Source organism: Streptomyces sp. NPDC026500 (assembly GCF_055567635.1).
Map to the genome: position 1 here is coordinate 56,015 of NZ_JBVHQB010000022.1, position 56,480 is coordinate 112,494.

A 56,480-nucleotide genomic window follows, 5' to 3' on the forward strand; every position below is an offset into this window, starting at 1 on the left:
GTCGGATGTGCCGACATCCAGCCAGTTCGGGGCGCCGTTGACGAAGCGGGTGGTGAGCATGATTGCCCTCCTTTGAGGGGTCCCGTTGCCTTTGGTGCCGAGTCTTCCACCGCCCACTGACAATCGCCGTCGAGACGCGCAAGCCGCCCCGGAGCGACCGTCGCCATTACTCTTGGTGGCTGCCGTGATTCGTATTGTTGTCATCCTTCCCGCGCGCCGCCGTGCCCAGGGCCCCGTCGCGGGGCCATCATCGAGGCCGCCGGGAGCTTCGGTACGTGGCGTTGATCCTGTGTTGATCGAACGTTTTTCGCCGCGAGGCACGCTCTTGACCATGTACTTGGAAACCATCACTCCGTCCGACCTCGCCTGGCAGGAGCAGGCGTTGTGCGCGCAGACGGGGGCTGACTTCTTCTTTCCCGAGCCGGGCAGCTCGGTGCGCGAGGCGAAGCGCATCTGCGGGATGTGCGCGATGCGTTCCGCGTGCCTCGAGTACGCGCTGAGCAACGACGAACGCTTCGGCGTGTGGGGCGGACTCTCCGAGAAGGAGCGCCTGGGCCTGCGGCGCGCCATGGAATGAGGCGAGTGCGACGCGCCATGGAATGACGCGAACCGGGTCACCCGGTCACAGCCGGGCGACCCCGACGCGCTGCTCGACGCCGTACGACATCTCGCGGCGGACGAAGGCGCCACGCCCAGAGGCCGCTCGCCGTGGCCGTGACGGCCACGACCGGGACCCGTACGGGCTGGGCCGCCGCTTGGCGGGAACACCTCGGAGAGCCCCGTGGTCGTGAAGGCTGGGCCCGTGAAGGCTGTGCCTGTGAAACCTGCGGCCGCGAACCCGCAGACGCGCGCCGGCCCGGGCGGAGGGGGCGCTCCGTTGGCCCGGACGCGCGCGAGCCCCCGGACCACGTCCCCGCGCAAAGGCGGGGCGGTGTGGGCCGGGGGCGAAGTGCGGAGCAGCGTGTTCACGCGGAGCCGCTTGCGCGGGAGCCGCGCGCTCGCTGGTGGAGCTACGCGGTCGCGCGGGCCGCCATGCGGGCCTTGCGGGTGGCGAGCTTCTCGTCGAACTTGGAGGCCTCCGAGTCGAGGCCGCTCATGAAGAAGCCGAGCTCCTCCTGGGCCTTGAGGCCCTCGGGGCCGAGGCCGTCCATCTCCAGGACCTTGAGGTGGCGCAGCACCGGCTGGAGCACGTCGTCGTGGTGGATGCGCATGTTGTAGACCTCGCCGATGGCCATCTGCGCGGCCATGCGCTCGAAGCCGGGCATGCCGTGACCGGGCATCCGGAAGTTGACGACGACATCGCGGACGGCCTGCATGGTCAGGTCGGGGGCGAGCTCGAACGCGGCTTTCAGGAGGTTGCGGTAGAAGACCATGTGCAGGTTCTCGTCGGTCGCGATGCGCGCCAGCATGCGGTCGCAGACCGGGTCGCCCGACTGGTGACCGGTGTTGCGGTGCGAGATGCGGGTCGCCAGCTCCTGGAAGGCGACGTACGCCACCGAGTGCAGCATCGAGTGGCGGTTGTCCGACTCGAAGCCCTCGCTCATGTGGAGCATCCGGAACGCTTCGAGCTTGTCCGGGTCCACCGCGCGCGAGGCGAGCAGGTAGTCGCGCATCACGATGCCGTGCCGGCCCTCCTCCGCCGTCCAGCGGTGCACCCAGGTGCCCCAGGCGCCGTCACGGCCGAACAGGGAGGCGATCTCGTGGTGGTAGCTCGGGAGGTTGTCCTCGGTGAGGAGGTTGACCACCAGGGCGATCCGGCCGATCTCGGTGACCTTGGACTGTTCCTTGTCCCAGGCCTCGCCGTCCTCGAAGATCCCGGGGAAGTTCCGGGCGTCGCTGAACGGCACGTACTCGTGCGGCATCCAGTCCTTGGCCACCTTCAGGTGACGGTTCAGCTCCGTCTCGACGACTTCCTCCAGCGCGTACAGCAGGCGAGCGTCGGTCCAGGCGGCTGCCGGGCTGCCGAGGTCAGGAGAAGTGATCGTCACGGGTACTCCAGGGAGGGACGGGACAACGAGCGGAAAAGCTAACCTACGGCATCGTAGGCTACGTCTCCGTAGGTTACGTCTCCGTAGGTTAAGAGCCCTGTAAAGGCCGTTGATCAGCGGTATTACAGGCGAGGGCGCGCACTTCCCGGCCCACGCGGGACGAAGCCCTGGACGTCGAGGTCCCAGAGCCGGACGGACGGATGGATCGCTCACTCGTTCAGACGTACAGCTCCCGAAGTCTTACTGAGAGACACGTCACACAGCCTTCGAGCTTCTCGAACTCGCTGATGTCCACCAGGACCGGTTCGTGGCCGAGGTCCGCGAGCAGTTCCGCGGTCTTCGGGGCGCCCGCGGACATCAGCAGCTTGCCGCCGCCCAGGAGCACCACGTGCGCCCCGGACTCCTCCGGAACCGACAGGAAGCGCGGGAAGAGCGAGGGGGTGTCCACGAGCGGCTCGTGCCCGATCATCGTCCCGTCGGGCAGCGCGGTGACCGCCGACTTCAGATGCAGCACCTTGCTGACGGGGACGGCGACGACCCGCGCCCCGAGCGGTTCGAAGACCGCTCGCAGCTGCTGGACCCCGGCCGCGTTCGTGCGGCCGCCACGGCCCACATAGATCGTGTCGCCCACCTTCAGGATGTCGCCGCCGTCGAGGGTGCCCGGCTCCCAGATCCAGTTCACCGAGCAGCCGAGCCGTGCCACGGCCTCCTCGACCCCCGGAGTCTCGGCGCGCCGGGACTCGGCACCCGGGCGGGCGATCAGGGCGACGTTGCGGAAGACGACGACGGCGTCCTCGACGAACACCGAGTCCGGGCAGTCCTCCGCCGGGTCGACCTCGACGGTCTCCCAGCCGTGCGTGCGCAGCGCCTCGGTGTACGCCTCCCACTGCTCGACCGCGAGGTCGACGTCCACCGTCGTCCGCTCCATGTGCGTCACCAGCCCCTCGGCGAGGCGGGGGCTGGGCCGGCGTACGAGCGCTTTCTGACTGGGCACGGGCGGGTCTCCGAATCGGCAGGGGGTGTCGGCGCAACATCATGCAGCGCGGTTCGCGCGCGCAAAAGCCCCCGGCCTGACGTCGGGCGCCGCCCACCCCTGACGCTAGGCCGCCCCCGCTCCCCGCACTAGGAGGAATACCCGACAGTTTCCGGCGCGATTTCTTTCAGTTCTCCTCCTTCCAGCAGCAGCCGTCGCGTGATGCCGATCGACTCCAGGAACGGCATGTCGTGGCTGGCGACGATCAGAGCCCCTTCGTACGACTCCAGGGCCGTGGTGAGCTGGCGCACGCTCGCCATGTCGAGGTTGTTCGTCGGCTCGTCGAGCATCAGGAGCTGCGGCGCGGGGTCGGCCAGCATCAGAGCCGCGAGCGCCGCGCGGAAGCGTTCACCGCCGGAGAGCGTCGCCGCCCGCTGGTCGGCCTTCGCGCCCTTGAACAGGAAGCGGGCCAGCCGCGCCCGGATCCGGTTGTTGGTGGCGCCGGGCGCGTACCGGGACACGTTCTCGGCGACGGTCCGCTCGTCGTCGAGGACGTCGAGCCGCTGAGGCAGGAAGCGCAGGGGCACATGGGCGTGCACCTCACCGGACACGGCGTCCAGCTCCCCGGCGATCGTGCGCAGGAGCGTCGTCTTGCCCGCTCCGTTGCGCCCGATGAGCGCGATGCGTTCGGGTCCACGCAGATCGAACACGTTGTCCACCCGCGCGCCGTATCTCAGCTCCAGCCGGTCGAGGGTGAGGACGGTGCGCCCCGGCGGTACGGCCGTGTACGGCAGGTCGATCCGGATCTCGTCGTCGTCCCGTACGGCCTCCACCGCCTCGTCGAGACGCTCCTTCGCCTCGCTGAGCTTCTCCTCGTGCATGATGCGGTGCTTGCCCGCGGACTCCTGGGCCGCCCGCTTGCGCGCACCCATGACGATCTTCGGCTCGCGTTTCTGCTCGAACATCTTCTGGCCGTACCGCTTGCGGCGGGCCAACTTGACCTGTGCGTCGACCAGTTCGCGTTTCTGCTTCTTCAGATCGGACTCGGCGACGCGCACCATGCGTTCCGCCGCCTCCTGTTCGCCGGCGAGCGCCTCCTCGTACGCGGAGAAGTTCCCGCCGTACCAGGTGACCTCGCCGGACCGCAGATCGGCGATCTGGTCAACCAGGTCCAGCAGTTCGCGGTCGTGGCTGACCACGACCGCGACTCCGGACCAGGCCTCCACAGCCGCGTACAGCCGCCGGCGCGCGTACAGGTCGAGGTTGTTTGTGGGTTCGTCGAGGAGCAGGACGTCGGGCCGGCGCAACAGGAGCGCGGCCAGGCGCAGCAGCACCGACTCGCCTCCCGACACTTCGCCGATCGTGCGGTCCAACTCGATGTGCCCGAGACCGAGTTCGCCGAGGGTCGCGCGGGCCCGCTCCTCGACGTCCCAGTCGTCGCCGACGACTTCGAAGTGCTCCTCGGCCACGTCGCCCGCCTCGATCGCGTGCAGGGCGGCGCGGACGGCGGAGATACCGAGTGCCTCGTCGACCCGCAGGGTGGTGTCGAGGGTGACGCTCTGCGGCAGATGGCCGACCTCGCCCGCGACCCGGACGGTGCCGTCGGCCGGGGCGAGTTCTCCGGCGATCAGCTTCAACAAGGTTGATTTACCTGATCCGTTGACGCCGACGAGCCCGGTGATGCCGGGTCCGATGGCGACCTGGAGGTCGTCGAAGACCTCGGTGCCGTCCGGCCAGGCGAAGGACAGGGAGGTGCACGTGATGGAGGTGGGGAACGCTGACATGAGAGCCTCGCGGTTGCTGGATGCGGTCGGGGGTACGCGTACGGGACACCGCGAGGCGACGACGATCCAGTTCGGAGGAGAGCGAGAAGAAGGCTCCGCACCCAAGGACGGCTCGAACGCCGAGGTCGCACGCTGCGCACACGCGGGCCGGACAGATCCGGCTGTGTGTGACGCGGTGTCTCAGACCTCAGACGAGCAACGTCCTTCTCCATTCGACGGCAACAGAACCGCTGAACACCGTACGGACGGCCCACTGGGCTGTCAAAGGATTAACGCGCCCCGACGAACCAAGGAGACCTCGTGCCGAACGGCCCGCTCTCGTTGCCCGCCCGGCTCTACCTCCTGGCCTGGGACACCTCGAAACGGAAGATCACCGGGTCCACCCACCTCCATCATCTGGTGCGGGCCGGCGCCCTCACCGAGCTCGCCCAGCGCGGGCTGCTGGTCGACGACGACGGCATCGTCACCCCCGTGGACGCCGACTCCCGGACGGGAGACCTCGTCCTCGACGGGCTCCTGGAACTCGTGTCGGAGTCCCGGCCCCGCAGGTGGAAGCCTTGGGTCACCTCGTGGGCCAGGGTCACCCTGGACGCCGTACGCGCCCAGCTCGCCGCCGAGGGATATCTGCGGGCGGAGAAGAAGCGGGTCCTCGGGATCTTCCCCTCCGTGGAGTACGAGCTGGACCGGGTGCCTGCCGTGGAGGCCCTGCGCGCGGAGGCGCGCCAGGTGCTGGAGGGACCCGTGCCCGTCGCCGACGTCTGTGACCGAGACGCGGCCCTCGTGGCCCTCGCCACCGCGGCCGAGCTCCGCACCCTCGCGTCGCCCAAGGAGCGCAAGCTCCACAAGGCCCGTATCGACGAACTCACCGAACGCAGCGGCGCGGCGGCCCCTGCCCTGAGGAAGGTCATCCAGGAGGTCCGTACGGCGGTGATCGTGGCGGCCACGACGGCGACGAGCACGGCCGCGACGACCGCGAGCTGAACGGACACGGGCAAAGGCGCCCCCCGGGGAACACGAGTTTCCGCGGGGGCCCGTGTGTGGCCACGGCGGTTCCAGGACGCCGGCGTGCCCCTTGGAACGCGGGCCGCCGGACGGCAGAGCGCTTCCAGGTCTGCGGGCCGCCGGACGGCATGGGACCCCGCCTGCGCCGGTTCGCGGACGGCGGCGTGCCTCATGCCTCCTGAGACACGGGTTGCAGGACGGTGGCGCGCCCGACGTACATGTCGGATTCCTGCCAGCTCCCGTCGCGCTGCCCGTGTTTGGGTCGGTTCCATGACCGAAACCGAGCAGCTCCGCGAAACCGCCCGCTCCTTCCGCGCCCTGCATGTCCCCGGCCGCCCCCTCGTCCTGCCGAACGCCTGGGACGCGGCGAGCGCCAGGATCGTCGAGGAGGCCGGCGCGGCGGCCGTGGCGACGACCAGTGCGGGGCTCGCCTGGGCGCTGGGCACGGCGGATGGGGACCGGCTGGACACGGAGGGCGCGCTCGCGGCCGTCGCGCGGATCGTCGCCGCGGTCGGGGTGCCGGTCAGCGCGGACATCGAGAGCGGGTACGCGCCCGACGCTCAGGGCGTGGGGGACACCGTCCGCGCGGTGCTCGCGGCGGGCGCCGTGGGCGTGAACATCGAGGATGCCCTCCACGCGGAGGGGGCCGGGCCGCTGCGCCCGGTGGGCGAGCAGGCGGAGCGCATCGCGGCGGCCCGCGCGGCCGCCGACGCGGCGGGCGTGCCGCTGTTCGTCAATGCCCGCATCGACACGTTTCTGCGCGGCGCGGGCGGGGTGGAGGAGACCGTGGAGAGGGCTGCCGCGTTCCTGGCCGCGGGAGCCGACGGCGTCTTCGTCCCCGGTGTCGTCGATCCGGTGACCGTGAAGGCGCTCGTCGAGGGCATCGAGGGCCCCCTGAACATCCTGGTGGGGCCGGGAGCGCCGTCCGTCGACGCGCTGGCCGCCCTCGGAGTGGCCCGGATCAGCGCGGGTTCGAGCATCGCGGCGGCCGCGTACGCCCTGGTCCGGCGCGCCGCGCGGGAGCTGCTGGGCACGGGAACCCACGAGACGCTGACCGGCGGTCTCGACTATGCCGGGCTCAACACCCTGATGGGCCAGGTCGGCTGACGGTGCTGAAGGTACCTGCGCCGCTTCAGCAGGTGCCCCGCATGAGCTCCGCCAGATCGTGGTCCAGGTCCACCTGGAGGTGCTCCAGGCCGACCGGTACCAACTCGGTGGTCTGCTCCAGGAAGTTCCGCACCTCGCCGGAACGGATGTGCACCACGGCGGTGCCCTCGGGGGCGTGGAACTCCAGCACGGTGCGGTCGTATCCGTACGGCCGCACCCGTACGTCTCCGTAGCCCACCGAGTCGTCGAGACCCGACACGAGCAGCTCGCGGGCGAAGGTCCAGCAGACCTCCACGCCTTCGAGCGTGGCGGGGGCGGGGAAGGTCATGCGGACGGCGAACGGGTCGGTCCGGTCGTAGTGGAGCGTGGCCGGAATGCTCGGCATCCGCGGCGCGGCGGCGACGAGGCGGGCCTCTACGGGCTGCTCGATGACGGTGGACAACGCCTTGCTCCCTTGTGACGGCTGAACGAACTCCGGGCGGATGAAGCCGGTCAATTGAAGAGACGGAAGAATGACCCGGCGCGTGCACCTCTGAGCCGAGTGACCTCTGTCACCGAAGTCATGCACCGGGGAGATCCACTTTCCCCGGCCATGGTGATCTCTTTCCGTTCCGCACTCCCCCGACACCGAAGAGGACACCCGAGCGGGCTCCGGGGTTCCCGCGGGAGGCCATATAGACGCCATCGGGCGAGTGGACTAGCTTCGCCCGCCATGAGGGGCTTGGGGAAGACGAGACGTTCGAGCCGGACGGTAGGCGTGGGACTGGGGGCGGCCGCACTCGCCGCGGCGCTCGCGGTGGCGGTGCCGGCACAGGCGCACGAGGCGGCACGGACCCCGCACTGGGCGCTCAAGAACAGCGGTACGGACGTACGGTTCCGCGGACTGTCGGCCGTCAGCAGGGACACCGCGTGGGTGGCCGGCTCGAAGGGCACCGTGCTGCGCACCACCGACGGCGGCGCGCTCTGGCGGAACGTGTCGCCGCCCGGGGCGGCGGACCTGGAGTTCCGCGACATCGAGGCGTTCGACGCCCGGCGCGCGGTGGTCCTGGCCATCGGCGAGGGCGAGGCGTCGCGCGTCTACCGGACCGAGGACGGCGGCACCACCTGGACCGAGTCCTTCAACAACACCGACCCCAAGGCCTTCTACGACTGCCTCACCTTCCTCGACCGGCGCCACGGCCTGGCGATGAGCGACCCGGTGGACGGCAGGTTCCGCATCCTCGCGACGAGCGACGGCGGCCGCTCCTGGAAGGTGCTGCCCGGCGACCGGATGCCCGCCGCGCAGGACGGCGAGGCGGGCTTCGCCGCGAGCGGTCAGTGCCTGGTCGGATCGGGGCCCCGCGATGTGTGGCTGGCCACCGGAGGGGGCGCCCGCGCGCGCGTGCTGCACTCCGCGGACCGCGGCCTGACCTGGACCGCCGCCGACACGCCGGTACCCGCCGGCGATCCGGCGCGCGGTGTCTTCGCCCTCGCCTTCCGCGACCGCGTCCACGGACTCGCGGTCGGCGGCGACTACCGCGCCGACCAGGCCTCACCGCAGGCCGCCGCGATCACCCTCGACGGAGGCCGCACCTGGACCACGGCGGCTCAGTCCCCGCCCGCCTACCGCTCCGGCGTCACCTGGCTTCCGCACAGCCGCGCCGCCGCCCTCGCGGTCGGCCCCACCGGCACCGACCTGACGGCCGACGGCGGCCGCACCTGGCGCACCCTCGACACCGGCTCGTACGACACCGTGGACTGCACCCCGGACCTGGGCTGCTGGGCCTCGGGCGAGAAGGGAAGGGTCGCCCGGCTGGAGCGCTGAGCCGTGCGCTGTCCGTCCGGGGCACGCCCTTGGCCGCGCCCGGACAGCGCCCTAATTCTGTCCGCATCCCGTCCGGATACGGGGTACTCGTACCGCGTAGGAAGGGAAGTGATCAGCCATGCCACGCGGTGCGAGCCCCAAGCGGGAACGTCAGTACGAACACATCAGGCAGAGCGCGCGCGACCGGGGCGAGAGCGAGAAGCGCGCCGAGGAGATCGCGGCACGCACGGTGAACAAGGAGCGTGCGCGCGCCGGCGAGTCGCGGACCGCCAGCCGTACGTCCGTCGAGGACATGTCGTCCGGTGAACGGGGTGGCCGGCGCTCGCACCAGGGCGCCCAGGGGCCCACGTACGACCAGCTGTACGAGGAGGCCAAGCGGCGCAACATCGAGGGCCGCTCGGGGATGAACAAGGAGCAGCTCCGGCGGGCGCTCGACCGGGGCTGAGCGCGGCGCTCAGCCGAGGGGTTCGCGGTACCGCTCCAGGCCGGGGGCCGTTTTTGTCGCGACGAACTCGGTGACGCGGTACGCGCACACGCCCGCCGTGACGAACGGGTCGCCCGCGGCGATCTCCTCGATCCGCGCCCGGTCGTCCGCGACGGCCAGGATCACGCCTCCGTCGCGAGGGCTCTTGCGCCCCGATGCGATGAAGAATCCGGCCGCGTACTGCTTGTCGAGCCAGGCGACATGGGCCTCGAGGACGGCGTCGACGGCTTCGAGCGGCGCGGTGTAGGTCAGCTCCAGTACGAACATGATCGCGAGCCTATCCCTGGCCCGCCGACCGGATTCCGTGCCCCTCGGCGAGTGGCCGACATCCCCGTCCGAAGCGCGGCCCAAGCCCCCGCGGCTGAAGGCGTAAAGGAATCCTTGACGCGCTCGACCGCGTAAAGGCATCCTTTACATGTGACCGATTCCTCGCTGTCCCTCACGGCCGTATGCGCCCGGCTCGCCGAGCAGGCATCGGCCCTGGCCGCCTCCATGGGCAGCCCGTTGACCCCACCTGCCTACCTCGACCTGGTCGGACGCGCCCGGGGCATCGATGCCCTGGGGGAACAGGTGCTCAAGTTGTGCGTCCAGCAGTCCCGCGACGCCGGTCACACCTGGCAGGAGATCGGGGACCTGCTCGGAGTGACCCGCCAGGCCGCCTTCCAGCGGTTCGGCAAGCCCATCGACCCCCGAACCGGAGAACCCATGGACAAGACAGTGCGCATGACCGACGCCGCGGAACGCGCCCTCACGATCGTCACGGCCGTCCTCGAAGACCGCATGGACGACGCCCGGCCGTCGTTCAACGCGCAGGTCCTCGAGGCTTTCACCGACAAGGTCCGGGCCGACGGCCTGGCCACGGTCGCCGGACTCGTCGGCGCGTTCGAGGGCTTCGCGGAGGGCGAGCCGTTCGTCCGGCGGGTCGGCGACCACACCGTCGTCGACATCCCGCTGTGCTACGAGGCCGGTGACATGAAGGCCCGCGTCGCGTTCGACGCCGAGGAGAAGGTCGCCGGAATCTTCATCCTCGCGCCCGAGGTCCCATGACGTTTCCGTCCGCATCCGTCCGCGGCCAGGACGCGGATCTGCGGATCTGCGGATCCGTGGATCCGCTGACACGCAGACAGAAGCGGGCGATCGGCCGCGGTGAGCACCAGGAGATGCAGTTGAGCCACGAGAGCGCGACTCCCTATGACGACGGCGGGATCCGCTGCGACGAGCAGGCCCTCACCATCCGCCGCTACTTCCCCTGGGGGTCGAAGCGGATCCCCTACGCCTCGATCAGAGGCGTCACCGGACTCCCCCTGACCGGCGCGAACTCGATGCGGAAGTGGCGCATCTGGGGCTCGGGCGACTTGGTCCACTGGTGGAACCTCGATCCGCAGCGCCCCGGGAAGAACATGGCGCTCGTGATAGACGTCGGAGGCCGTGTGCGTCCCACGATCACTCCGGACGACCCGGACGCCGTGCGGCGCATCCTCGCCGAGCACGTCGACGGCAGGTGAGGGGGATGTCCGCCGGGCTGGTCCGGGCCTGACAGGAGTCGGTTCGCGTCTGTCCCGCAGACTCGGTTGCGGGCCCGCGGAGAGGCGAGCCGCGGACCCCGTCACGGGGGATGTCCGTCACTCATTAGGCTCGTTCCCATCATGACGATCGTGACGATCCCCGCGGGCTGGCCCGCCACCGAGGAACAAGCCCGGCTCGTACAGGACGAGTTGCGCGAACGCGTGGTGCTCGACGAACCGGGCCCGCCGCCCGGCACCGGCCGGGTGACGGGCGTCGACGTCGCCTACGACGACGAGCGCGACGTCGTGGTCGCGGCGGCCGTCGTCCTCGACGCGGCGACCCTCGACGTCGTGGCGGAGGCCACCGCCGTCGGCCGGGTCTCCTTCCCGTACGTCCCCGGACTGCTCGCCTTCCGCGAGATCCCGACCGTCCTGGCCGCGCTGGACGCCCTGCCCTGCCCGCCCGGCCTGGTCGTCTGCGACGGGTACGGACTCGCCCACCCGCGCCGTTTCGGTCTCGCGAGTCACCTCGGCGTCCTCACCGGGCTCCCCACCATCGGCGTCGCCAAGAACCCGTTCACCTTCTCCTACGAGGAGCCCGGCGCCCGGCGCGGCGGCGTCGCACCGCTGCTCGCCGGTACCGACGACGTGGGCCGCGCGCTGCGCACCCAGGACGGGATCAAGCCCGTGTTCGTGTCCGTCGGCCACCGCGTGGACCTCGACAACGCCTGCGCGCACACCCTCGCGCTCACCCCGAAGTACCGCCTGCCGGAATCCACCCGACGCGCGGACTCCCTGTGCAGGCGGGCCCTCCAGCAGGCAACTGCCTGACGTCTCAGGACTGTTGGCCGACCGACGCCCCTCGCCCCCCGGCCCGCCCGATGTCTCCCACGCGTCGGCCGGGACGGTCTGCGTGCGTGTTCTGAGTACGTGTTCTGAGTACTCGTACGGATGTATGAAGTCGCCATGATCGGCAAGCTGAACCGTATGACGACGCACCGTGCCCCGAAGCCCGCCGCCGACCCCGCTCGGCCCGCCGGACGCGCCGTGACGGCCGCACTGGTCCTCGCCGTTCCGGCCGGACTCGCCTGGATGGGCGGGATGATCTACACGGTCATGGCCTGGGCGTCGTGAGGGCCACCCAACCCTCACGCCCGCGTCGCACCCACCGGAGTACCCGGCCCTTCGGGACTCCTCCGGGTCCCCCCTGACTTCCCGGCCCTACCGAACCGCCGCCACCCGGAAGGTGATCCCCGCCGCGCCGAGCCGTTCCAGCAGCGCGTCGCCCATCGCCACCACCGGTGTGACCTGACCGGACGTCTTCGGCAGCTCGTCGAGGGCCAGGGCCAGCGCCGACTCGGCGAGCATCTTCGCGGTCTCGTCGTAGCCGGGGTCGCCGCCCGAGACCTCGGTGAACACGCGCCGGCCGCCGCCCTCGCCCACGAAGCGCACCGAGAACCAGCTCTTGGCACGGCGTGCGGCGCTCGGCCCCTCGCCCGGCTTGATCCGGTCGGACAGCCAGCGGCGCGCGGGCGGCAGCTGGGCTGCGGCGAAGACCGCGCTGACCCCGGCGACTCCGCCGAGGGCCATGGGCAACCGCTGGACGGCCGCGTAATGGCGGTAGCGGAAGTCCGGCCCGTACCGCGCCAGGGCCCGCGCCGAGCGCTGCACCACCTGGGCGTCGATCGTGGGCAGCGGCAGCGCCCACGCCCCCACCTCCGCGGCGAACCGCGGCGCCCCCAGCGGTGCGGTGACTCGCCGCCCCATCAGGCGCGGCTCGTGGTGCCTGCGCTCCCGTGCCGCGGCGAGCATGTGCCGGCCACGGGCGAACTGGTTGAGCGCGGAGGCGAAGGTGCCGCCCGAGAACATCGCCTGGGAGCGTACGAAACCGTCCACCCTCAGCGGCACGTCCTCAGGGAGCTGCCGCACGGTGAAGTAGGCGCCCAGGTCGTGCGGGATCGAGTCGAAGCCGCATGCGTGCACGAGCCGGGCGCCCGTCTCCCGCGCGCGTGCGTCGTGCCGGACGTACATCAGGTCCACGAACTCGGGCTCGCCGGTCAGGTCCAGGTAGTCGGTCCCGGCATCCGCGCAGGCGGCCACCAGGTCCTCCCCGTAGGTGATGTAGGGGCCCACCGTCGTGGCCACCACGCGCGCGTGGCGGGCGAGCTCACGTACCGAGTCCGGGTCCGTCACATCCGCCCGCAGCACACCCGGTGCGCCACCCAGCCGCTCCCGCAGTCGTTCCAGCTTCTCCGCGCTGCGTCCGGCGATCGCCCACCGCAGTCCTTCGGGCGCGTGAGCGGCCAGATACTCCGCGGTGAGCTCCCCGACGAACCCTGTGGCTCCGAAGAGCACGATGTCGTACGCGCGGTCCGACTCGTTCAGCCTGCTCATGACACCCTCCACGCTGTGGGCTGCGCTTGAACGTGCGGTCCGCGCCACGTCGTACGCGAAGCGCCGTTGTCGGTGGCTGAGGCTAGCGTGAGGTACGAACCGTCGGACGACGAGGTCGCACGAACAGGCCGGAGGCAGCCGTGGCCGTGTCGAAAAACGCGCTGAAAAAGTGGCAGAAGGTGCGCGAGTTCGCGCTCGGCCTGCCCGGCGCCACGGAGGAGTTCCCCTGGGGCGAGACCGTCGCGAAGGTCAACAAGAAGGTCTTCGTCTTCCTCGGCCTCGACGACGGCAGCTACCCCCTGGGCCTCACCGTGAAGCTCAAGGACGAGGCGGCGCACGCCCACGCGCTCACCTCACCCGGTGCGGAGCCCGCCGGATACGGCCTGGGCAAGGCCGGCTGGGTGCGCGTGCCCCTGGAGGAGCGAGGAGCCCCCGCGGCGGAGCTGCTGTGCGACTGGGTCGAGGAGAGCTATCGCGTGATAGCGCCCAAGAAGCTGATAGCGGATCTGGACGAGCGCTGATGGCGGAATCGGGTCGGCGCTGAGCGCGGAATCGGGCCGGCGTCGAGCGCGGATCTGGACCGGAGTTGGTCGCGGAAACGGGCCGGGGCTGATCGCGGCCCGGGAATTTAACTAAGCGCTTGCTCGCCAGGGGCTTGCCCGGAGTGGAACACGTTCTTAACATCGCTGATGTCACATCAGTGGTGTCACAGTGCTGGGGGCTTGATGACAGCGGCAGGAACGCCGGGGCACGGCCCCCTCACCGGGGTGCGCGTGGTCGAGCTGGCGGGCATCGGCCCCGGCCCGTTCGCCGCCATGCTGCTCGCCGACCTCGGAGCGGACGTCGTCCGGGTGGACCGGCCCGGCGGCGCCGGGATCGGGGTCGATCCGGCCTACGACATCACCAACCGCAACAAACGGTCCGTGATCATCGACCTCAAGGCCGAGGACGGCGCGGCGGGCGTGCTCGACCTGGCCGCACGGGCCGACATCCTGATCGAGGGCTACCGCCCCGGCGTCGCCGAGCGCCTCGGCGTCGGCCCCGAGGCCTGCCGCGAGCGCAACCCGAAGCTCGTCTACGGCCGGATGACCGGGTGGGGTCAGGAAGGCCCGCTCGCCCAGCGCGCCGGGCACGACATCGCGTACATCGCGCTCACCGGCACCCTCGGCATGATCGGCGAGCCGGACGAGCCGCCGGCGGTCCCCGCGAACCTCCTCGGCGACTACGCGGGAGGGTCCCTCTATCTCGTAGTCGGCGTCCTCGCCGCCCTGAACCACGCCCGCGCGACCGGCGCCGGGCAGGTCGTGGACGCGGCCATCGTCGACGGCACCGCGCACCTCTCCACGATGATCCACGGCATGATGGCTGCGGGCGGCTGGCAGGACCGGCGCCGCGCCAACCTCCTCGACGGCGGTTGCCCCTACTACGGGACCTACGAGACGGCCGACGGCCGGCACATGGCGGTCGGCCCCCTGGAGCAGCGGTTCTACGACGAGTTCGTCGAACTGCTCGGCATCCCCGAACTCGGCCCCGCGCGCAAGGACCCGGCCCGCTGGGAGGAGCTGCGCGAGAGCGTCGCCGCCCGCTTCAGGACTCGTACGAGAGACGAGTGGACCGCCGTCTTCGAGGGCTCCGACGCGTGCGTGGCGCCGGTCCTGTCGCTGCGCGAGGCGCCCGGGCACCCGCACCTCGCCGCCCGCGGCACCTTCGTGGACCACGGCGGCATCACCCAGCCGGCCCCCGCGCCGCGCTTCTCGGCCACCCCCACCTCGGTCCGCGGCGGCCCCGCCCGGCCGGGCGCCGACACCGCGGACGTGGCCCGCGACTGGGACGTACCCCGGCTGACGAAGGACGGCGGCTGATGGAGCTCACCCGACCGCCCGCCCTCGGTGAGGACCCGGCGCCCGTACGCGCCCTCGCGAGCCCCAGGACCGCCCTCGACGAGGGTTCCCCCGCATGACCTCCAGGAAGGCGTTTCCCGCATGAAGCGGCAGATCTTCACCGCCGAGCACGACGCGTTCCGCGAGACCGTGCGCACCTTCCTCGCCAAGGAGGTGCTGCCCCACTACGAGCAGTGGGAGAAGGGCGGCATCGTCTCGCGCGACGCCTGGCGGGCGGCCGGCAAGCAGGGCCTGCTCGGACTCGCCGTGCCCGAGGAGTACGGAGGCGGCGGCACCACCGACTTCCGCTACAGCGCCGTACTCGCCGAGGAGTTCACGCGCGCGGGAGCGGCGGGCCTCGCCCTCGGGCTGCACAACGACATCATCGGGCCGTATCTGACGGACCTCGCCACCGAGGAGCAGAAGCGGCGCTGGCTGCCCGGCTTCTGCGACGGCTCGGTCATCACGGCGATCGCGATGACCGAACCCGGCGCCGGATCCGACCTCCAGGGCATCAAGACCCACGCCGAGGACAAGGGCGACCACTTCCTGCTCAACGGCTCCAAGACCTTCATCTCCAACGGCATCCTCGCCGACCTGGTGATCGTCGTCGCGAAGACCACCCCCGAGGGCGGCGCGCACGGGCTGTCGCTGCTCGTCGTCGAGCGCGGCGCGGAGGGCTTCGAGCGCGGCCGCAACCTCGACAAGATCGGCCAGAAGTCGCAGGACACCGCCGAGTTGTTCTTCAACGACGTGCGTGTACCCAAGGAGAACCTGCTCGGCGAGCTGAACGGCGCGTTCGTCCACCTGATGACGAACCTCGCGCAGGAGCGCATGGGCATCGCCGTCGCCGGGATCGCCGCCGCCGAGCACCTGCTGGAGATCACCACGCAGTACGTGAAGGAGCGCGAGGCCTTCGGGCGGCCGCTCGCCAGACTTCAGCACATCCGCTTCGAGATAGCCGAGATGGCCACCGAGTGCGCCGTCACCCGCACCTTCCTCGACCGCTGCATCGTCGACCACTCGAACGGCGAACTCGACGCGGTGCACGCCTCCATGGCCAAGTGGTGGGCCACCGAACTGCAGAAGCGGGTGGCCGATCGCTGTCTCCAACTGCACGGCGGCTACGGCTACATGGCGGAATACCGGGTCGCACGGGCCTTCACCGACGGGCGCATCCAGACCATCTACGGCGGGACGACCGAGATCATGAAGGAGATCATCGGTCGTTCCCTGCTCGGCTAACCGTTCCTAGAGACTGAGCGGGAGTGAGTCCTGTTGCCAGAACCCATGCTCGGCCGAACGCCCCGGACGGTGGTGGGCGTTCTGGTTGCCCGCGTTCGCTCCGCGTCCGGGCGGCACGGATCGTGTCCGTGGTCCGGGAACGCGGGGGCGGGTTTCCTCACGCCCCAGGGTTTCCGGTCGGGCCTGGACGGTCCGATGCCCGTACCCATCGCGCTGGTGGGTACGGGGCGGTGCCGTCCGACGCCGGACCGGGTGCCCCAGGGCGCACCCCGCCGCCGCGACGCTGACCTATGTGTCCCGGAGCCCCCTTGACCGCAGTCAGCGCGCAGCATTTGCCGACCCTCCCCGAAAGGCTTACCAGTGAGCACCGAAGCGTACGTGTACGACGCGATCCGCACCCCGCGCGGTCGCGGCAAGCAGAACGGCGCCCTGCACGGAACCAAGCCCATCGACCTGGTCGTCGGGCTCATCCATGAGGTGCAGCGGCGCTTCCCGGGCCTCGACCCGGCCGCCATCGACGACATCGTGCTCGGCGTCGTCGGCCCGGTCGGCGACCAGGGCTCCGACATCGCGCGCATCTCGGCGATCGCCGCCGGACTGCCCGACACGGTGGCCGGCGTCCAGGAGAACCGCTTCTGTGCCTCGGGCCTGGAAGCCGTCAACCTGGCCGCGATGAAGATCCGTTCGGGCTGGGAGGACCTGGTCCTCGCGGGCGGCGTCGAGTCGATGTCGCGGGTGCCGATGGCCTCGGACGGCGGCGCGTGGTTCGCCGACCCGATGACCAACCTGGCCACCAACTTCGTGCCGCAGGGCATCGGTGCCGACCTCATCGCCACCATCGAGGGCTTCTCGCGCCGCGACGTCGACGAGTACGCGGCCCTCTCCCAGGAGCGTGCCGCCGCGGCCGTGAAGGACGGCCGCTTCGAGAAGTCCGTCGTGCCCGTCAAGGACCGCAGTGGTCTCACGATCCTCGACCACGACGAGTTCCTGCGTCCGGGCACCACCGCCGACTCGCTCGCCAGGCTGAAGCCGTCGTTCGCCGACATCGGCGAACTGGGCGGCTTCGACGCCGTGGCGCTGCAGAAATACCACTGGGTCGAGCAGATCGATCACGTCCACCACGCGGGCAACTCCTCCGGCATCGTCGACGGCGCCTCGCTCGTCGCCATCGGCTCCCGCGAGGTCGGCGAGCGCTACGGCCTCACCCCCCGCGCGCGGATCGTCTCCGCCGCCGTCTCCGGCTCCGAGCCCACCATCATGCTCACCGGCCCCGCGCCCGCGACGCGCAAGGCGCTCGCCAAGGCCGGTCTGACCATCGACGACATCGACCTCGTCGAGATCAACGAGGCCTTCGCGGCCGTCGTCCTGCGCTTCGTGAAGGACATGGGCCTGTCGCTGGACAAGGTCAACGTCAACGGCGGCGCCATCGCGCTCGGCCACCCCCTCGGCGCCACCGGCGCGATGATCCTCGGCACCCTCGTCGACGAGCTGGAGCGCCAGGACAAGCGGTACGGCCTCGCCACCCTGTGCGTGGGTGGCGGCATGGGCATCGCCACGATCGTCGAGCGCGTCTGACCTTCCCAACGGATCAAGGATCTACGGAGCATCCCCTGATGAGCACTGAGCCCACCACCATCCGCTGGGAACAGGACGAGACCGGCGTCGTCACCCTCGTCCTCGACGACCCCAACCAGTCCGCGAACACCATGAACCAGGCCTTCAAGGACTCGATCGCGGCCGTCGCCGAACGAGCCGAGGCCGAGAAGGACTCCATCCGCGGCATCATCTACACCTCCGCCAAGAAGACCTTCTTCGCGGGCGGCGACCTCAAGGACATGATCCAGGCAGGTCCCGAGGACGCCCAGCGGGTTCTCGAGGCCGGCATCGCCATCAAGTCCTCGCTGCGCCGCATCGAGACCCTCGGCAAGCCGGTCGTGGCCGCGATCAACGGCGCGGCCCTCGGCGGCGGCTACGAGATCGCCCTGGCCTCCCACCACCGGGTCGCCCTCGACGCGCCCGGTTCCAAGATCGGCCTGCCCGAGGTCACCCTCGGTCTGCTGCCGGGCGGCGGCGGCGTCACCCGTACCGTCCGCCTCATGGGCATCGCCGACGCCCTCCTCAAGGTGCTGCTCCAGGGCACCCAGTACTCCCCGCAGCGGGCCCTGGAGAACGGGCTCGTCCACGAAGTGGCCGCCACCCCCGAGGAGATGCTCGCCAAGGCGCGCGCCTTCATCGACGCCAACCCCGAGTCCCAGCAGCCCTGGGACAAGCCGGGCTACCGGATCCCGGGCGGTACGCCGGCCAACCCGAAGTTCGCGGCGAACCTGCCCGCCTTCCCGGCCAGTCTGCGTAAGCAGCTCGGCGGCGCGCCCTACCCGGCCCCGCGCAACATCCTCGCGGCCGCCGTCGAGGGCTCCCAGGTCGACTTCGAGACCGCGCTGGTCATCGAGGCGCGCTACTTCACCGAGCTGGTCACCGGCCAGACGTCGAAGAACATGATCCAGGCGTTCTTCTTCGACCTCCAGGCAGTCAACTCCGGCGCCAACCGTCCGCAGGGCATCGAGCCGCGCCCGGTCCGCAGGGTCGCCGTCCTCGGCGCCGGGATGATGGGCGCGGGCATCGCCTACTCGTGCGCCCGCGCGGGCATCGACGTGGTCCTCAAGGACGTCACGGCGGACGCGGCGGCCAAGGGCAAGGCGTACTCCGAGAAGCTCTGCGCCAAGGCCGTCTCCCGGGGACGTACGACCCAGGAGAAGGCGGACGCGCTGCTCGCCCGCATCACGCCCACCGCCGACCCGAACGACCTCGCGGGCTGCGACGCCGTCATCGAGGCCGTCTTCGAGGACACCGCGCTCAAGCACAAGGTGTTCCAGGAGATCCAGAACATCGTCGAGCCGGACGCGCTGCTCTGCTCCAACACCTCGACGCTGCCGATCACCGCGCTCGCCGAGGGCGTGGATCGGCAGGAGGACTTCATCGGGCTGCACTTCTTCTCGCCCGTCGACAAGATGCCGCTCGTCGAGATCATCAAGGGCGAGCGCACCGGCGACGAGGCGCTGGCCCGCGCCTTCGATCTCGTACGGCAGATCAAGAAGACCCCGATCGTCGTCAACGACTCGCGCGGCTTCTTCACCTCCCGGGTCATCGGGCACTTCATCAACGAGGGCGTCGCGATGGTCGGCGAGGGCATCGAGCCCGCCTCCGTCGAGCAGGCCGCCGCCCAGGCCGGCTACCCGGCCAAGGTGCTCTCGCTCATGGACGAGCTGACCCTCACCCTGCCGCGCAAGATCCGCAAGGAGTCCAAGCAGGCCGTCGAGGAGGCGGGCGGCACCTGGGAGACCCACCCGGCCGAGGCCGTCATCGACCGCATGGTGGACGAGTTCGGGCGCCCCGGACGCAGCGGCGGCGCGGGCTTCTACGAGTACGCCGAGGACGGCAAGCGCGGCCTGCTGTGGCCGGGGCTGCGCGAGCATTTCGGGGGTTCCGGGGGTCGCCCCCCGGGCAAGCACAGCACGAAGGCGGGGTACGAGATCCCGTTCGAGGACATGAAGGAGCGCATGCTCTTCTCCGAGGCGCTGGACACCGTCCGGCTCCTGGAGGAAGGCGTCCTGACCTCGGTCGCCGACGCCAACATCGGTTCCATCCTCGGGATCGGCTTCCCGGGCTGGACCGGCGGTGTCCTGCAGTACATCAACGGCTACGAAGGCGCGACCGGTACCGGACCGGCCGCGTTCGTGGCCCGCGCGCGGGAGCTCGCCGAGCGCTACGGGGACCGTTTCCTCCCGCCGGCGCTGCTCGTCGAGAAGGCGGAGAACGGCGAGCGGTTCACCGACGCGTCCTGACCCGGGCGCACAACGCACCCGGCACACCTCACCCTCGGGTGCACACCACATCCGGGCCCCGGGCCCCGGGCCACGGGGTGACGTGTCGCTGAGTGGTATGAGGGACTTGCTCCACGGGGGACGGGCAACGGACGCCGACCGGCGAACCGGTACCCGTCCACTCCGAGGAGCCCCCAGGGGTCGCCGTCCCGCCCTCGCCCTGCTGGACATCCTGCGCGGCGAGGGCGTGGACCCCGTCTTCGGCAACCCCTGCACCACCGAACTGCCCTTCCTGGCCGCCCTCGCGGAGGCCGAGGACGCACCGGAGTACGTCCTCGGCGTCCACGAGGGCGCCGTCGTCTCCATGGCCGACGGATACGCCCGCGCGACCCGGCGGCCCGCCTTCGTCAGCCTGCACATCGCCGCCGGGCTGGCGAACGGGCTCATCGGTCTGCTCAACGCCCGCCGCTCCCGCGCCCCGTTGGTGGTGATGGCGGCCAGCAGGACCGCCGCCATCTCCAGCAGGACCCGATGCTGTCGGGCGACCTCATCGGGCTGGCCCGTCCCGCCGTCAAGGCGGCCATCGACGTCCAGCACGCCCGTGACCTGCCGCTCGCCCTGCGCCGCGCCTTCGCCCTCGCGATACGGCCGCCCGTCGGGCCGAGAGCGCCGACCATGTAACGCGATAGCGCCGAGCATGGTGCGCGCCGCCACCGCCGAACGGACCGTCGGCGCGGACGGCGGATTCGAGCACGTCCGCGCCCAGCAGGCCGTCCCTCGCATCCAGCGGCCGTGCGACCTCGTCTCCACCCTCCTGTACGTGGTCGATGAGGGCAGTGGCTTCCTGACCGGCCAGACCCTCAACGTGGCGGGCGGATCAGCCTACTTGTGAGCGCCGGCACCGTCGGGGCGCGTCGGCCCGGGATGCCGGGGCGCGCCGGGGGATCAGGACTCCTTGAGCCATTCCCGCAGCTCGTCCTTCAACGAACGCTGGAACGCGGTGAGAAGCGCCTGCACCACCAGCGGCTGCATGTGCGCCGACAGCGACTTCACCGCCGCCACGGACTCCCGTTCGCCCACGGCGTCGCGCAACAGGACGGACAGTTCGTGGGCCGCCGCACGCGAGTGCTCCAGGAGGACGGTCCGCGCGGCCAGGATCGCCTCGTCCGCGATCGGTACGTCCAGGAGCTCCACGCCGAGCTTCAGCAGCCCGGGGTCCAGCCGGACGGAGTCCCCCGTCCGCTCGATGACGCTCATCGCGGCGAGCCGCTCCAGGTCCGCGTCGCCGAGCGCCCGCCCGGCCCGCCGCTCCAGTTCCTCCCGGGTCACGTCCTCCGTCGCGTCGGGCGCCCAGGAGGCCACCACGGCACGGTGGATGGCGAGGTCGTGTGCGCTCAGTCCGGGCGGCAGCTGCGTCAGATGGCGCTCGATCGCGGCCAGGGTCATGCCCTGGTGCTGCAACTCTTCGATCAGCGCGAGGCGGGCCAGGTGCTCCTGGCTGTAGTGGCCCACGCGCCGGGGGCCGATCACGGGCGGCGGCAACAGGCCCCTGGCGCTGTAGAAGCGGACCGTACGGACCGTGACACCCGCCCGCGCGGCCAGCTCGTCGACCGTGAGCGTCGGTTCCTCGGTGTCCGTGGTCATGGCAGGTCCTCGCCTCTCGCGTCGTGCGGCGCGCGCCCATGGTGACCGGTGACGGCGCGGTGCAACAGTATTGCTGTCCCACCAGTGTTGTGAAAGCTTCCGTCCAGGAGCGGCGCGGGCGGGGGCCCTTTGGGACACGTGCTCGATCCGGTGACGACCCCAGAACGACAGGCCGCCACGCTCACCGGCGTCCGCGAAGAGGAATGGTGCCGCACGAAAGGGCACGGCCCTGCGAATGGGCGACGTGAACGCCCGCCGAGCAGGGCCGTGGAGCCGGGAGGGTGATCGATGCTACTTGGCTGATTTACATTGCCAGGATTCCTCGATGAGGCGCACGGCATCCTGGGCAACTGGAAGGCCGCCGACAACAGCGCCCTGAAGGAGGTCCGCCTCACCAAGCCGGCCGCGCACACCTACGGACCGACCGTCACCGGCGCCGCGCTGACAGCCGGCTCCGGCACGGCCGGCACCTGGTCGATGACCGCCTACGACTACGCGGGCAACACGGCCTCCGCCTCCCTGACCGCCACCCCGGTGATCCTCCAGGAGACGTCCGCCACCAGCACCGGCACCTGGACGGCCAAGGCTTCCAGCAGCTACCTGGGCGGCAAGTCGTACAGCAGCACCTCGAAGAACGCCTCGCTCACCTGGAAGTTCACCGGCCGCTCGGCGGCATGGGTGGTCTCCCGCGCCGCCGGCTCCGGCCAGGCGGACATCTATGTCGACGGCGTCAAGGCAGTCACCGTCGACATGAAGTCGACCACCACCACGTACCGCCAGGTGCAGTGGACGAAGACGTGGTCCACGAGCGGCACCCACACGGTCAAGATCGTCGTCGTGGGCACCTCGGGGCGCCCGACCGTCACCACCGACGGACTGGTCTACCTCAAGTAGAAGCCCGCAGTCCCGGAGCCGAGCGGCGCGCCCGATACGCCGCTCGGACTCCGGGGGAGCGGTCCGGGGTCGTTGTCAGTGGCGGCCTCTACGGTGGTGTCATGTCGGAAATCATGTATGTCCGGGGTGATGCCACCGTTCCGTCGTGCAAGGGCATCAAGCTGATCGCGCACGTCTGCAATGACATCGGGGGCTGGGGAAAGGGCTTCGTGCTGGCCCTCTCCCGCCGCTGGCCGGAGCCGGAGGCCGCGTACCGCGCCTGGCACCGCGACCGCGCGGGAAACGACTTCGGCCTGGGCGCCGCCCAGTTCGTCCAGGTCGAGCCGTATGTGTGGGTGGCGAACCTGGTGGGCCAGCGGGGGATACGCACCGGCAGCAAGGGCGTGCCCGTGCGCTACGAGGCCATCGACGCCTCACTCGGACTGCTCGCCGACAAGGGCGTCGCACTCGGCGCGTCCGTGCACATGTCGCGCATCGGGTGCGGCCTGGCCGGCGGCAACTGGTCACGCGTGGAACCCCTCGTCACCGAGCGGCTGGTGCGCCGCGGCCTGGCGGTGACGGTGTATGACCACGGGGACTGACCGGCGCGACGAGCGAGCGGTGCGACGAGCGAGCGGTGCGCCGGACGGCTTGGTGTCGACCGACTTGCGTACGACCACGGCGTGACCGTGGCGACGAGGGCGCGCGGGCGGGAGCGGGGCGCGTCGGCTCGGCTGATGTCCGCGGCCTGCGCATGAAGGGACTTGCGAAAGTTTCTGCAACTGCTTGCCGTGGCGGGTCGGGGCCTGCTTGACTCGCTGCTCGCGTCCGAGAGGGAGAGTCATGAGCCGCGACATCGACGTCCTCGTCCTGGGCGGTGCGGGTGTGGACACCATCGTCCACGTCCCCGAACTGCCGCTCCCCTACGCCGACAGCTACATGATCCGTCCGGGCATCGAGAGCCGGGCCGGGCAGACCGGTGACTTCGTCGCGCTGGGCCTGCACAACCTCGGCCTGCGCACGCACCACCTGGACATGCTCGGCGACGACCCCGAGGGCGACCTCGTACGAGCCCTGCACCACGACCGGGGTATCGCGCTCACCGAGGTCCCCCAGCCCGCGGGTACCAAGAGGGCGGTCAATCTCGTCGGCCCCGACGGCCGCAGGCTGTCCCTGTACGACGACAGCCGCTCCCGCGAAGGGGACCGGCTGCCCGAGAGGACGGTGCGGGACCTGGCCGCGGCGAGCCGTCACGCCCATGTGTCCATCACCCACCCGTGCGCCTTCGCCCTGCCGGCCCTGCGGGAGGCGGCGCTGACCCTCTCGACCGACCTGCACAACTGGGACGGCGAGAATCCGTACCACGAGCCGTTCGCGTACGCCGCCGACATCGTGTTCGTCTCCACCACGGCGCTCGCCGAACCCGAGCGCACGATGCGGCGGGTCGCGGAACGGGGCCGGGCCGAGGTGGTCGTCGCCACGGCCGGCGCCGAGGGCGCGTATCTGCTGGCCGACGACGAGCTGATCCATGTCCCGGCGGTCGCGCCCCGGATGCCCGTGGTCGACTCGAACGGCGCCGGAGACTCCTTCGCCGCCGGTTTCCTCTACGGCCGGCTGACCGGCGAACCGGTTCGCCGTTGCGCCCTGTACGGCGCGGTGGCCGGCGCCTACGCCTGCACCGTGCCCGCGACCCGGGCGGACGCCATCAGCCGTGACGAACTCCTGTCCCAGGTAGCCGAGTTGGAGGAACAGGCCATCCGCAGCTGAACCAGCCGCCCGCCAACGGCCAACGGCCGATACCCGCCCGCCGGTTGCTCGCGACCGACGCCCACCCGCCATCGGCGCGCAGCCGGTGTCCGGGCTGCCGCCCGCTCACCGGCGGTGCCCGCCCGTCCCCGACGGGCAGGGGCGGGCGGGGGGAAGTCCCCGACGGGCATGGGCGGGCGGGGGAGTCCCCTGACGGGCGGGCGGCCGGTGCCTCAGCCGGAGTGGACCGAATCAGTGGCGGCGATCTTCTTCCACGACTTCGGCCGGGCGAGAGCGTCCTTCGCTGCCGAGTCGGGGGCGACCCCGGCGCTCCGCGCCGCGGGGGCCGCCGGCTTCGACGGCTGGAACAGCCAGGTGTCGAAGAGCGCCGCGAGCGACGTGCCGGACACCTGCTCGGCGTACTTCTGGAAGTCGCCGACCGACGCGTTCCCGTAAGCGTGCTCCTTCGGCCACCCCTTCAGGATGGCGAAGAAGGCGTCGTCCCCGACCCGGTTGCGCAGTGTCTGCACCGCCAGTGCGCCCCGGTCGTAGACCGCGGTGTCGAACTGGTTGTCCGGCCCCGGGTCACCGGGCGCCACCGTCCAGAAGGCGTCGTCCGCCGGATGCGAGGCGTACACGTAGTCCGCGAGCTCCTGCGTCGTGCCCTCGCCCTCGTGCTCCGACCAGAGCCACTGCGCGTAGCGCGCGAAGCCCTCGTTGATCCAGATGTCCTTCCAGCCCTTCAGTGACACGTCGTCGCCGTACCACTGGTGCGCCAACTCGTGCACGACCACGGAGGTGTTGGAGCCGTTCGCGAACTGCCGCGGGCTGTAGTACACCCGGGTCTGGGTCTCCAGCGCGTACCCGGTGGTGGTGTTGGGGACGTATCCGCCGGCGGAGCTGAAGGGATACGGCCCGAAGTAGCCGCTCAGCCAGTCGACCAGCTCTCCCGTCCGCTCGACACTGGCCCGCGCCGCCCCGTCGTTGTCGCCGAGGTCCTTGCTGTAGGCGTTGACGACCGGGACGCCCCCCTCGGACGTGCTGGTCGTGATGTCGAACTTCCCGACCGCGAGGGTGGTCAGATACGTGGCCTGCGGTTTGTTGGACCGCCAGTTGTAGCGGGTCCAGCCGAGCCGTGAACTCGTCGACTGCAGGGTGCCGTTGGAGATGGCCTGGGTGCCGTCCGGGACGGCCACGGACACGTCGTACGTCGCCTTGTCGAGCGGGTGGTCGTTGCTCGGGTACCACCACCACGCCGATTCGGGCTCGTCCGCCGCGACCGCCCCGTCCGGGGTGCGGTGCCAGGTCGAGAAGCCGTACGCGCTCTTCGTGGACGGCACTCCGCTGTAGCGCACGACGACCGTGATCGGCGTGCCCTTGGCCAGTGGCGCGGCCGGCGTGATCTCCAGCTCGTGCTGGCCCGAGGCGGCGAACGAAGCCTTCGCGCCGTTGACCCGGACCTCGCTCACATCGAGCAGAAAGTCCAGATCGAACCGGGACAGGTCCTGTGTGGTGGTCGCCAGGAGGGTGGCCGTGCCCTCCAGTTCGTCCGTCCGCGGCTGGTACGTGAGCCGCAGGTCGTAGTGCGAGACGTCGTATCCGCCGTTGCCGTAGGCCGGGTAGTAGGGGTCGCCGATGCCCGGTGCTCCGGGTGTGTAGCTTGCCGCCGATGCCGGGATCGCCAGCAGCAGGGAGGCGGCGAGGGCGCCCGGGGCGATGAGTCTGCGGTGCACGTCAAGCTCCAAGTCGTCGGGGCGTGAAGTCGGTCCGGAGCCTATTCAGTCCCTGTGGCCCCAGTCATGTCCACGGCCAGCCCTGTCACACGATCGCCATTCGGCCGACATGAGTCATCCAGCCCCGTGGGCCTCATCTGCCCTCTTTTCCACAGGAGTTGACCGGGGTACGTTCCGCGCATGCCGATACCAGTGCGCCGCATGCGCTTCATGACCTGGAGATCGCTCGCGACGGCGGCCGTTGCCGCCCTGATGGCCGCCTTCCTCGTCCCGGTCGCCGCACACGGCGCCCCGCGGGAGAGCACCCCGGTCTATTCGTACGAGAACGCGATCCGGGAGTCCGTCTGGGTCGACACCGGTCTCGACGGCGACAGTGACGGAAAGAACGACCGCGTCGCCGTCGACATCGTCCGGCCCCGCGAACTCGCCCGGCAGGGCCGCAAGATCCCCGTGATCATGGACGCCAGCCCGTACTACTCCTGCTGCGGGCGCGGCAACGAGAGCCAGATCAAGACGTACGACGCGAACGGCCACGTCGTCCAGATGCCGCTTTTCTACGACAACTACTTCGTGCCGCGCGGCTACGCCTTCGTCGGCGTCGACCTCGCCGGCACCAACCGCTCCGACGGCTGCGTCGACGTGGGCGGCCGCTCCGACATCCAGTCCGCCAAGGCCGTCGTCGACTGGCTGAACGGCCGGGCCAAGGGCTACACCACGCGCACCGGCGCCGCCACGGCCAAGGCCACGTGGACCAACGGCAGGACCGGCATGATCGGCAAGAGCTGGGACGGCACCATCGCCAATGGCGTCGCGGCCACGGGGGTCAAGGGTCTGAAGACCATCGTGCCGATCAGCGCCATCTCCTCCTGGTACGACTACTACTTCGCCAAGGGTGCCCCGCTCTACGACTCGGGCCCCGACTGGCTTTCCGGCTACGTCGACAGCCCCGACGCCCGCGCCAAGTGCGCGGCCGTACAGCGGAAGTTGGTCGACGAGGCCCCGCGCACCGGCGACTGGACGTCGCTGTGGACCGAGCGCGATTATGTCAAGAACGCCGCGAAGGTGAAGGCCAGCGTCTTCCTCGTCCACGGCATGGAGGACCTCAACGTCCGCACCAAGAACTTCGGCCAGTGGTGGGACGCCCTCTCCAAGCACGGTGTCGAGCGCAAGATCTGGCTCTCCCAGACCGGCCACGTGGACCCCTTCGATTTCCGCCGCGCCGCCTGGGTCGACACCCTGCACCGCTGGTTCGACCATGAACTCCTCGGCTACGACAACGGCATCGACCACGAGCCCATGGCCGACATCGAACGCCACCCCGACCAGTGGGCCACCTCGACGGTCTGGCCGCCCCGCACCACCAGCGCCACGACCCTGCGTCCGGGCACGGGCGCGCAGCCCGGCGTCGGCACCCTCGGACTCCGCGGAAACCCCGGGGCCGAGACCTTCACGGACGACCCGCGGCTGAGCGAGACCGACTGGGCCGCGCACATCGACCAGCCGACTCCGGACAAGGCCGGCTTCGCCACCAGGCCGCTCACCCACGACCTGCGGATCTCCGGCTCCTCCAAGGTGACCGTCACCGCCACGCCGACCACCTCGACGGCCCATCTCTCTGCGGTACTCGTCGACCTCGGTCCGGACACCATCCGCGACTACGCAGGCTCCGGCGAGGGCATCGCCACGCTCACCGACCGCACCTGCTGGGGCGCGAGCTCGGCCGGCGACAGCTCCTGCTACAAGGTGACCGAGGCGGCCAAGACCGACGTCGACTACACGGTCCTCAGCCGTGGCTGGGCCGACCTCGGCAACTACGCCTCGGACCAGGGCGTCCCGCTCACCCCGGGAACGGCGTACACCATCACGCTGGACCTGGCGGCCACCGACCACGTCGTCCCGAAGGGCCACCGGCTCGCGCTGATCGTCGCGGGCACCGACAAGGATCTCATCGACCCTCCGTCCACCACGCCGACCCTGACCCTCGACCTGTCCCGCACCGCGGCCCGCGTCCCCCTGGTGGGCGGCGCCGACGCGTTCTCGCGGGCGACTGCGGGCTCCACGGCGGCCCCGGCCGCGTCCGTCCTCGACGGCGTACGCGCCCCCCGCACCGCGCTCCGCGTCCCGGGGGAGAACCAGTGACCAACTGATCGACTGAAGGGAAGGGACCCGGGCCGCGGCGATGTCCGCGGTAGCGGCCGAAACCGGGTCGCGGCAATGTCCGCCGAAGCGGCCGAAACAGGCCGCGGCGATCCTTGCCGCGGACCGCCGCGGCCTGTTTCGGACGGAGTTCAGACGGAGGCGGTCGGACCGACGAGTTCGGCCGCCTCCCGCGCGCACCCCCACGCCACGGTGACGCCGGCCCCTCCGTGCCCGTAGTTGTGCACCAATATCCGTCCGTCCGGCAGGGCTTCGCGTTCCAGCCGGACCGCTTCGCGTACCGGCCGCAGCCCCACCCGGTGGTCGAGCACGCGCGCCCCGGCGATCTCGGGGCGCAGCGCCGCGCACCGCTCGACGATCTCCGCCGCCACCTCCGGGTCGGGGACCTGTGACCAGTCGTCCTCGTCCGTGGTGCCGCCGAGGACCACCCGGTCCGGTTGCGGGAAGACGTACGTGGTCGTCCCGGCCGCCGGGTCCGTCGAGACGAGCCACTCGTGGATCCCGGGGTTCTCGACGATCACGAGCTGCCCGCGCACAGGACGTACGGCCGGATCCGGGACGAGATCGCGGGCGCCGAGGCCCGCGCAGTTCACGACGACCGGCGCCTTCGGCTCCGAGAGGTCCGTCACCGTCCGCTCCTCGACCGTGCCGCCCGCCCGCAGAAGCCGTTCGCGCAACAGGCGCAGATGCACGGGCATGTCGATCAACGGCAGCCGCGCCCGCAGCGCGGTCCCCGGGTAGTCCTCCGCCGTCGCCGCGCGCAGTCCGGGCACCCGGGCCGCCCACGACCCCAGCTCGTCCAGCCGCGTCTCGCCCATGACCCCCTCGACCAGGCGTACGCCACTTTCCTCGGGCCGCGCCGCCAACTCCTCGTACACGGAGAGGGACACGAGCGCCCAGTCGCGGGCGAGTGCTTTCGGTTCGATGCGGTACGGCCACCACAGCGCCCCCGCAACCGCCGAGGTGGTCCGCTCGGCGGGCTCCCGCGTCCACACCCGGACCCGGCTGCCGGCCTCGGCCAGCACCACGGCCGTCGTCAGGCCGACGACTCCGCTGCCGACCACGATGACGTCGTCGCTCCCGGGCTTCTCCATGCCGGGACGGTAGCGGAATATGTCATGCCGTGGTCGTATCACTCTCTGTCTGGGGATACTCACAGCATGTCTTCCGAGTACGCCACGTTCGGCCTGGCACCGGCGATGCGTGCCGGTGGAGTCCTCGCCAACGGTGACTACCAAGTGCACCGGGACTTCGTCGACTTCATCGTCGACGGACGCCCGCTGCTGTTCCAGCTCTCCGATCTCGACGCGGTGTCCCCGCTCGCCTCCGACGTACCACCCGCGATCTTCACCGCCCACGTACGCAGGCTCCTCCTGGAGGCCGAGGCCCCCCTGGAAGGGGGCAGATACGTCATCTACGGCTGTCCCGAGTGCGAGAGCATCGAGTGCGGTGCCGTCACCGCACTGATCGAGAGGGACGGCGACGACTACGTCTGGCGGGACTTCGCCTGGCAGACCGGCGAACGGGCCGACCTGGAACGCAACGGCTACCACGGCATAGGGCCGTTCCGTTTCCGCGGCCCCGAGTACCGCAGCGCGCTGAACTCCCTGCTCGACGGCGATGCGGGCGCTCGCCGCCGCGTCCTGCTGATCGGTGCCCGGGGCGCCCTCCTCGCCAAGCCGGCCGCCGCTCTGCGCGCCGTCGGCATCGGCGCCGACATCGCCCGCGACGCCACGGGGGTCCCGGCGGACGAACTGCGCGCCTACGGCGCGGTGGTGTTCGGCCGGGCCGTCCCCGAGGCGGAACGGGCCGCCGTACGGGAGTCCTTCCGCGGCGCGGGCGTCGACGTCACCCATGTCGAGGGTCTCGCCCCGATCGTTCCGCTGCTGGTCGCCCAGATCGAGCACGCCCTGGACCGCAGCCCCCGGGAGCTGCGCCGGCTCACCCGCCTGGTCGCCGCCGACCGCGAGGCCGGAGTCGAGGTCACCTCCACCTGCCGGGTGCGGCTGACCGCCTACCGCCTGGACCGTCTCTCGCGCACCCACGCGCACGACGTGTTCGACGGAATCCTGGAACCCGGCCACCACCGGATCCCGCTGGAGGCCAGGGCGGTGAAGGGTGAGTCGTTCATCGTGGCCCGGACATCCGGGAGCGTACTGGTGACGCCGATGCCGCACTGAGCGACGGCCCGGCGGTCCAGGTGGAGCGGAGTGCCTGGGGCTTCGGGGAGCCGGTGGCCCCAGATGGCGAGCTGGGTGCTCCGGGGTGGCGGGCCCGACGGTTCGGCCAGCCGTGGGCCCGGAGGTCCGGGCACCGTAGGCCAGGCGGCCAGGGGATCGGTGGATCCGACAGTCCGGCAAAGCCCCGGGCCCGGGGTCACGGGATCGGCGGCCCCAGCCGCCGGGGGAGACGTGGGCCCGGCAGGCCGCGGGAGCCGTGGCCCGCCGGGCGGGGAGCTGTGGATCCGGTGGCCGACGCTGCGGCGGACCCCGTCGCCGAGGTCGCGGCGGCTCCGGTCGTCGAGCCTTGGGCGGGCCCCGGAGATCGGCGGCGCGGGGCGACGCGGTGGGCCGTTAAAATCGGCTCCCTGATGACTGCCACTCTCGTCGCCAAGAATCTCACCGCCGGACACGGCGACCGCGCGCTCTTCGCCGGACTCGACCTCGTCGTCGCGCCCGGCGACGTGATCGGACTCGTCGGCGCCAACGGCGCGGGCAAGTCCACACTGCTGCGGCTGCTCGCCGGCCTCCTCACCCCGGAAGAGGGCGAGCTGCGGCTCTCGCCGCCGTCCGCGACCGTCGGGCACCTGCCCCAGGAGCCGGAGCGCCGGGAGGGCGAGACCGTACGGGACTTCCTCGCCCGCCGTACGGGCGTCGACGAGGCCCAGCGGGTGATGGACGAGGCGACGCAGGCGCTCGTGGACGGAGCGCCGGGCGCGGACGACGCGTACGCGACCAGCCTGGAGCGCTGGCTCGACCTCGGCGGCGCCGACCTCGACGAACGTGCCGAGGAGGTCGCCGACACCCTGGGGCTCGGCGTCGGTCTCGACCAGCTGATGACCTCGCTGTCCGGCGGCCAGGCGGCCCGCGCCGGACTCGCCTCCCTGCTCCTCTCCCGCTACGACGTCTTCCTCCTCGACGAGCCGACCAACGACCTCGACCTCGACGGTCTGGAGCGCCTGGAGCGCTTCGTCTCCGGACTGCGCGCCGGGACCGTCGTCGTCAGCCACGACCGCGAGTTCCTCACCCGCACGGTCACCAAGGTCCTCGAACTCGACCTCGTACAGCAGCAGATCACGCTGTACGGCGGTGGCTACGAGGCGTATCTCGAAGAGCGCGACACCGCCCGCCGGCACGCCCGCGACGACTTCGAGGAGTACGCCGACAAGCGTTCCGCCCTCGAAGGCCGGGCCCAGATGCAGCGGGGCTGGATGGACAAGGGCGTCAAGAACGCGCGGCGCAAGGCGAACAACGACAACGACAAGATCGGCCGCAAGTTCCGCAGCGAGGCCAGCGAGAAGCAGGCCTCGAAGGCCCGGCAGACGCAGCGCATGATCGAGCGGCTGGACGTGGTCGAGGAGCCGCGCAAGGAGTGGGAGCTGCGCATGGAGATCGCGGCGGCCCCGCGATCGGGCGCGGTCGTCGCCACTCTGCGGGACGCGGAGGTGCGGCGCGGCGGCTTCACCTTCGGTCCGGCGACCCTCCAGATCGACTGGGCGGACCGGGTGGCCGTCACCGGCGCGAACGGTGCCGGCAAGTCGACCTTGCTGGGCGCGCTGCTCGGCCGGGTCCCGCTGTCCGACGGCCATGCCACGCTCGGTTCCGGCGTGATCGTCGGCGAGGTCGACCAGGCCCGCAAGCTCTTCCACGGCTCCGAGTCACTGCTGGACGCGTTCGGCGCGGCCGTCCCGGACACGGAACCCGCCGAAGTCCGCACGCTGCTGGCCAAGTTCGGCCTGAAGGCGGACCACGTCCTGCGCCCGGCGGCCACCCTCTCCCCGGGAGAGCGCACCCGCTCGGCGCTGGCCCTTCTCCAGGGCCGGGGCGTCAACCTGCTGGTCCTGGACGAGCCGACCAACCACCTCGACCTCCCGGCCATCGAGCAGCTGGAATCGGCCCTGGACACCTACGAGGGCACACTCCTGCTGGTCACCCACGACCGCCGCATGCTGGACGCGGTCCACACGACCCGCCGCCTGGAAGTGGCGGACGGCAAGGTGACAGAGCGCTGAGTCCGGTCGGACCGGTCCGTGAAGCACGCGGAGCGCCCCGCGGAACCGTGAGACCGGGGCGTCGAGCGGGCTGAGACCACACCTGCGGCCCGGATTCGCCGGCTCGTGGAGCGGAGTGAGACCGGACCGCGGAGGGGGCCGGCCGCCGATGCGGGCAGCCGGCCCCCTCCGTGTGTCAGCTCCGGCCCCGCTTGGGGTCGGTCAGGCCCGCGCGCCGCAGGGCGTCCGCCATGGCGCTGTTGGCGGGCGGCGGCGCCTGACGGGAGCCGCCCCCGCCACCGCCTCCCGCACCGCCGCCGCGGCCCTGCCGCTGCTGGCCACGCTGCTGAGGCGGCCGCCCGCCCCGCTGGGGACGACCGCCGTCCTCGGCCGCCGGGGCCGCGGCCTCGTCGTCCAGCCGGAGCGTCAGCGAGATCCGCTTGCGCGGGATGTCGATGTCCAGGACCTTCACCTTGACGATGTCGCCGGGCTTCACGACGTCCCGCGGGTCCTTGACGAACGTCTTGGACATCGCGGAGACGTGCACGAGCCCGTCCTGGTGGACGCCGATGTCCACGAAGGCGCCGAACGCGGCCACGTTCGTGACGACCCCCTCCAGGACCATCCCGGACACCACGTCGGAGATCTTCTCCACGCCGTCCTTGAAGGTGGCCGTCTTGAAGGCGGGCCGCGGGTCGCGCCCCGGCTTCTCCAGCTCCCGGAGGATGTCCGTGACGGTCGGCAGACCGAAGGTCTCGTCGACGAAGTCGGCCGGCTTCAGCGAGCGCAGCACACTCGTGTTGCCCATCAGCGACGCGACCTCGCTGCCCGCCGTCTTCACCATCCGCCGCACCACGGGGTACGCCTCGGGGTGCACGCTGGACGCGTCCAGCGGGTCGCTGCCGCCCCGGATCCGCAGGAAGCCCGCGCACTGCTCGTACGCCTTGGGGCCGAGCCGGGCCACGCTCTTGAGAGCCGTACGGGAAGTGAAGGGGCCGTTGGCGTCGCGGTGCGCCACGATGTTCTCCGCGAGGCCGGAGGTGATGCCGGAGACACGGGCCAGCAGCGGGGCGGAAGCGGTGTTCACGTCCACGCCCACGCCGTTCACACAGTCCTCGACCACCGCGTCCAGCGAGCGGGACAGCTTCACCTCGGACAGGTCGTGCTGGTACTGCCCGACACCGATCGACTTCGGGTCGATCTTCACCAGCTCGGCCAGCGGATCCTGGAGCCGGCGCGCGATGGAGACGGCGCCGCGCAGCGACACGTCCATGTCGGGCAGCTCCTGGGAGGCGAACGCGGACGCCGAGTACACCGACGCGCCCGCCTCCGACACCATCACCTTGGTGAGGTTCAGCTCCGGATGCTTGGTGATGAGCTCACCGGCGAGCTTGTCGGTCTCGCGCGATGCCGTGCCGTTGCCGATCGCGATCAGGTCGACCGCGTGCTCCTTGGAGAGCCGGGCGAGCTTGGCGATGGCCTCGTCCCACCGGTTGGCCGGGACGTGCGGGTGGATGACGTCCGTGGCGACGACCTTGCCGGTCGCGTCGACGACGGCGACCTTCACGCCCGTACGGAAGCCGGGGTCCAGGCCCAGTGTCGCGCGCGTGCCCGCCGGGGCGGCGAGCAGCAGGTCCCGCAGGTTCGCCGCGAAGACGTTCACCGCCTCGTCCTCGGCGGCGGTGCGCAGCCTCAGGCGCATGTCGATGCCGAGGTGCACGAGAATGCGGGTGCGCCAGGCCCAACGGGCGGTGTCCGTAAGCCACTTGTCGCCGGGACGGCCGCGGTCGGCGATCCCGAAGCGGTGGGCGACGATCCCCTCGTACGACGAAGGCCCCTCGGTGGGCTCCTCCGGCTCCAGGACGAGATCGAGGACGTCCTCCTTCTCGCCGCGCAGCATGGCGAGGATCCGGTGCGAGGGCAGTGCCTTGAAGGGCTCGGCGAAGTCGAAGTAGTCGGCGAACTTGGCGCCAGCCTCCTCCTTGCCCTCGCGCACCTTGGCGGAGAGCCGTCCACGCACCCACATGCGCTCGCGCAGCTCGCCGATCAGGTCGGCGTCCTCGGAGAACCGCTCGGTGAGGATCGACCGGGCGCCGTCCAGGGCGGCCTGAGGGTCGGCGACGCCCTTGTCGGCGTCGACGAAGGCCGCCGCCGCGGCCAGTGGGTCGACCGACGGGTCGCCCAGTAGGCCCTCGGCCAGCGGCTCAAGACCCGCCTCGCGGGCGATCTGCGCCTTGGTGCGCCGCTTGGGCTTGAAGGGCAGGTAGATGTCCTCAAGACGCGCCTTCGTCTCGGCGGCCCTGATCTGCGCCTCGATCTCCGCGCTGAGCTTGCCCTGCTCGCGCACCGAGTCGAGGATCGCGGCCCGCCGGTCCTCCAGCTCCCGCAGATAGCGCAGCCGCTCCTCGAGGGTGCGCAGCTGCGCATCGTCGAGCATCTCGGTCGCTTCCTTGCGGTAGCGGGCGATGAAGGGCACCGTCGAACCGCCGTCGAGCAAGTCGACGGCGGCCTTGACCTGCCGCTCCCGTACGCCGAGTTCCTCGGCGATCCTGCCTTCGATGGACCCTACGAGGGGTGTCGTCACGATCCCGTACCGCCTTCTCCACTGAGGTTGCGCGGCAATTGTGGCAGGTGACACCGACAACGGGGGCTCAGGGCGGCACTCGATCGGGTCGCGTGCCGCGGGACGGGACCGTTTCGCTCCCGGCCACGCGGAGCCGGGAGCGTTCGGACTCCTCAGTCCTTGCCGATCATTCCCTCCGGGAACGCGCCGGCGGCGAACGCCGTCATCAGCAGGCTCTTCGCGATCTCGGTGAGGCGCTCCACCCCGGCGGCGCCCAGGTGCTCGTAGGGGGCGCGGTCGAGACGGTCCGTCCGGGCCTCGATGTCCTGGCGCAGGGCGGCGCCGGCCTGCGTCAGCTCGCCCTCCGCGTCGAGCAGCCCGCGGTCCCGCAGCCGCCCGGACGCCGCCTCCCAGTCCTGCCGGGACCAGCCGCGTGTGCCCAGCACCCATCGGGGGGCCATGCCCTTGCCGGTCGCGGTGTGGCTCACCAGGGCCTCCACCGGGTCGAGCTCCGCGTCGAGCAGCGCCGCGAGGTGGCCGTCGCCGCGGTGCTCGCGCAGCAGGGTGGCCGCGTGCCAGAGCGCCAGGTGCGGCGCCTCGGGGACGGGGAGGTCCGCGTGCGCGGCGTACAGGGGGCGGGCGGTCGATCCGCAGGCCTCGGCCGCGCGCAGGGCGAGCTCCGCGGCCTCGGCCACGTCCTTGGAGGCGATGACGTCCTCGCCGAGCAGCCGCCTGAGCGTCGCGTCCACGGCACGCAGGCGTGCCGCGAGCACCGTCTCCGGAGAGGCCGCCCGCCAGACGGCGGGCACATGTTCGGCCACCAGTTCGTGCCGGAAGTTGAAGAACGTCGCCGTCACCGTGCCCGCGCCGACCGCGCCCATCGCGGCGGCCCGCGCCGCGAAGTACGCCGTCCGGTCGTTCTCGATGCCGACCGCGGCCAGCTCCCGGCCCAGATCGGGCGAGAAGTAGTGCGTCGAGTGAAGCGGGTTGAGGACGTTGTGGCAGCGCCGTCCGGCGCGCTCCGGCAGTGAGGGAGTCATACCCCGCACATTACCGACTGGTTGGTATGTCGTGAACGGTGAGACCGGGGATGGCAGGAAAGGTGGGGGCGGCGTCACTGCTGCCATGCGCGCGCCGGTCGGGCGCGAACCGCTGCGCGAGGTCCATCTGGGGGTCCGACGGCAAGTACGTGACCCGCGGCCGGCGTCTCCTCCGGCGTCGACATGGGGCTCACCCTGCTCGGTCGGATCCCCGGAGACGGACACGCTTGGGCCGTCCGGCTGCTGACCGAGTACGACCCGCGGCCGCCCTGCGACGACGGGTCCCCGGACAAGGCGCCCGCGCACCTCGTCGAGGAGTTCCGGAGCAAGAGCCCTTTTCTCCTCAACTAGCCGCGCGGACCGCCGGTTTCACTCTCGCTGCACGGCGGACGGGACCTCACGGCGTCCACGTGAAGTGCGGCTGCCTGCGCTCCAGGAAGGCGGCGACCCCCTCCGCGGTGTCGCCGCCGGCGCGTGCCTGCTCCGCCCAGTACGCGTCACGGTCGGTGCGCCCGTTCGCGAACTCCTTCGCCGCCGCCTGCGTCAGCAGGGAGCGCGCGGCCAGGACGCGGGTGAACTCCACGACCCGCTTGTCGAGTTCGCCCTCGGCCAGCACCTCGTCCACCAGGCCGCTGCGCAGCGCGCGCTCGGTGTCGATCAACTCGCCCGAGAAGAGCAGGTACTTGGCGGTGGACGGACCCACCAATGCCGCCAACCTCCGCGTGGAGGAGGCCGGATAGACGATGCCGAGCTTCGCCGGCGTCACCCCGAACAGCGACCCCTCCTGGGCGAACCGCAGATCGCAGGCGGCCGCGAGCTGGGACCCGCCGCCCACGCAGTAGCCGCGAATCGCCGCCAGCGTCGGCTTCGGGAACGCGGCGAGGGCTTCCTCGGCGAGCACGGCGAGGCCCTGGGCCTCGTCCGGAGACTCGCGCAGCGTCGAGATGTCGGCCCCGGCGCAGAACGTGCCGCCCTCACCGGTGAGCACGAGCGCGTGCACATCGGCGCGACCACCCAAGTCCTCCAGCAGAGGCGGCAGAGCTCGCCACATCCGCGTCGTCATGGCGTTGCGTTTGGCAGGGTGATGGATGACGACGGTGGCGACCCCGTCGCCGACATGATGCAACAGCTGCGGCTCCATGGCCGGATGCTATCCGCACCCGACGGCCGGATTGTGATCATGGTTTGGGGCCGTCTCGCGGGCGACGGAGCCACGGGGAACGAATCGGGTCAGTCGAGGGGCAAACCCGTACAACCCGAATAGTTTCGGAAGTCGGCATAAGAAAGGACAGGACTTGTCGTAGAACCGACTGGGGTATGCAGCGGCGATCATAAAACATCGATAATTGCTGACTTCTGTTCAGTCAACCGGTACGGACCAGCGCATTACCAACACTCGACGTGTGGTGACAATCGAGCGCAAGGGTGGCGACCGGACGATGGAGAACCTCGGGCGGGGGTCCGACCCGAGCCCCGAAGGCGCAGGCGCGACTCCCGCCGTCAGATCGCCGGGACCACTGCCGTACGAGGGGGTGTGGCGGTTCACCGCCGCCGCCGTCGACGCCTCGGTGCCGCAGGCGCGGCATGCCGTCCGTGATCTGCTGGTCCGCCAGGGGGTGCCGGTCTCGGACGATGTCGTTCAGGGACTGCTGTTGATCGTCTCCGAACTGGTCACGAACGCCGTCAAGCACGCGGCACTTCTGTCGCCGATGCTCGCGGTGGAGGTCGCGGTCGGCGCCGACTGGGTCCGGGTGTCCGTCGAGGACAACCACCCCTACCGTCCGACGGCGCTGGAGGCCGACCATGGGCAGACCGGGGGCCGGGGCCTGCTGCTGGTGCGCGAGGTGACCAGGGAGTTCGGCGGAGGGTGCGACGTCGAGCACACCGCGGACGGCGGCAAGGTGATCTGGGCCGCCCTGCCGCTCGCACCGGGCGTCTAGCGGACCGGCTACCAGCCCGCGGACGGGCCCGTCAGCTCCCGGATCGCCGGACGGGCCGCGTCCAGCACCGTCATGAACCACGCCGAGAAGGGGTCCTTCGCGTGCCGCTCCGCCAGCTCGGCGGCGGTCACGAAGGCGGTCTGGCCGACCTCCTCCGGGTCGGGTCGCAGCGCCGACTGCACCATCCCGACGAACAGATGGTTGTACTCCTGCTCCACCAGACCCGAGTCCGGGTCCGGGTGGTTGTAACGGACCGTGCCCGCCTCGGCGAGCAGGGTCGGCGACACCCCGAGCTCCTCGTACGTCCGCCGGGCCGCCGCGGCGAAGGGTCCCTCGCCCGGGTAGGGGTGGCCGCAGCAGGTGTTCGACCAGACGCCGGGGGAGTGGTACTTGCCGAGGGCGCGCTGCTGCAGCAGCAGCCGGCCCTGTTCGTCGAAGAGGAACACCGAGAACGCTCTGTGCAGCTGTCCCGGGGCCTGATGAGCCGCGAGCTTCTCCGCCGTACCGATCGTGTTGCCGTCCTCGTCGACCAGCTCCAGCAAGATCGCTTCAACGGTGCCGTTCGACGAACTGTGCGTCGCGGTGGCAGGTGTGATCGGCATACCCATCCTTCGCATCGGTCTTCGAGCCTCAAGTCTGCCGTACGAAACCGGCACTCCCGGCACTTCGCGGCTCCCGCATGTCCCGCCCCGGGGAGCCCCGAGCGGGAAAGCGCGGCCGACGTGGGTCGGACGCCGGAAAGCGGCCGGACACCTGATCGTGCCCGGCGCCACCGGCACGGAATCGTCGAGGACGGGGGCCGACAGGTGTTCGAACGACCGGTCGAAACAGGTCCCGACGGCCACCGGCACCCGCGAGGTCGCGGGTGCCGGTGGCGCCGCCGAGCTCGCAGGGACGGGCAGCGGCACCAGCGACGTCGCCGGAACGGCCACCCGCACCGGCTCCGTCGACGGGAGGCTCAGTGACAGAGCTTCGCCTCGTGTTCCGCGTGTCCGCTCGGCTCCAGCTGGAACGTGCAGTGCTCGACGTCGAAGTGGACGCCCAGGCAGCCCTGGAGTTCGTGAAGGACCTTCTCGTGGCCGATCGCGTTCAGGACGTCGGAGCTGACGACCACGTGCGCGGAGAGGACCGGCATGCCGGACGTGATGGTCCAGGCGTGCAGGTCGTGGATGTCCTCGACGCCGTCGAGGGCCAGGATGTGCGCGCGCACGTCCGCCATGTCGACGCCCTTGGGCGCCGCCTCCAGGAGCACGTCGAGCGTCTCCTGGAGCAGCTTCCAGGTACGCGGAACGATCATCAGCGCGATGGCGATCGAGGCGATCGGGTCCGCCGCCTGCCAGCCGGTGGTCATGATCACCACCGCGGCGACGATGACCGCCGCCGAGCCCAGCGCGTCCGCCGCGACCTCCAGGAAGGCGCCGCGCACGTTCAGGCTGTCCTTCTGCCCGCGCATCAGCAGCGTCAGCGAGATCGTGTTGGCGACCAGACCGATCACACCGAACACGATGGTCAGTTCGCCGTTGGTGTCCGCGGGCGTGATGAAGCGCTGGATCGCCTCGACGAGCACGTAGCCGCCGACGACGAGCAGCAGCAGACAGTTGGCGAGCGCGGCGAGGATCTCGGCCCGCGCGTAGCCGAACGTGCGCTTCTCGCTCGGCGGGCGCGCCGCGAAGTGGATCGCGAGCAGGGCCATGCCCAGCCCCAGCGCGTCCGTCGCCATGTGCGCCGCGTCCGCGACGAGCGCGAGCGAGTCGGCGAGCAGACCGCCGAAGATCTCGACGACCATGACGGTGAGCGTGATCGCCAGCGCGACACGCAGCCGCCCGCGGTACGCGGCTGTCGCCGTACCGGTCGGGGGAGCACCGTGCGCGTGCCCGTGGTCGTGCCCAGCCCCCATGAAAGCCGCCTCCCGTTTCTGTTCGGTCCATACAGTCAACTACGGGCGGGGGGTATCGGGCAACGCTGCACTGAACACCGTTGTCATATGCTCTGACCTGCGGAAACGATTCGCAGGTCAGAGCACCGGCAAGATCAGGCGACTGTGGTCCCGGGATGGTGCTGCAGCCAGCCGCGCCAGGCCGACTCCACCATCTCGCGCACCTCGCGCCGCGCGCCCCAGCCGAGCTGCTCGGCGGCCAGGGCGGCGGAGGCGACCGCGCGCGGGGCGTCGCCGGCGCGGCGCGGCTCGACGACCGGCACGCGGGTGCTCCCGGTGACCTCGGCGATGAGCGCCATCAGCTCCCGCACGGAGACCCCCTCGCCGCGCCCGATGTTCACCGTCAGATCACCGCTCGCGCCGTCCGTCAGCCGCCGGGCCGCCGCGAGATGGGCCTCGGCGAGGTCGGCGACATGGATGTAGTCGCGCACGCAGGTGCCGTCCGGCGTCGGGTAGTCGTCGCCGAAGACCCGCGGGGCCTCGCCGCGGGTGAGGCGGTCGAACACCATCGGGACGATGTTGAAGATTCCGGTGTCGGCGAGCTCCGGGGAGGCCGCGCCCGCCACGTTGAAGTAGCGCAGGCAGACAGTGGCGATACCGTGCGCCCGGCCCGTCGCCCGCACCAGCCACTCGCCGGCGAGCTTCGTCTCGCCGTAGGGGCTCATCGGCGCACAGGGGGTGCCCTCCGTGATGAGGTCCACATCGGGGTTGCCGTAGACGGCCGCCGACGAGGAGAAGACGAAGCGTTTGACGCCCGCCCCCGCCACCGCCTCCAGAAGCGTCGCGAGGCCGCCCACGTTCTCCTGGTAGTAGCGCGTCGGCTCGGCCACGGACTCACCGACCTGCTTGCGCGCGGCGAGGTGCACCACACCCGTCACCGCGTGCTCCGCCAGGACCCGCTTGAGCAGTTCACCGTCCAGCGACGACCCCTGGACGAGGGGAATGCTCTCCGGAAGCCGGTTCGGTATCCCGGACGACAGGTCATCGAGGGCGACGACGCGCTCCCCGGCCTCCGTCATCGCCCGCGCCACATGTGCCCCGATGTAGCCGGCTCCGCCTGTGATCAGCCATGTCATGGACGACCACCCTATGCGGGTCCGGGACCATGCCCGTCGTGCCCCGGTTTCGGGGGTGTGCCGGGTGCCGTGCGCCGTGCCGGGATTGCGCCGGTCTGCGAACGCGCGTTTGTGAGCCGGACCCGGAATCCCCGATGATGACCGCGGCGCCCGCAGGACAAAATCGGTTGATCGGGCCATGAACGGGCGGTGAACGCCCGCTTCCGTTCATCCGATAGCCTCTGCCGACATGCCGCCGGGGCCGCCGCCGTGGACCGGGGGCCATCCCATCACGCACACGCCGGACGCCAGGTCGCGCCGGCACTCAGGGAGTGAGTTCGCTGCCGACCGCCATCCTCACCGGCCAGCCGGTCCCCGGATCGTCGCTCGAAGGCGATCTGCGGTCGCTCGGCTTCGATGTGCGTCTCGCCTCCGACGCGGGCGAGACCGAGACCCTGCTCGCCGCCGTCCCGGCGAACGAGCGGGTCGCCGTCGTGGACGCCCGCTTCGTCGGGCACGCGCACGCCCTGCGCCTCGGCCTGACCGACCCCCGCTTCGAGGCCTCGGCCATTCCCGGCGCCGTCTCCGTACAGCCGGAGGCCCGGCGGGCGCTGACCCGCGCCGTGACCCGGGAGAGCGTGGCCGCGGGCAACGCGGCCGTCGCCACCGGGAACCTCGCCGAGCGCCTCGGCGAGGCACTCGACGCCGACGACCTCGCCGTGTACCGCCCGGAACTGGGCACCCTCGTCGCCGCGGTCCCCGCCGATCCGCAGGAGCGCAACGAGGTCCGGCAGGCCGTCCTGGCCGTCGACGACGAGGCCGTACGGTTGCGCAGCGCCGTCAAGGCCCGCGACGGCTTCTTCACCACGTACTGCATCAGCCCGTACTCGCGCTACATCGCCCGCTGGTGCGCCCGCCGGGGTCTGACCCCGAACCAGGTCACCACCGCCTCGCTGATCACCGCGCTGATCGCCGCGGGCTGTGCCGCCACGGGTACCCGCGCCGGCTATGTCGCGGCCGGTCTGCTGCTCCTGTTCTCCTTCGTCCTGGACTGCACGGACGGACAGCTCGCCCGCTACTCCCTCCAGTACTCGACGCTCGGCGCCTGGCTGGACGCGACCTTCGACCGCGCCAAGGAGTACGCCTACTACGCCGGCCTCGCGCTCGGCGCGGCCCGCAGCGGCGACGACGTGTGGGCGCTGGCGCTCGGCGCGATGATCCTGCAGACCTGCCGGCACGTCGTGGACTTCTCCTTCAACGAGGCGAACCACGACGCCACGGCCAACACCAGCCCCACCGCGGCCCTCTCGGACAAGCTCGACAGCGTCGGCTGGACGGTCTGGGTGCGCCGGATGATAGTCCTGCCCATCGGCGAACGATGGGCGATGATCGCCGTGCTCACGGCGCTGACGACCCCACGTATCACCTTCTATGCGCTGCTCGTCGGCTGCGCCTTCGCGGCCACCTACACCACGGCCGGCCGGGTGCTGCGCTCGCTGACCCGCAAGGCGCACCGCACGGACCGCGCCGCGCAGGCGCTCGTGGACCTCGCCGACTCCGGCATGCTCGCCGAGTACCTGACCCGCTTCGCGGGCCGCCTCCCGCGGGTCGGCCCGGCGCTCGTCGCCTTCGCCGCCGGGGCGATCGTTGTGACCTCCGCCGCACTCGCGCCCTACGGCAGCTGGTGGCCCGTCCTCGGCGCCGTCGTGTACGTCCTGCTGTCGCCGGCCGCCCTGCTCAGGCCCCTGAAGGGCGCCCTCGACTGGCTGGTCCCGCCGTTCTTCCGCGCGGCCGAATACCTCACCGTTCTGGCACTGGCGGTCAACGCCGACGTGAACGGAGCACTTCCGGCGGCTTTCGGCCTGGTGGCCGCGGTCGCCTACCATCACTACGACACGGTGTACCGCATTCGCGGAAACGCCGGAGCCCCCCCGCACTGGCTGGTGCGGGCGATCGGCGGGCACGAAGGCAGGACGCTGCTGGTCACCGTCCTGGCCGCGCTGCTCACCGCCGCACAGTTCAAGGTCGCGCTCACGGTGGTTGCCGTGGCCGTGGCACTGCTGGTGCTCGTCGAGAGCATCCGCTTCTGGGTGTCCTCCGGGGCACCCGCCGTACACGACGAAGGAGAACCTGCATGATCGGCCTTGTGCTGGCGGCCGGCGCCGGACGGCGTCTGCGTCCCTACACTGACAGCCTCCCCAAGGCGCTTGTGCCGGTTGGCCCCGAGGGCATGGAGGACTCCATCACGGTCCTGGACCTGACCCTCGGCAACTTCGCCGAGATCGGTCTGACCGAGGTCGGCATCATCGTCGGCTACAAGAAGGAAGCCGTCTACGACCGCAAGGCGGCCCTTGAGGAGAAGTACGGCCTCAAGATCACCCTCATCGACAACGACAAGGCCGAGGAGTGGAACAACGCCTACTCCCTGTGGTGCGGACGTGACGCCCTCAAGGACGGTGTGATCCTCGCCAACGGCGACACCGTGCACCCGGTCTCCGTCGAGCGGACGCTGCTCGCCGCCCGCGGCGACGGCAAGAAGATCATCCTCGCGCTCGACACGGTGAAGAAGCTCGCCGACGAGGAGATGAAGGTCGTCGTGGACCCCGACAAGGGCGTCCAGAAGATCACCAAGCTCATGGAGCCGTCCGAGGCCACCGGCGAGTACATCGGTGTGACCCTCATCGAGGGCGACGCGGCCGCCGAACTGGCCGACGCCCTGAAGACGGTGTGGGAGACCGACCCGCAGCAGTTCTACGAGCACGGCTACCAGGAGCTCGTCAACCGCGGCTTCAAGATCGACGTCGCGCCGATCGGCGACGTCAAGTGGGTCGAGATCGACAACCACGACGACCTCGCCAAGGGACGTGAGATCGCGTGCCAGTACTGACGAGGCTCATCCCCTCGCCGGTCGTCGTCGACATCCGTCCGGGCGCCCTGGACGACCTCGCGAGCGTGCTCAGCGACGAGCGGATCTCGCACTCGGGCAAGCTGGCCATAGCGGTCAGCAACGGCTCGGGCGCGAGGCTGCGTGAGCGGATCGCCCCGACGCTGCCGGGCGCCACCTGGTACGAGGTCGGCGGCGGCACGCTCGACGACGCGATCCGGCTGGCCGGCGACATGAAGTCCGGGCACTACGACGCCGTCGTGGGCCTGGGCGGCGGCAAGATCATCGACTGCGCGAAGTTCGCCGCGGCGCGGGTCGGACTGCCGCTGGTCGCCGTGCCCACGAACCTCGCGCACGACGGTCTGTGCTCGCCGGTCGCCACCCTCGACAACGACGCGGGCCGCGGCTCGTACGGTGTGCCGAACCCGATCGCCGTGGTCATCGACCTCGACGTGATCCGTGAGGCGCCGGTCCGGTTCGTCCGGGCGGGCATCGGGGACGCGATCTCCAACATCAACGCGATCGCGGACTGGGAGCTGTCCAACCGGGTCAACGGCGAGAAGATCGACGGCCTGGCCGCCGCCATGGCGCGCCAGGCGGGCGAGGCCGTCCTGAGGCACCCCGGAGGTGTCGGCGACAACGGCTTCCTCCAGGTGCTCGCGGAGGCGCTCGTCCTCACCGGCGTCGCGATGTCGATCTCGGGCGACTCCAGGCCGGCCTCCGGCTCCTGCCACGAGATCAACCACGCCTTCGATCTCCTCTTCCCCCAGCGCGCGGCGAGCCACGGCGAGCAGTGCGGCCTGGGCGCGGCCTTCGCGATGTATCTGCGCGGGGCCCACGAGGAGGCGGCGTACATGGCCGAGGTGCTGCACCGGCACGGACTGCCGGTACTGCCCGAGGAGATCGGCTTCACCGTGGACGAGTTCGTGCAGGTCGTGGAGTTCGCTCCGCGGACCCGGCCCGGCCGCTACACGATCCTCGAACATCTCGACCTGAAAACCCACCAGATCAAGGACATCTACTCCGACTATGCCAAGGCCATCGGTAGCTGAACTCCGCCCCGTCGTTCATCCCCCAGGGGTGAAGGACCGGCGCAGTGGTGAGCACTGGGCGGGACGCCTGTACATGCGAGAGATCTCGCTGCGCTGCGACCGCTACCTGGTGAACACCAGGATCACGCCCAACCAGCTCACGTACCTGATGACCCTCTGTGGTGTGCTCGCGGCCCCCGCCCTTCTGGTGCCGGGGATCGCGGGCGCCGTCCTCGGCGTGGTGATGGTCCAGCTCTACCTGCTGCTCGACTGCGTCGACGGCGAGATCGCGCGCTGGAGGAAGCAGTACTCGCTCGGCGGGGTCTATCTCGACCGTGTCGGCGCCTATCTGACCGACGCGGCCGTCCTCGTCGGCCTCGGTCTGCGCGCCGCCGACCTGTGGGGCGGAAGCATCGACTGGCTGTGGGCCTTCCTCGGCACACTGGCCGCCCTCGGCGCGATCCTGGTCAAGGCCGAGACCGATCTCGTCGGTGTCGCCCGCCATCAGAGCGGGCTGCCGCCGGTCAAGGAGTCGGCGTCCGAGCCCCGCTCCTCGGGTGTGGCACTGGCCCGCCGGGCCGCCGCGGCGCTCAAGTTCCACCGGCTGATCCTCTGCATCGAGGCGTCCCTGCTGATCCTGGTCCTCGCGGTCGCGGACCAGATCAGGGGCGACCTGTTCTTCACCCGGCTCGGCACCGCCGTGCTCGCCGGCATCGCGCTCCTGCAGACGGTGCTGCACCTGGTGTCCATCCTCGCTTCGAGCAGGCTCAAGTGAGTACGGCGACGAAGGTCGGCGCGGTGATCATCACCATGGGCAACCGCCCCGACGAACTGAGGGCCCTTCTCGACTCCGTGGCCAAGCAGGACGGCGACCGCGTCGAGGTGGTCGTGGTCGGCAACGGCTCACCCGTCCCGGACGTCCCCGCCGGTGTCCGGACGGTCGAACTGCCCGAGAACCTCGGCATCCCCGGCGGCCGCAACGTCGGCATCGAGGCCTTCGGCCCCGGCGGCACCGACGTCGACGTCCTCCTCTTCCTGGACGACGACGGCCTGCTGGCCCACCACGACACGGCCGAGCTGTGCCGACGGGCCTTCGCCGACGACCCGGAACTCGGCATCATCAGCTTCCGCATCGCCGACCCCGAGACCGGCGAGACCCAGCGCCGCCATGTCCCGAGGCTGCGCGCCGCCGACCCGATGCGCTCCTCTCGCGTCACGACGTTCCTCGGCGGCGCCAACGCCGTCCGCACGAAGGTCCTCGCCGAGGTCGGCGGGCTCCCGGACGCCTTCTTCTACGCCCACGAGGAGACCGACCTGGCCTGGAGGGCCCTCGACGCCGGCTGGATGATCGACTACCGGTCCGACATGGTGCTGTACCACCCGACGACCGCCCCTTCGCGGCACGCGGTGTACCACCGCATGGTGGCCCGCAACCGCGTCTGGCTCGCGCGCCGGAACCTTCCCGCGCCGCTCATCCCGGTCTACCTCGGTGTCTGGATGCTCCTGACGCTGCTGCGCCGCCCCTCGGGTGCCGCATTGCGGGCCTGGTTCGGCGGATTCAGGGAAGGCTGGACAAGTCCGTGCGGACCTCGCCGTCCCATGAGGTGGCGCACGGTGTGGCGGCTGACTCGACTGGGCCGACCCCCAGTCATCTGACAAGCTCGATTCTGAGAGCACCCGGACCCCACCCGGTCCCCGGCTCATGCCACGCCCGACCAGGCGGTGCGCATCTTGAAGACGAAAGTTCCCCTTGTGAGTGAGACCACGCAGGACGGCGTAGTCGCGGTGAGCGACCGGCCGTCACCCGATGACGGGCTGTCGGCGGCCGAGATGGCCGCCAAGTACGGGCTCGCGGTCAGCGGTGCCCGGCCCGGCCTGGTCGAGTACGTTCGTCAGCTGTGGGGCCGGCGGCACTTCATCCTCGCCTTCTCGCAGGCCAAGCTGACCGCTCAGTACAGCCAGGCCAAGCTGGGCCAGCTCTGGCAGGTGGCGACGCCGCTGCTCAACGCGTTCGTCTACTACCTGATCTTCGGCCTGATCCTGAAGGCCAACCGCGGTATGTCGCACGACGTGTACATCCCGTTCCTGGTGACCGGCGTCTTCGTCTTCACGTTCACGCAGAGCTCGGTCATGGCGGGCGTCCGGGCGATCTCGGGCAACCTCGGGCTGGTGCGCGCGCTGCACTTCCCGCGTGCCTCGCTGCCCATCTCGTTCGCCCTCCAGCAGCTCCAGCAGCTGCTCTTCTCGATGATCGTGCTGTTCGTCGTGGCCATCGCCTTCGGCAGCTACCCGGGCCTGTCCTGGCTGCTGATCATCCCGGTGCTGTTCCTGCAGTTCCTTTTCAACACCGGCCTCGCGCTGATCGTGGCGCGGATGGGTGCCAAGACGCCCGACCTCGCCCAGCTGATGCCGTTCATCCTGCGCACCTGGATGTACGCCTCCGGTGTCATGTTCTCCATCAGCGCCATGCTCGTCGGCCGCCCGGAATGGATTGCCCGGGTGCTCCAGGCGAACCCGGCCGCCGTCTACATGGACCTGATGCGCTACGCGCTGATCGACGGCTACGGCTCCTCCCACCTGCCCCCGCACGTGTGGGCCATCGCCGTCTTCTGGGCCGTGATCACGGCCGTCGGCGGTTTCGTGTACTTCTGGAAGGCTGAAGTGAGGTACGGCCGTGGCTGAGCTCGAGAAGAGGTCGCACATCCCGACCGTCATCGCGGACGAACTGCACATCGTCTACCGCGTGAACGGCGCCAAGACCGGCAAGGGCAGCGCCACCGCCGCCCTCAGCCGCATCCTCAAGCGCGGCGAGGAACGCGGTGTGCGCAAGGTGCACGCCGTCAAGGGTGTCTCCTTCACCGCGTACCGGGGCGAGGCCATCGGCCTGATCGGTTCGAACGGTTCCGGCAAGTCCACGCTCCTGCGGGCCATCGCCGGTCTGCTCCCCGCGGAGAAGGGCAAGGTCTTCACGGACGGCCAGCCCTCGCTGCTCGGCGTGAACGCGGCCCTGATGAACGACCTGACCGGCGAGCGGAACGTCATTCTGGGCGGTCTCGCGATGGGCATGTCCCGGGAGCAGGTCAGGGAGCGCTACCAGGAGATCGTCGACTTCTCGGGCATCAACGAGAAGGGCGACTTCATCACCCTGCCGATGCGGACCTACTCCTCCGGCATGGCGGCCCGGCTGCGCTTCTCCATCGCGGCGGCCAAGGACCACGACGTCCTGATGATCGACGAGGCCCTCGCGACCGGTGACCGCTCCTTCCAGAAGCGGTCCGAGGCGCGGATCCGCGAGCTGCGCAAGAGCGCGGGCACGGTGTTTCTGGTCAGTCACAACAACAAGTCAATCCGCGACACCTGCGACCGCGTGCTGTGGCTGGAGCGCGGCGAGCTGCGCATGGACGGTCCGACCGAGGACGTCCTCAAGGAGTACGAGAAGTTCACGGGCAAATAGCCCGTTCGGCCGACGACAGGACCGAGGCCCCGCCGGAACTCTCCGGCGGGGCCCTGCGTCTGCAAAGGAAACGCCAACTCCCGTCGGCATTAGGAATCTTGACGCCAATCGGTGTGTTGTTGTGATGTGCAGGACACCCCGGCGGAGTGTGCCGCGTTGTACAACGTAAGCTGTACCGGTGCTGAATCGCGTCAAGTAGGGCGATAATACGCGACACCCGGCACCGTCACGCCGAGCGGATCTCCGGGCGGCGTGTCCGAAATGGGCAGTGTTGGGTCGGCAGTGTAGAACGGGAGATGTGACGGCAATGGCTACGGTGACTCTCCAGCTCCGCGATGCGTGTGCCGTCCTCGCGCCGGGCGGCGAGCGGTGACCGAAGCCGGGACGGCCCGCACCGGCGATCCGGAGCGCGGCACCCTCGACAAGGCCGCGGACGAGAACTTTCCCGTGGCCCCGTTCTTCCTGCCCAGGGCCTGGCGCGACGATCTGATGGCGGTGTACGGCTTCGCCCGCCTCGTCGACGACATCGGTGACGGCGACCTCGCCCCCGGCGGCGCCGACGCCCGTCTGCTCGGCGTGTCGGCCGCGGAGGCCGACGACCGCATGGTCCTCCTCGACGCTCTCGAAGCCGATCTTCACCGGGTGTTCGACGCGACTCCGCGTCACCCCCTGCTGCGCCGGCTCCAGCCCGCGGTCCGCCGCGCGGGCCTCACCCCCGACCCCTTTCTCGGCCTGATCGCGGCCAACCGCCAGGACCAGCTCGTCAAGCGGTACGAGACCTACGACGATCTGCTCGCCTACTGCGAACTGTCCGCGAACCCCGTCGGCCGCCTGGTCCTCTCCGTCACCGGAACGTCCACGGCCGAGCGGGTCCGCCACTCCGACGCCGTGTGTACGGCGCTGCAGATCGTCGAACATCTCCAGGACGTCGCCGAGGACCTCGGCCGCGACCGCGTCTACCTGCCCGCCGCCGACATGAAGCGCTTTCACGTCGTCGAAGCGGATCTTGCCGTCCCCACAGCAGGCGCATCGGTGCGAGCACTGGTTGCATACGAAGCAGAACGCGCCTTGAACCTCCTGAATGAAGGCACCCCCCTCGTGGGTAGCGTCCACGGCAGGCTGAAGCTGCTGCTCGCGGGGTTCGTTGCGGGGGGAAGGGCGGCAATCCGTGCGATTGCCGCCGCCGAATACGACGTACTTCCCGGCCCGCCCAAGCCCGGCAAGCTCCAGCTGCTGCGCGAGGTGGGAGTGACTCTGCGAGGAAAGGGGTGATCCGGACCGTGGAGTCGGAACAGCACGTGTCCGCACCGGTACTCGCCGCGTACAGCTATTGCGAGGCGGTGACCGGTCAGCAGGCCCGCAATTTCGCGTACGGCATCAGGCTTCTGCCGACGCCCAAGCGTCGTGCGATGTCGGCGCTCTACGCGTTCTCCCGGCGCGTCGACGACATCGGCGACGGCGTGCTGGCACCGGACGTGAAGGCGGTGCGCCTGGAGGAGACCCGGGCGCTGCTCGCCCGCGTCCGCGCGGGCGCCGTCGCCGAGGACGACACCGACCCGGTCGCGGTCGCCCTCAGCCACACCGCCGGGTACTTCCCCGTACCCCTCGGGGGCCTGGACGAACTCATCGACGGCGTGCTGATGGACGTACGCGGTGAGACGTACGAGACCTGGGACGACCTGAAGGTCTACTGCCGGTGCGTGGCCGGGGCGATCGGGCGGCTCTCGCTCGGGGTCTTCGGCACCGAACCGGGGGCGCGTGGCGCCGAGCGCGCGCCGGAGTACGCGGACACGCTCGGGCTCGCGCTCCAGCTCACCAATATCCTGCGGGACGTCCGAGAGGACGCCGCGGGCGGGCGCACCTATCTGCCCGCCGACGACCTGGCCAAGTTCGGCTGCTCGGCCGGGTTCAACGGGCCGACTCCACCGCCGGGCTCCGACTTCGCGGGCCTCGTGCACTTCGAGGTGCGGCGGGCGCGTGCCCTGTTCGCCGAGGGCTACCGGCTGCTGCCCATGCTGGACCGGCGCAGCGGCGCCTGTGTCGCGGCCATGGCGGGCATCTACCGGCGTCTCCTCGACCGCATCGAGCGTGAGCCGGAGGCCGTACTGCGCGGCCGGGTCTCGCTGCCGGGGCGCGAGAAGGCGTACGTCGCCGTGCGCGGCCTCTCCGGCCTCGATGCCCGGCACGTGTCCCGCCGCACTGTCCGGAGGCGTGCCTGATGGACAAAATGGGCCAAGGTGATTCCAGCGTCGAAAAGCGGCACGCAACCCTCCGGAGCCGGGCGGCGTCCCTGACTGCAACGGCCTGCCGTGCACCGTTCAACCACCACGGCGCGGCCGCAGGGGAGGGTGCGCGATGAGCGAGGTCGAGTCCACGGACGACTCCGGCCGGGCCACTGCCGTGGTGATCGGCGGCGGGCTCGCCGGGCTCACCGCCGCGCTCGCGCTGGCCGACGCCGGGCTGCGGGTGACGCTGCTCGAAGGCCGGCCGCGCCTCGGCGGTCTCGCGTTCTCCTTCCAGCGCGGCGAGCTCACCGTGGACAACGGACAGCATGTCTTTCTGCGCTGCTGCACCGCCTACCGCTGGTTCCTCGACCGCGTCGACGCAACCTCGCTCGCGCCCCTGCAGGATCGTCTCGACGTGCCCGTTCTCGACCTGGAGGCACCTCCCGGACGACGGCTCGGCAGGATCGGCCGCAGCGCGCTGCCCGTGCCGCTGCATCTGGCGCGCAGCCTCGCGACGTATCAGCATCTGTCGCTCGCCGAGCGTGCCAAGGTCGGCCGTGCCGCGCTCGCGCTCAAGGGCCTGGATCTCACGGATCCGGCGCTCGACGCGCAGAACTTCGGCGACTGGCTCGCCGGGCACGGTCAGTCGGAACGTGCCGTCGAAGCACTGTGGGACCTCGTGGGGGTCGCCACCCTCAACGCGGTGGCCAGGGATTCCTCGCTCGGGCTCGCCGCGATGGTGTTCAAGACCGGTCTGCTGTCCGACCCGGGCGCGGCCGACATCGGCTGGGCGCGCGTCCCGCTGGGCGAACTGCACGACACCCTCGCCCGCAAGGCGCTCGACTCCGCGGGCGTGCGTACCGAGATCCGTACACGCGTCACCTCCGTCTCCCCCTACGAAAACGGGCGTTGGAGCGTTCAGGTTCCCGGCGAGCGCATCGAGGCCGACACGGTCGTGCTCGCCGTACCCCAGCGCGAGGCCCACGATCTTCTGCCCCCGGGGGCGCTCGACGCCCCCGAGCGGCTCCTGGAGATCGGCACCGCGCCGATCCTCAACATCCACGTCGTCTACGACCGGAAGGTCCTCACCGCGCCGTTCTTCGCGGCGCTCGGTTCCCCGGTGCAGTGGGTCTTCGACCGCACCGAGGCGTCCGGGCTCCGGGAGGGTCAGTACCTGGCGCTGTCGCAGTCGGCGGCGCAGGACGAGATCGACGAGCCCGTCGCCGTGCTGCGGGAGCGGTATCTGCCGGAGCTGGAGCGGCTGCTGCCGGGCGCGCGCGGCGCCGGAGTGAAGGACTTCTTCGTGACCCGGGAGCGCACCGCGACGTTCGCCCCCGCCCCGGGCGTCGGGCGGCTGCGGCCCGGTGCCCGTACCAAGGCCCCCGGCCTGTACCTGGCCGGAGCGTGGACCGCCACGGGGTGGCCCGCGACCATGGAGAGTGCGGTTCGCAGCGGAGTCGGTGCGGCGGAAGCCGCGCTGGACGCCCTGGGCCGGCCCCGCGACCACCTCCTCGGACTCTTCGAGGAGGCGGCATGACGCTCGACCGGAGCCTGGCAGGCCCCCGCACCCCCGGTACCGCAACAAGAGGAGAGATTGTGCCCACTGTGCCCCCGGCCGAAACGGCTGCCGACGCGGTGGACGTGACCGCGCTCCTGGAGCGCGGCCGGACCCTGGCCACACCGGTGCTCAAGGCGGCCGTCGACCGTCTGGCGGCGCCCATGGACACCGTCGCCGCCTACCACTTCGGCTGGATCGACGCCGAGGGCAACCCCGCGGACGGCGACGGCGGCAAGGCGGTACGCCCCGCGCTCGCCGTGCTCTCCGCGCAGGCCGCCGGCGCCGCCCCCGAGGTCGGCGTCCCCGGCGCGGTCGCCGTCGAACTGGTGCACAACTTCTCGCTGCTGCACGACGACCTGATGGACGGCGACGAGCAGCGCCGCCACCGCGACACCGTCTGGAAGGTGCACGGCCCGGCCCAGGCCATCCTGGTCGGCGACGCCCTGTTCGCGCTGGCCAACGAGGTCCTCCTGGAGCTCGGCACCGTGGAGGCCGGCCGCGCCACCCGGCGCCTGACCACCGCCACCCGGGCCCTCATCGACGGCCAGGCCCAGGACATCTCCTACGAGCACCGCGACCGCGTCAGCGTCGAGGAGTGCCTGGAGATGGAGGGCAACAAGACCGGCGCCCTGCTCGCCTGCGCCTGCTCCATCGGAGCCGTCCTCGGCGGCGCCGACGACCTCACCGCCGACACGCTGGAGCGCTACGGCTACCACCTCGGCCTCGCCTTCCAGGCCGTTGACGACCTGCTCGGCATCTGGGGCGACCCGGAGGCCACCGGAAAGCAGACCTGGAGCGATCTGCGCCAGCGCAAGAAGTCCCTGCCGGTCGTGGCCGCGCTCGCCGCGGGCGGTCCCGCCTCCGAGCGGCTCGGTGACCTGCTCGCCGAGGACGCCAAGGCCAGCGACTTCGAGAACTTCTCCGAGGAGGAGTTCGCCGCGCGCGCCGCGCTCATCGAGGAGGCGGGCGGCCGCGAGTGGACCGCCCAGGAGGCGCGCCGCCAGCACGCGATCGCCATCGAGGCACTGGACGCCGTACCGATGCCCGAGCAGGTACGGGCCCAGCTCGTGGCGCTCGCGGACTTCGTAGTCGTACGGAAGAGATGATCGTTATCGGTCGAATAAACCTCGCGTAGTCGCCGGCCGGTGCCTTTCCCAAGCTTCGAACCTCGTTCGAGCGGGGGGATATCCATCCGAACGAACGCACCGGCCGACGGCGGACCCACAGCAGAGACACACCACTGCACGAAGGGGAAGCCATGACAGCGACGACCGACGGAAGCACCGGGGCCCTGCCACCCCGCGCTGCCTCGGCCAGCGAAATCCAGCATCAGACCACTCCCGAGGCGGCCGGGACGGTCGAGACCCGAGATGCCGCCACGCGCGCCATGGAGCGCGCCACGGACTTCCTGCTCGCGCTGCAGGACGCCCAGGGCTGGTGGAAGGGCGACCTCGAGACGAACGTCACCATGGACGCCGAGGACCTGCTTCTCCGTCAGTTTCTGGGAATCCGCGACGAGCCGACCACCCGGGGCGCCGCGCTGTTCATCCGCGGCGAGCAGCGCGAGGACGGCACCTGGGCCTCGTTCTACGGCGGTCCGGGCGAGATCTCCACCACCATCGAGGCGTATGTCGCCCTGCGGCTGGCCGGGGACGCCCCGGACGAGGCGCACATGGCGAAGGCGTCCGCGTGGATCCGCGCGCGTGGCGGCCTCGCCGCGGCCCGTGTCTTCACCCGGATCTGGCTGGCTCTCTTCGGCTGGTGGAAGTGGGACGACCTGCCCGAACTGCCTCCGGAGCTCATCTACTTCCCGAAGTGGATGCCGCTGAACATCTACGACTTCGGCTGCTGGGCGCGGCAGACGATCGTGCCTCTCACCGTCGTCTCGGCGAAGCGTCCGGTGCGGCCCGCGCCGTTCCCACTGGACGAACTGCACGCCGACGCCCGTAACCCCAATCCGGTCAAGCCCCTTGCTCCTGTGGCCAGTTGGGACGGCGTCTTCCAGCGCCTGGACAAAGCGCTGCACCAGTACCGCAAGGTCGCGCCGCGCGCCCTGCGCAGGGCGGCGATGAACACGGCGGCCCGCTGGATCATCGAGCGCCAGGAGAACGACGGTTGCTGGGGAGGCATCCAGCCGCCCGCCGTCTACTCGGTCATCGCCCTGCATCTGCTCGGCTACGACCTCGAACACCCGGTCATGCGCGAGGGGCTGGCCTCGCTAAACCGTTTCGCCGTATGGCGCGACGACGGTGCCCGGATGATCGAGGCCTGCCAGTCGCCGGTGTGGGACACCTGCCTGGCGACCATCGCGCTGGCCGACGCGGGAGTGCCCGCCGACCACCCGCAACTCGTCAAGGCCGTGGACTGGATGCTCGGAGAGGAGATCGTCCGGCCCGGCGACTGGTCGGTCAAGCGGCCCCAACTGCCGCCGGGCGGCTGGGCGTTCGAGTTCCACAACGACAACTACCCCGACATCGATGACACCGCGGAGGTCGTCCTCGCACTGCGCCGCGTCCGGCATCACGATCCGGACCGCGTCGAGAACGCCATCGGACGCGGGGTCCGCTGGAATCTCGGCATGCAGTCCAAGGACGGTGGCTGGGGCGCGTTCGACGTCGACAACACCAGCGCCTTCCCCAACCGGCTGCCGTTCTGCGACTTCGGGGAGGTGATCGATCCGCCCTCCGCGGACGTCACAGCGCATGTGGTGGAGATGCTGGCGGTCGAGGGGCTCGCACACGACCCGCGCACCCGCCGGGGCATCGAGTGGCTGCTCGCCCACCAGGAGCCGAACGGGTCCTGGTTCGGGCGCTGGGGCGTCAACTACGTATACGGAACAGGGTCGGTGGTCCCGGCGCTCGTCGCGGCGGGGCTGCCCGGCTCGCACCCCGCGATCCGCCGGGCGGTGGCCTGGCTGGAGACCGTGCAGAACGACGACGGCGGCTGGGGCGAGGACATGCGCTCCTACGACGACATCGCCGGCTGGAGCGGACGCGGCGCCTCGACCGCCTCCCAGACCGGCTGGGCGCTGCTCGCCCTGCTGGCCGCCGGGGAGAGCGACTCCAAGGCCGTGGAGCGCGGGGTGGTCTGGCTCGCGGAGACCCAGCTGACCGACGGCTCCTGGGACGAGCCGTACTTCACGGGGACCGGCTTCCCGTGGGACTTCTCGATCAACTACCACCTCTACCGGCAGGTGTTCCCGCTCACCGCGCTCGGCCGCTACGTCCACGGAGAGCCCTTCTCCGCGGCAAAGGGGGGCTGATGGACAGGCAGCCCGCACCGGACCCGCTCCTGATCGCCTGCGCGCTCGGCATCGAGCACCTCGCCCTGCGCAGCGGCGACCGGAGCGGCGCCGGCGGGCCGGTCACAGTGCTGCGTACCGGCATGGGACCCAAGGCCGCCGACCGGTCGGTCACCCGGGTGCTCGCCGACCCGGCGCTGTCCGCGGCGGCCGTGCTGGCCACCGGCTTCTGCGCGGGGCTCGCCCCGGGCATGCACCCCGGTGACCTGGTCGTCGCCGAGGAGACCCGGGACCCGAGCGGCACCACGCCGTGCGTGGGCACCGATCTCCTGGTCAAGGAACTCGTGCGCGCCGTGCCCGGCCGCACCGTCCACACGGGGCCGCTGACCGGCTCCGATCACGTGGTCCGCGGTCATGAGCGGGCCGATCTGCTCGCGACCGGAGCCATCGCCGTCGACATGGAGTCCGCGGCCACCCTGCTCGGCGCGGTCCGCTCGGGCACGCGTCCCGTTGCGGCCGTACGGGTGGTCGTGGATGCTCCAGAACATGAACTCGTCCGAATCGGCACGGTCCGCGGTGGAATATCAGCTTTCCGTGTTCTTCGTGCAGTGCTTCCCGCTTTTTTCGAATGGCACCGTTCTTTGTCGCTCCCTCGGAGGTGAGCCGTATGGCCATGCCGCTTCGGCAGTCCATGAAGGTCGCTGCATACCTGTTTGAACAGAAGCTCAGGAAGCGGGACAAGTTCGCCCTGCTCGTCGAGTTGGAGCCGCTCTTCGCGTGCAACCTCGCATGCGAGGGCTGCGGCAAGATCCAACACCCCGCCGGTGTGCTCAAGCAGCGCATGCCGGTCGCCCAGGCCGTGGGCGCGGTCCTCGAATCCGGTGCGCCCATGGTGTCCATCGCCGGCGGCGAGCCGCTGATGCACCCTCAGATCGACGAGATCGTGCGGCAGTTGGTGGCCAAGAAGAAGTTCGTCTTCCTCTGCACCAACGCGATGCTGATGCGCAAGAAGATGGACAAGTTCAAGCCCTCGCCGTACTTCGCCTGGGCCGTGCACATCGACGGGCTGCGCGAGCGGCACGACGAGTCCGTCGCCAAGGAAGGCGTCTTCGACGAGGCGGTCGAGGCCATCAAGGAGGCCAAGCGCCGCGGCTTCCGCGTCACCACGAACTCGACCTTCTTCAACACCGACACCCCGCAGAC

At 70.8% G+C, this 56,480-nt stretch carries 52 protein-coding genes and 3 pseudogenes (2 of these 55 running past the window's edge); 38 read left to right on the forward strand and 17 right to left on the reverse strand.

The genetic code is table 11. The features are described from left to right. A protein-coding gene (locus ACZ4N5_RS32555) for a VOC family protein (RefSeq protein WP_467760620.1) crosses the window boundary here: on the reverse strand, window positions 1-60 show its 5' end (the start). It extends 732 nt beyond the left edge of the window; 60 of the gene's 792 nt are visible here — the first part of the coding sequence; it begins with the start codon at window positions 58-60; the stop codon falls past the left edge of the window. A gap of 271 nt (window positions 61-331) precedes the next feature. Here ACZ4N5_RS32555 and ACZ4N5_RS32560 point away from each other — a divergent pair, with 271 nt between their 5' ends. Continuing rightward, a complete protein-coding gene (locus tag ACZ4N5_RS32560) occupies window positions 332-577 on the forward strand; it encodes a WhiB family transcriptional regulator (RefSeq protein WP_355847810.1) in 246 nt (81 codons plus the stop codon). Between the two features lie 433 nt (window positions 578-1,010). Here ACZ4N5_RS32560 and ACZ4N5_RS32565 read toward each other — a convergent pair whose 3' ends face one another. The 3 genes from ACZ4N5_RS32565 to ACZ4N5_RS32575 all read right to left on the reverse strand — a co-directional run bounded on the left by ACZ4N5_RS32565 (window position 1,011) and on the right by ACZ4N5_RS32575 (window position 4,745). Then, a complete protein-coding gene (locus ACZ4N5_RS32565) occupies window positions 1,011-1,988 on the reverse strand; it encodes an acyl-ACP desaturase (protein WP_467760621.1) in 978 nt (325 codons plus the stop codon). Window positions 1,989-2,205: 217 nt separating this feature from the next. Beyond that, window positions 2,206-2,982, reverse strand: a complete 777-nt coding sequence (gene ddaH / locus ACZ4N5_RS32570; RefSeq protein WP_467760622.1) for a dimethylargininase — start codon at window positions 2,980-2,982, stop codon at window positions 2,206-2,208. 128 nt (window positions 2,983-3,110) lie between these two features. Then, window positions 3,111-4,745, reverse strand: coding sequence for an ABC-F family ATP-binding cassette domain-containing protein (locus ACZ4N5_RS32575; RefSeq protein ID WP_467760623.1), 1,635 nt, complete (start codon window positions 4,743-4,745; stop codon window positions 3,111-3,113). 300 nt (window positions 4,746-5,045) lie between these two features. Here ACZ4N5_RS32575 and ACZ4N5_RS32580 point away from each other — a divergent pair, with 300 nt between their 5' ends. Together ACZ4N5_RS32580 and ACZ4N5_RS32585 are read left to right on the forward strand one after the other, a co-directional pair. After that, a complete protein-coding gene (locus ACZ4N5_RS32580; protein ID WP_467760624.1) occupies window positions 5,046-5,726 on the forward strand; it encodes a GOLPH3/VPS74 family protein in 681 nt (226 codons plus the stop codon). Window positions 5,727-6,017: 291 nt separating this feature from the next. Next, complete coding sequence (locus ACZ4N5_RS32585; RefSeq protein ID WP_467760625.1) at window positions 6,018-6,854, forward strand: isocitrate lyase/PEP mutase family protein; 837 nt, start codon at window positions 6,018-6,020, stop codon at window positions 6,852-6,854. Window positions 6,855-6,879: 25 nt separating this feature from the next. Here ACZ4N5_RS32585 and ssgD read toward each other — a convergent pair whose 3' ends face one another. After that, window positions 6,880-7,296: a spore wall synthesis regulator SsgD gene (gene ssgD / locus ACZ4N5_RS32590; protein ID WP_467760626.1), complete on the reverse strand. Its 417-nt coding sequence runs from the start codon at window positions 7,294-7,296 to the stop codon at window positions 6,880-6,882. Between the two features lie 270 nt (window positions 7,297-7,566). Here ssgD and ACZ4N5_RS32595 point away from each other — a divergent pair, with 270 nt between their 5' ends. After that, window positions 7,567-8,658 (forward strand): WD40/YVTN/BNR-like repeat-containing protein, encoded by a 1,092-nt coding sequence (locus ACZ4N5_RS32595; RefSeq protein WP_467760627.1) that lies wholly within the window; start codon window positions 7,567-7,569, stop codon window positions 8,656-8,658. Window positions 8,659-8,776: 118 nt separating this feature from the next. Next, a complete protein-coding gene (locus ACZ4N5_RS32600) occupies window positions 8,777-9,103 on the forward strand; it encodes a plasmid stabilization protein (RefSeq protein ID WP_467760628.1) in 327 nt (108 codons plus the stop codon). 9 nt (window positions 9,104-9,112) lie between these two features. Here ACZ4N5_RS32600 and ACZ4N5_RS32605 read toward each other — a convergent pair whose 3' ends face one another. Beyond that, window positions 9,113-9,409, reverse strand: a complete 297-nt coding sequence (locus tag ACZ4N5_RS32605) for a YciI family protein (RefSeq protein WP_467760629.1) — start codon at window positions 9,407-9,409, stop codon at window positions 9,113-9,115. Between the two features lie 150 nt (window positions 9,410-9,559). On the opposite strand from ACZ4N5_RS32605, the gene ACZ4N5_RS32610 reads away from it, so the two are divergent. From ACZ4N5_RS32610 to mmpA, 4 genes are all read left to right on the forward strand, one after another. Beyond that, complete coding sequence (locus ACZ4N5_RS32610; protein WP_467760630.1) at window positions 9,560-10,189, forward strand: DUF3887 domain-containing protein; 630 nt, start codon at window positions 9,560-9,562, stop codon at window positions 10,187-10,189. Beyond that, on the forward strand, window positions 10,186-10,647 hold the full coding sequence (locus ACZ4N5_RS32615) for a PH domain-containing protein (protein ID WP_467760631.1): 462 nt from the start codon (window positions 10,186-10,188) through the stop codon (window positions 10,645-10,647). The genes ACZ4N5_RS32610 and ACZ4N5_RS32615 overlap by 4 nt, the downstream gene beginning before the upstream one ends. Window positions 10,648-10,788: 141 nt before the next feature. Then, window positions 10,789-11,478: an endonuclease V gene (locus ACZ4N5_RS32620; protein ID WP_467760632.1), complete on the forward strand. Its 690-nt coding sequence runs from the start codon at window positions 10,789-10,791 to the stop codon at window positions 11,476-11,478. Window positions 11,479-11,634: 156 nt separating this feature from the next. Continuing rightward, window positions 11,635-11,781 (forward strand): morphogenic membrane protein MmpA, encoded by a 147-nt coding sequence (gene mmpA, locus ACZ4N5_RS32625; protein WP_401337045.1) that lies wholly within the window; start codon window positions 11,635-11,637, stop codon window positions 11,779-11,781. Window positions 11,782-11,868: 87 nt separating this feature from the next. Here the strand turns inward: mmpA and ACZ4N5_RS32630 are convergent, their stop codons facing one another. Further along, window positions 11,869-13,041: a saccharopine dehydrogenase family protein gene (locus ACZ4N5_RS32630; RefSeq protein WP_467760633.1), complete on the reverse strand. Its 1,173-nt coding sequence runs from the start codon at window positions 13,039-13,041 to the stop codon at window positions 11,869-11,871. A 140-nt stretch (window positions 13,042-13,181) separates the two neighbouring features. Here ACZ4N5_RS32630 and ACZ4N5_RS32635 point away from each other — a divergent pair, with 140 nt between their 5' ends. From ACZ4N5_RS32635 to ACZ4N5_RS32645, 3 genes are all read left to right on the forward strand, one after another. Beyond that, window positions 13,182-13,562: an MmcQ/YjbR family DNA-binding protein gene (locus tag ACZ4N5_RS32635; protein ID WP_467760634.1), complete on the forward strand. Its 381-nt coding sequence runs from the start codon at window positions 13,182-13,184 to the stop codon at window positions 13,560-13,562. A 204-nt stretch (window positions 13,563-13,766) separates the two neighbouring features. Then, the gene (locus tag ACZ4N5_RS32640) at window positions 13,767-14,903 is read left to right on the forward strand and encodes a CaiB/BaiF CoA transferase family protein (protein ID WP_467760635.1); all 1,137 of its coding nucleotides are present in this window, start codon (window positions 13,767-13,769) and stop codon (window positions 14,901-14,903) included. 120 nt (window positions 14,904-15,023) lie between these two features. Continuing rightward, the gene (locus tag ACZ4N5_RS32645; RefSeq protein ID WP_467760636.1) at window positions 15,024-16,166 is read left to right on the forward strand and encodes an acyl-CoA dehydrogenase family protein; all 1,143 of its coding nucleotides are present in this window, start codon (window positions 15,024-15,026) and stop codon (window positions 16,164-16,166) included. Window positions 16,167-16,172: 6 nt separating this feature from the next. Here ACZ4N5_RS32645 and ACZ4N5_RS32650 read toward each other — a convergent pair. Then, window positions 16,173-16,439: pseudogene (locus ACZ4N5_RS32650) on the reverse strand (IS200/IS605 family accessory protein TnpB-related protein); the annotation flags it as partial. Between the two features lie 87 nt (window positions 16,440-16,526). Between ACZ4N5_RS32650 and ACZ4N5_RS32655 the strand changes: the two are divergent. The 3 genes from ACZ4N5_RS32655 to ACZ4N5_RS32665 all read left to right on the forward strand — a co-directional run bounded on the left by ACZ4N5_RS32655 (window position 16,527) and on the right by ACZ4N5_RS32665 (window position 20,879). Continuing rightward, on the forward strand, window positions 16,527-17,741 hold the full coding sequence (locus tag ACZ4N5_RS32655; RefSeq protein WP_261708371.1) for an acetyl-CoA C-acetyltransferase: 1,215 nt from the start codon (window positions 16,527-16,529) through the stop codon (window positions 17,739-17,741). Between the two features lie 38 nt (window positions 17,742-17,779). Continuing rightward, entirely contained in the window at window positions 17,780-20,008 is a 2,229-nt protein-coding gene (locus ACZ4N5_RS32660; RefSeq protein ID WP_467760637.1) for a 3-hydroxyacyl-CoA dehydrogenase NAD-binding domain-containing protein, read from the forward strand. Window positions 20,009-20,105: 97 nt separating this feature from the next. Then, on the forward strand, window positions 20,106-20,879 hold the full coding sequence (locus ACZ4N5_RS32665; protein WP_467760638.1) for an SDR family oxidoreductase: 774 nt from the start codon (window positions 20,106-20,108) through the stop codon (window positions 20,877-20,879). 53 nt (window positions 20,880-20,932) lie between these two features. On the opposite strand, the gene ACZ4N5_RS32670 is transcribed toward ACZ4N5_RS32665, so the two are convergent. Beyond that, window positions 20,933-21,631 (reverse strand): MerR family transcriptional regulator, encoded by a 699-nt coding sequence (locus ACZ4N5_RS32670; RefSeq protein WP_467760639.1) that lies wholly within the window; start codon window positions 21,629-21,631, stop codon window positions 20,933-20,935. A gap of 351 nt (window positions 21,632-21,982) precedes the next feature. Here ACZ4N5_RS32670 and ACZ4N5_RS32675 point away from each other — a divergent pair. From ACZ4N5_RS32675 to ACZ4N5_RS32685, 3 genes and pseudogenes are all read left to right on the forward strand, one after another. Next, a pseudogene (locus tag ACZ4N5_RS32675) lies at window positions 21,983-22,525 on the forward strand (N-acetylmuramoyl-L-alanine amidase); the annotation flags it as partial. Window positions 22,526-22,626: 101 nt separating this feature from the next. Further along, window positions 22,627-23,106: a macro domain-containing protein gene (locus ACZ4N5_RS32680; protein WP_467760640.1), complete on the forward strand. Its 480-nt coding sequence runs from the start codon at window positions 22,627-22,629 to the stop codon at window positions 23,104-23,106. A gap of 241 nt (window positions 23,107-23,347) precedes the next feature. After that, complete coding sequence (locus tag ACZ4N5_RS32685; RefSeq protein WP_467760641.1) at window positions 23,348-24,271, forward strand: adenosine kinase; 924 nt, start codon at window positions 23,348-23,350, stop codon at window positions 24,269-24,271. A gap of 212 nt (window positions 24,272-24,483) precedes the next feature. On the opposite strand, the gene ACZ4N5_RS32690 is transcribed toward ACZ4N5_RS32685, so the two are convergent. Then, entirely contained in the window at window positions 24,484-25,983 is a 1,500-nt protein-coding gene (locus ACZ4N5_RS32690) for a M1 family metallopeptidase (protein WP_467760642.1), read from the reverse strand. 180 nt (window positions 25,984-26,163) lie between these two features. Here ACZ4N5_RS32690 and ACZ4N5_RS32695 point away from each other — a divergent pair, with 180 nt between their 5' ends. After that, window positions 26,164-28,122: a Xaa-Pro dipeptidyl-peptidase gene (locus ACZ4N5_RS32695; protein ID WP_467760643.1), complete on the forward strand. Its 1,959-nt coding sequence runs from the start codon at window positions 26,164-26,166 to the stop codon at window positions 28,120-28,122. Between the two features lie 149 nt (window positions 28,123-28,271). On the opposite strand, the gene ACZ4N5_RS32700 is transcribed toward ACZ4N5_RS32695, so the two are convergent. Continuing rightward, complete coding sequence (locus ACZ4N5_RS32700; RefSeq protein WP_467760644.1) at window positions 28,272-29,234, reverse strand: FAD-dependent oxidoreductase; 963 nt, start codon at window positions 29,232-29,234, stop codon at window positions 28,272-28,274. 66 nt (window positions 29,235-29,300) lie between these two features. Between ACZ4N5_RS32700 and ACZ4N5_RS32705 the strand changes: the two genes are divergently transcribed. After that, window positions 29,301-30,320, forward strand: coding sequence for an oxidoreductase (locus ACZ4N5_RS32705; protein ID WP_467760645.1), 1,020 nt, complete (start codon window positions 29,301-29,303; stop codon window positions 30,318-30,320). 410 nt (window positions 30,321-30,730) lie between these two features. Further along, window positions 30,731-32,371, forward strand: a complete 1,641-nt coding sequence (locus tag ACZ4N5_RS32710) for an ABC-F family ATP-binding cassette domain-containing protein (protein WP_467760646.1) — start codon at window positions 30,731-30,733, stop codon at window positions 32,369-32,371. 175 nt (window positions 32,372-32,546) lie between these two features. Here ACZ4N5_RS32710 and ACZ4N5_RS32715 read toward each other — a convergent pair whose 3' ends face one another. Together ACZ4N5_RS32715 and ACZ4N5_RS32720 are read right to left on the reverse strand one after the other, a co-directional pair. Then, window positions 32,547-34,934, reverse strand: coding sequence for a Tex family protein (locus ACZ4N5_RS32715; protein ID WP_467760647.1), 2,388 nt, complete (start codon window positions 34,932-34,934; stop codon window positions 32,547-32,549). A gap of 152 nt (window positions 34,935-35,086) precedes the next feature. Next, on the reverse strand, window positions 35,087-35,953 hold the full coding sequence (locus ACZ4N5_RS32720) for an SCO6745 family protein (protein ID WP_467760648.1): 867 nt from the start codon (window positions 35,951-35,953) through the stop codon (window positions 35,087-35,089). A gap of 134 nt (window positions 35,954-36,087) precedes the next feature. On the opposite strand from ACZ4N5_RS32720, the pseudogene ACZ4N5_RS32725 reads away from it, so the two are divergent. After that, window positions 36,088-36,304 (forward strand): annotated as a pseudogene (locus tag ACZ4N5_RS32725) (DJ-1/PfpI family protein); the annotation flags it as partial. A gap of 46 nt (window positions 36,305-36,350) precedes the next feature. Here ACZ4N5_RS32725 and ACZ4N5_RS32730 read toward each other — a convergent pair. Then, on the reverse strand, window positions 36,351-37,094 hold the full coding sequence (locus ACZ4N5_RS32730) for an enoyl-CoA hydratase/isomerase family protein (protein WP_467760649.1): 744 nt from the start codon (window positions 37,092-37,094) through the stop codon (window positions 36,351-36,353). Window positions 37,095-37,392: 298 nt separating this feature from the next. On the opposite strand from ACZ4N5_RS32730, the gene ACZ4N5_RS32735 reads away from it, so the two are divergent. After that, entirely contained in the window at window positions 37,393-37,893 is a 501-nt protein-coding gene (locus ACZ4N5_RS32735; RefSeq protein WP_467760712.1) for an ATP-binding protein, read from the forward strand. 8 nt (window positions 37,894-37,901) lie between these two features. Here the strand turns inward: ACZ4N5_RS32735 and idi are convergent, their stop codons facing one another. From idi to galE, 3 genes are all read right to left on the reverse strand, one after another. After that, window positions 37,902-38,495 carry an isopentenyl-diphosphate Delta-isomerase gene (gene idi / locus ACZ4N5_RS32740; RefSeq protein WP_467760650.1) on the reverse strand — a complete coding sequence of 198 codons (594 nt, stop codon included), beginning with the start codon at window positions 38,493-38,495 and terminating at the stop codon, window positions 37,902-37,904. 356 nt (window positions 38,496-38,851) lie between these two features. Next, window positions 38,852-39,790: a cation diffusion facilitator family transporter gene (locus ACZ4N5_RS32745; RefSeq protein ID WP_467760651.1), complete on the reverse strand. Its 939-nt coding sequence runs from the start codon at window positions 39,788-39,790 to the stop codon at window positions 38,852-38,854. A gap of 134 nt (window positions 39,791-39,924) precedes the next feature. Continuing rightward, entirely contained in the window at window positions 39,925-40,905 is a 981-nt protein-coding gene (gene galE, locus ACZ4N5_RS32750) for a UDP-glucose 4-epimerase GalE (protein ID WP_467760652.1), read from the reverse strand. A 320-nt stretch (window positions 40,906-41,225) separates the two neighbouring features. On the opposite strand from galE, the gene ACZ4N5_RS32755 reads away from it, so the two are divergent. The 15 genes from ACZ4N5_RS32755 to hpnH all read left to right on the forward strand — a co-directional run. After that, window positions 41,226-43,022, forward strand: a complete 1,797-nt coding sequence (locus ACZ4N5_RS32755) for a DUF5941 domain-containing protein (protein WP_467760713.1) — start codon at window positions 41,226-41,228, stop codon at window positions 43,020-43,022. After that, a complete protein-coding gene (locus ACZ4N5_RS32760) occupies window positions 43,019-43,771 on the forward strand; it encodes a phosphocholine cytidylyltransferase family protein (RefSeq protein WP_467760653.1) in 753 nt (250 codons plus the stop codon). The genes ACZ4N5_RS32755 and ACZ4N5_RS32760 overlap by 4 nt, the downstream gene beginning before the upstream one ends. Continuing rightward, a complete protein-coding gene (locus ACZ4N5_RS32765) occupies window positions 43,759-44,820 on the forward strand; it encodes an iron-containing alcohol dehydrogenase family protein (RefSeq protein WP_467760654.1) in 1,062 nt (353 codons plus the stop codon). The genes ACZ4N5_RS32760 and ACZ4N5_RS32765 overlap by 13 nt, the downstream gene beginning before the upstream one ends. Further along, on the forward strand, window positions 44,798-45,574 hold the full coding sequence (locus ACZ4N5_RS32770; RefSeq protein WP_467760655.1) for a CDP-alcohol phosphatidyltransferase family protein: 777 nt from the start codon (window positions 44,798-44,800) through the stop codon (window positions 45,572-45,574). Before ACZ4N5_RS32765 ends, ACZ4N5_RS32770 begins: the two co-directional genes overlap by 23 nt. Then, entirely contained in the window at window positions 45,571-46,455 is an 885-nt protein-coding gene (locus ACZ4N5_RS32775) for a glycosyltransferase family 2 protein (RefSeq protein WP_467760656.1), read from the forward strand. Before ACZ4N5_RS32770 ends, ACZ4N5_RS32775 begins: the two co-directional genes overlap by 4 nt. A gap of 96 nt (window positions 46,456-46,551) precedes the next feature. Next, window positions 46,552-47,481 carry an ABC transporter permease gene (locus tag ACZ4N5_RS32780; RefSeq protein ID WP_467760657.1) on the forward strand — a complete coding sequence of 310 codons (930 nt, stop codon included), beginning with the start codon at window positions 46,552-46,554 and terminating at the stop codon, window positions 47,479-47,481. Further along, window positions 47,474-48,253 carry an ABC transporter ATP-binding protein gene (locus ACZ4N5_RS32785; protein WP_355853703.1) on the forward strand — a complete coding sequence of 260 codons (780 nt, stop codon included), beginning with the start codon at window positions 47,474-47,476 and terminating at the stop codon, window positions 48,251-48,253. The genes ACZ4N5_RS32780 and ACZ4N5_RS32785 overlap by 8 nt, the downstream gene beginning before the upstream one ends. Window positions 48,254-48,622: 369 nt before the next feature. Beyond that, window positions 48,623-49,525, forward strand: coding sequence for a squalene synthase HpnC (gene hpnC / locus ACZ4N5_RS32790; protein WP_467760658.1), 903 nt, complete (start codon window positions 48,623-48,625; stop codon window positions 49,523-49,525). Further along, on the forward strand, window positions 49,522-50,472 hold the full coding sequence (gene hpnD, locus ACZ4N5_RS32795; protein WP_467760659.1) for a presqualene diphosphate synthase HpnD: 951 nt from the start codon (window positions 49,522-49,524) through the stop codon (window positions 50,470-50,472). The genes hpnC and hpnD overlap by 4 nt, the downstream gene beginning before the upstream one ends. Window positions 50,473-50,480: 8 nt before the next feature. Continuing rightward, window positions 50,481-50,612 (forward strand): DUF6380 family protein, encoded by a 132-nt coding sequence (locus ACZ4N5_RS32800; RefSeq protein ID WP_467760714.1) that lies wholly within the window; start codon window positions 50,481-50,483, stop codon window positions 50,610-50,612. Continuing rightward, window positions 50,609-52,015 (forward strand): hydroxysqualene dehydroxylase HpnE, encoded by a 1,407-nt coding sequence (gene hpnE / locus ACZ4N5_RS32805; protein WP_467760660.1) that lies wholly within the window; start codon window positions 50,609-50,611, stop codon window positions 52,013-52,015. The genes ACZ4N5_RS32800 and hpnE overlap by 4 nt, the downstream gene beginning before the upstream one ends. Further along, entirely contained in the window at window positions 52,012-53,142 is a 1,131-nt protein-coding gene (locus ACZ4N5_RS32810; protein WP_401336748.1) for a polyprenyl synthetase family protein, read from the forward strand. The genes hpnE and ACZ4N5_RS32810 overlap by 4 nt, the downstream gene beginning before the upstream one ends. Window positions 53,143-53,294: 152 nt before the next feature. After that, window positions 53,295-55,298 (forward strand): squalene--hopene cyclase, encoded by a 2,004-nt coding sequence (gene shc / locus ACZ4N5_RS32815; RefSeq protein ID WP_467760661.1) that lies wholly within the window; start codon window positions 53,295-53,297, stop codon window positions 55,296-55,298. Then, window positions 55,298-55,939, forward strand: a complete 642-nt coding sequence (locus ACZ4N5_RS32820; protein ID WP_467760662.1) for a phosphorylase family protein — start codon at window positions 55,298-55,300, stop codon at window positions 55,937-55,939. Before shc ends, ACZ4N5_RS32820 begins: the two co-directional genes overlap by 1 nt. A 5-nt stretch (window positions 55,940-55,944) precedes the next feature. Further along, window positions 55,945-56,480 carry the 5' portion of an adenosyl-hopene transferase HpnH gene (gene hpnH / locus ACZ4N5_RS32825; RefSeq protein WP_328552270.1) on the forward strand. The gene runs 487 nt beyond the window's last position, so 536 of the gene's 1,023 nt are visible here — the first part of the coding sequence; it begins with the start codon at window positions 55,945-55,947; its stop codon lies beyond the right edge, outside the window.

Coding starts and splice junctions, on each gene's coding strand:
- ACZ4N5_RS32560 (WP_355847810.1), top strand. CDS start 332: ATGTACTTGGAAACCATCACTCCGTCCGACCTCGCCTGGCAGGAGCAG.
- ACZ4N5_RS32575 (WP_467760623.1), bottom strand. CDS start 4,745: ATGTCAGCGTTCCCCACCTCCATCACGTGCACCTCCCTGTCCTTCGCC.
- ACZ4N5_RS32585 (WP_467760625.1), top strand. CDS start 6,018: ATGACCGAAACCGAGCAGCTCCGCGAAACCGCCCGCTCCTTCCGCGCC.
- ACZ4N5_RS32595 (WP_467760627.1), top strand. CDS start 7,567: ATGAGGGGCTTGGGGAAGACGAGACGTTCGAGCCGGACGGTAGGCGTG.
- ACZ4N5_RS32600 (WP_467760628.1), top strand. CDS start 8,777: ATGCCACGCGGTGCGAGCCCCAAGCGGGAACGTCAGTACGAACACATC.
- ACZ4N5_RS32605 (WP_467760629.1), bottom strand. CDS start 9,409: ATGTTCGTACTGGAGCTGACCTACACCGCGCCGCTCGAAGCCGTCGAC.
- ACZ4N5_RS32615 (WP_467760631.1), top strand. CDS start 10,186: ATGACGTTTCCGTCCGCATCCGTCCGCGGCCAGGACGCGGATCTGCGG.
- ACZ4N5_RS32620 (WP_467760632.1), top strand. CDS start 10,789: ATGACGATCGTGACGATCCCCGCGGGCTGGCCCGCCACCGAGGAACAA.
- mmpA (WP_401337045.1), top strand. CDS start 11,635: ATGACGACGCACCGTGCCCCGAAGCCCGCCGCCGACCCCGCTCGGCCC.
- ACZ4N5_RS32630 (WP_467760633.1), bottom strand. CDS start 13,041: ATGAGCAGGCTGAACGAGTCGGACCGCGCGTACGACATCGTGCTCTTC.
- ACZ4N5_RS32640 (WP_467760635.1), top strand. CDS start 13,767: ATGACAGCGGCAGGAACGCCGGGGCACGGCCCCCTCACCGGGGTGCGC.
- ACZ4N5_RS32645 (WP_467760636.1), top strand. CDS start 15,024: ATGAAGCGGCAGATCTTCACCGCCGAGCACGACGCGTTCCGCGAGACC.
- ACZ4N5_RS32660 (WP_467760637.1), top strand. CDS start 17,780: ATGAGCACTGAGCCCACCACCATCCGCTGGGAACAGGACGAGACCGGC.
- ACZ4N5_RS32665 (WP_467760638.1), top strand. CDS start 20,106: ATGAGGGACTTGCTCCACGGGGGACGGGCAACGGACGCCGACCGGCGA.
- ACZ4N5_RS32670 (WP_467760639.1), bottom strand. CDS start 21,631: ATGACCACGGACACCGAGGAACCGACGCTCACGGTCGACGAGCTGGCC.
- ACZ4N5_RS32680 (WP_467760640.1), top strand. CDS start 22,627: ATGTCGGAAATCATGTATGTCCGGGGTGATGCCACCGTTCCGTCGTGC.
- ACZ4N5_RS32685 (WP_467760641.1), top strand. CDS start 23,348: ATGAGCCGCGACATCGACGTCCTCGTCCTGGGCGGTGCGGGTGTGGAC.
- ACZ4N5_RS32695 (WP_467760643.1), top strand. CDS start 26,164: ATGCCGATACCAGTGCGCCGCATGCGCTTCATGACCTGGAGATCGCTC.
- ACZ4N5_RS32700 (WP_467760644.1), bottom strand. CDS start 29,234: ATGGAGAAGCCCGGGAGCGACGACGTCATCGTGGTCGGCAGCGGAGTC.
- ACZ4N5_RS32705 (WP_467760645.1), top strand. CDS start 29,301: ATGTCTTCCGAGTACGCCACGTTCGGCCTGGCACCGGCGATGCGTGCC.
- ACZ4N5_RS32710 (WP_467760646.1), top strand. CDS start 30,731: ATGACTGCCACTCTCGTCGCCAAGAATCTCACCGCCGGACACGGCGAC.
- ACZ4N5_RS32720 (WP_467760648.1), bottom strand. CDS start 35,953: ATGACTCCCTCACTGCCGGAGCGCGCCGGACGGCGCTGCCACAACGTC.
- ACZ4N5_RS32730 (WP_467760649.1), bottom strand. CDS start 37,094: ATGGAGCCGCAGCTGTTGCATCATGTCGGCGACGGGGTCGCCACCGTC.
- ACZ4N5_RS32735 (WP_467760712.1), top strand. CDS start 37,393: ATGGAGAACCTCGGGCGGGGGTCCGACCCGAGCCCCGAAGGCGCAGGC.
- idi (WP_467760650.1), bottom strand. CDS start 38,495: ATGCCGATCACACCTGCCACCGCGACGCACAGTTCGTCGAACGGCACC.
- ACZ4N5_RS32745 (WP_467760651.1), bottom strand. CDS start 39,790: ATGGGGGCTGGGCACGACCACGGGCACGCGCACGGTGCTCCCCCGACC.
- galE (WP_467760652.1), bottom strand. CDS start 40,905: ATGACATGGCTGATCACAGGCGGAGCCGGCTACATCGGGGCACATGTG.
- ACZ4N5_RS32760 (WP_467760653.1), top strand. CDS start 43,019: ATGATCGGCCTTGTGCTGGCGGCCGGCGCCGGACGGCGTCTGCGTCCC.
- ACZ4N5_RS32770 (WP_467760655.1), top strand. CDS start 44,798: ATGCCAAGGCCATCGGTAGCTGAACTCCGCCCCGTCGTTCATCCCCCA.
- ACZ4N5_RS32800 (WP_467760714.1), top strand. CDS start 50,481: ATGGGCCAAGGTGATTCCAGCGTCGAAAAGCGGCACGCAACCCTCCGG.
- hpnE (WP_467760660.1), top strand. CDS start 50,609: ATGAGCGAGGTCGAGTCCACGGACGACTCCGGCCGGGCCACTGCCGTG.
- ACZ4N5_RS32810 (WP_401336748.1), top strand. CDS start 52,012: ATGACGCTCGACCGGAGCCTGGCAGGCCCCCGCACCCCCGGTACCGCA.
- shc (WP_467760661.1), top strand. CDS start 53,295: ATGACAGCGACGACCGACGGAAGCACCGGGGCCCTGCCACCCCGCGCT.
- ACZ4N5_RS32820 (WP_467760662.1), top strand. CDS start 55,298: ATGGACAGGCAGCCCGCACCGGACCCGCTCCTGATCGCCTGCGCGCTC.